The 57671-nt window shown below is 31.8% G+C and carries 53 protein-coding genes (2 of these 53 cut by a window edge); 21 read left to right on the forward strand and 32 right to left on the reverse strand.

What is annotated here, in order from left to right; all coding sequences use genetic code 11:
• From EV195_RS02395 to EV195_RS02455, 13 genes are all read right to left on the reverse strand, one after another.
• On the reverse strand, window positions 1–143 hold the 5' end (the start) of the coding sequence (locus EV195_RS02395) for a carbonic anhydrase family protein (protein WP_132792388.1). The gene continues 487 nt to the left of window position 1, outside the view; 143 of the gene's 630 nt are visible here — the first part of the coding sequence; it begins with the start codon at window positions 141–143; its stop codon lies beyond the left edge, outside the window.
• Window positions 144–147: 4 nt separating this feature from the next.
• Window positions 148–2013: a SulP family inorganic anion transporter gene (locus tag EV195_RS02400; RefSeq protein ID WP_132792390.1), complete on the reverse strand. Its 1866-nt coding sequence runs from the start codon at window positions 2011–2013 to the stop codon at window positions 148–150.
• Between the two features lie 44 nt (window positions 2014–2057).
• Window positions 2058–3650 (reverse strand): SulP family inorganic anion transporter, encoded by a 1593-nt coding sequence (locus tag EV195_RS02405; protein WP_132792393.1) that lies wholly within the window; start codon window positions 3648–3650, stop codon window positions 2058–2060.
• A gap of 74 nt (window positions 3651–3724) precedes the next feature.
• On the reverse strand, window positions 3725–4021 hold the full coding sequence (locus tag EV195_RS02410) for a hypothetical protein (protein ID WP_132792396.1): 297 nt from the start codon (window positions 4019–4021) through the stop codon (window positions 3725–3727).
• 52 nt (window positions 4022–4073) lie between these two features.
• Window positions 4074–4838, reverse strand: coding sequence for a hypothetical protein (locus tag EV195_RS02415; protein ID WP_132792399.1), 765 nt, complete (start codon window positions 4836–4838; stop codon window positions 4074–4076).
• Window positions 4835–6595: a BatD family protein gene (locus EV195_RS02420; protein WP_132792402.1), complete on the reverse strand. Its 1761-nt coding sequence runs from the start codon at window positions 6593–6595 to the stop codon at window positions 4835–4837. The genes EV195_RS02415 and EV195_RS02420 overlap by 4 nt, the downstream gene beginning before the upstream one ends.
• A gap of 90 nt (window positions 6596–6685) precedes the next feature.
• Window positions 6686–7507, reverse strand: a complete 822-nt coding sequence (locus EV195_RS02425; RefSeq protein ID WP_132792404.1) for a tetratricopeptide repeat protein — start codon at window positions 7505–7507, stop codon at window positions 6686–6688.
• A gap of 1 nt (window position 7508) precedes the next feature.
• A complete protein-coding gene (locus EV195_RS02430; protein ID WP_132792407.1) occupies window positions 7509–8552 on the reverse strand; it encodes a VWA domain-containing protein in 1044 nt (347 codons plus the stop codon).
• Window positions 8553–8595: 43 nt separating this feature from the next.
• The gene (locus EV195_RS02435; RefSeq protein ID WP_132792410.1) at window positions 8596–9600 is read right to left on the reverse strand and encodes a vWA domain-containing protein; all 1005 of its coding nucleotides are present in this window, start codon (window positions 9598–9600) and stop codon (window positions 8596–8598) included.
• Window positions 9590–10666 (reverse strand): hypothetical protein, encoded by a 1077-nt coding sequence (locus EV195_RS02440; RefSeq protein WP_207899761.1) that lies wholly within the window; start codon window positions 10664–10666, stop codon window positions 9590–9592. Before EV195_RS02440 ends, EV195_RS02435 begins: the two co-directional genes overlap by 11 nt.
• 1 nt (window position 10667) lies before the next feature.
• Complete coding sequence (locus EV195_RS02445; protein ID WP_132792413.1) at window positions 10668–11534, reverse strand: DUF58 domain-containing protein; 867 nt, start codon at window positions 11532–11534, stop codon at window positions 10668–10670.
• Window positions 11535–11537: 3 nt separating this feature from the next.
• Window positions 11538–11867, reverse strand: coding sequence for a hypothetical protein (locus tag EV195_RS02450; protein ID WP_132792416.1), 330 nt, complete (start codon window positions 11865–11867; stop codon window positions 11538–11540).
• Between the two features lie 78 nt (window positions 11868–11945).
• Window positions 11946–12935: an AAA family ATPase gene (locus EV195_RS02455; protein WP_132793282.1), complete on the reverse strand. Its 990-nt coding sequence runs from the start codon at window positions 12933–12935 to the stop codon at window positions 11946–11948.
• 249 nt (window positions 12936–13184) lie between these two features.
• On the opposite strand from EV195_RS02455, the gene EV195_RS02460 reads away from it, so the two are divergent.
• On the forward strand, window positions 13185–15797 hold the full coding sequence (locus tag EV195_RS02460; RefSeq protein ID WP_132792419.1) for a TonB-dependent receptor: 2613 nt from the start codon (window positions 13185–13187) through the stop codon (window positions 15795–15797).
• 56 nt (window positions 15798–15853) lie between these two features.
• Here the strand turns inward: EV195_RS02460 and EV195_RS02465 are convergent, their stop codons facing one another.
• Window positions 15854–16618 carry a UDP-2,3-diacylglucosamine diphosphatase gene (locus EV195_RS02465; RefSeq protein ID WP_165915671.1) on the reverse strand — a complete coding sequence of 255 codons (765 nt, stop codon included), beginning with the start codon at window positions 16616–16618 and terminating at the stop codon, window positions 15854–15856.
• A gap of 63 nt (window positions 16619–16681) precedes the next feature.
• On the opposite strand from EV195_RS02465, the gene EV195_RS02470 reads away from it, so the two are divergent.
• Together EV195_RS02470 and EV195_RS02475 are read left to right on the forward strand one after the other, a co-directional pair.
• Window positions 16682–17239, forward strand: a complete 558-nt coding sequence (locus EV195_RS02470) for an MOSC domain-containing protein (protein WP_132792422.1) — start codon at window positions 16682–16684, stop codon at window positions 17237–17239.
• On the forward strand, window positions 17239–17685 hold the full coding sequence (locus EV195_RS02475) for a nucleoside deaminase (RefSeq protein ID WP_132792425.1): 447 nt from the start codon (window positions 17239–17241) through the stop codon (window positions 17683–17685). The genes EV195_RS02470 and EV195_RS02475 overlap by 1 nt, the downstream gene beginning before the upstream one ends.
• Window positions 17686–17741: 56 nt before the next feature.
• Here the strand turns inward: EV195_RS02475 and EV195_RS02480 are convergent, their stop codons facing one another.
• Together EV195_RS02480 and EV195_RS02485 are read right to left on the reverse strand one after the other, a co-directional pair.
• Complete coding sequence (locus EV195_RS02480) at window positions 17742–18218, reverse strand: methylated-DNA--[protein]-cysteine S-methyltransferase (RefSeq protein ID WP_132793286.1); 477 nt, start codon at window positions 18216–18218, stop codon at window positions 17742–17744.
• Window position 18219: 1 nt separating this feature from the next.
• Entirely contained in the window at window positions 18220–18984 is a 765-nt protein-coding gene (locus tag EV195_RS02485) for a TatD family hydrolase (protein WP_132792428.1), read from the reverse strand.
• Between the two features lie 138 nt (window positions 18985–19122).
• Here EV195_RS02485 and EV195_RS02490 point away from each other — a divergent pair, with 138 nt between their 5' ends.
• The gene (locus tag EV195_RS02490; RefSeq protein WP_132792430.1) at window positions 19123–19602 is read left to right on the forward strand and encodes a retropepsin-like aspartic protease; all 480 of its coding nucleotides are present in this window, start codon (window positions 19123–19125) and stop codon (window positions 19600–19602) included.
• A gap of 21 nt (window positions 19603–19623) precedes the next feature.
• Here EV195_RS02490 and EV195_RS02495 read toward each other — a convergent pair whose 3' ends face one another.
• Together EV195_RS02495 and EV195_RS02500 are read right to left on the reverse strand one after the other, a co-directional pair.
• Window positions 19624–20811, reverse strand: coding sequence for a pyridoxal phosphate-dependent aminotransferase (locus tag EV195_RS02495; protein ID WP_207899762.1), 1188 nt, complete (start codon window positions 20809–20811; stop codon window positions 19624–19626).
• Between the two features lie 12 nt (window positions 20812–20823).
• Window positions 20824–21915, reverse strand: a complete 1092-nt coding sequence (locus EV195_RS02500; protein WP_132792433.1) for a fatty acid desaturase family protein — start codon at window positions 21913–21915, stop codon at window positions 20824–20826.
• Between the two features lie 142 nt (window positions 21916–22057).
• On the opposite strand from EV195_RS02500, the gene rsmG reads away from it, so the two are divergent.
• A complete protein-coding gene (gene rsmG, locus EV195_RS02505; protein WP_132792435.1) occupies window positions 22058–22687 on the forward strand; it encodes a 16S rRNA (guanine(527)-N(7))-methyltransferase RsmG in 630 nt (209 codons plus the stop codon).
• 166 nt (window positions 22688–22853) lie between these two features.
• On the opposite strand, the gene EV195_RS02510 is transcribed toward rsmG, so the two are convergent.
• From EV195_RS02510 to pruA, 4 genes are all read right to left on the reverse strand, one after another.
• Window positions 22854–23039: a hypothetical protein gene (locus tag EV195_RS02510; protein WP_132792438.1), complete on the reverse strand. Its 186-nt coding sequence runs from the start codon at window positions 23037–23039 to the stop codon at window positions 22854–22856.
• A gap of 306 nt (window positions 23040–23345) precedes the next feature.
• The gene (locus EV195_RS02515) at window positions 23346–24980 is read right to left on the reverse strand and encodes a DUF1501 domain-containing protein (protein ID WP_132792440.1); all 1635 of its coding nucleotides are present in this window, start codon (window positions 24978–24980) and stop codon (window positions 23346–23348) included.
• 25 nt (window positions 24981–25005) lie between these two features.
• Complete coding sequence (locus tag EV195_RS02520) at window positions 25006–26631, reverse strand: DUF1800 family protein (RefSeq protein ID WP_132792443.1); 1626 nt, start codon at window positions 26629–26631, stop codon at window positions 25006–25008.
• A gap of 140 nt (window positions 26632–26771) precedes the next feature.
• Entirely contained in the window at window positions 26772–28397 is a 1626-nt protein-coding gene (gene pruA / locus EV195_RS02525; RefSeq protein WP_132792445.1) for an L-glutamate gamma-semialdehyde dehydrogenase, read from the reverse strand.
• A gap of 132 nt (window positions 28398–28529) precedes the next feature.
• On the opposite strand from pruA, the gene EV195_RS02530 reads away from it, so the two are divergent.
• Entirely contained in the window at window positions 28530–29291 is a 762-nt protein-coding gene (locus EV195_RS02530) for an NRDE family protein (RefSeq protein WP_132792448.1), read from the forward strand.
• Here the strand turns inward: EV195_RS02530 and EV195_RS02535 are convergent.
• From EV195_RS02535 to EV195_RS02545, 3 genes are read right to left on the reverse strand one after another with little or no spacing between them, the layout of a single operon-like run.
• Window positions 29228–30316, reverse strand: coding sequence for a DUF3667 domain-containing protein (locus EV195_RS02535; protein ID WP_132792451.1), 1089 nt, complete (start codon window positions 30314–30316; stop codon window positions 29228–29230). The genes EV195_RS02530 and EV195_RS02535 overlap by 64 nt on opposite strands.
• On the reverse strand, window positions 30317–30703 hold the full coding sequence (gene apaG / locus EV195_RS02540; protein WP_132792453.1) for a Co2+/Mg2+ efflux protein ApaG: 387 nt from the start codon (window positions 30701–30703) through the stop codon (window positions 30317–30319).
• A gap of 46 nt (window positions 30704–30749) precedes the next feature.
• Window positions 30750–31967: a type IX secretion system plug protein gene (locus tag EV195_RS02545; protein ID WP_132792456.1), complete on the reverse strand. Its 1218-nt coding sequence runs from the start codon at window positions 31965–31967 to the stop codon at window positions 30750–30752.
• Window positions 31968–32128: 161 nt separating this feature from the next.
• Here EV195_RS02545 and EV195_RS02550 point away from each other — a divergent pair, with 161 nt between their 5' ends.
• From EV195_RS02550 to dnaG, 10 genes are all read left to right on the forward strand, one after another.
• Window positions 32129–33475 carry a Na(+)-translocating NADH-quinone reductase subunit A gene (locus EV195_RS02550; RefSeq protein ID WP_132792458.1) on the forward strand — a complete coding sequence of 449 codons (1347 nt, stop codon included), beginning with the start codon at window positions 32129–32131 and terminating at the stop codon, window positions 33473–33475.
• A 3-nt stretch (window positions 33476–33478) separates the two neighbouring features.
• The gene (locus EV195_RS02555) at window positions 33479–34684 is read left to right on the forward strand and encodes an NADH:ubiquinone reductase (Na(+)-transporting) subunit B (protein ID WP_132792461.1); all 1206 of its coding nucleotides are present in this window, start codon (window positions 33479–33481) and stop codon (window positions 34682–34684) included.
• 2 nt (window positions 34685–34686) lie between these two features.
• Window positions 34687–35427 (forward strand): Na(+)-translocating NADH-quinone reductase subunit C, encoded by a 741-nt coding sequence (locus tag EV195_RS02560; protein ID WP_132792464.1) that lies wholly within the window; start codon window positions 34687–34689, stop codon window positions 35425–35427.
• Between the two features lies 1 nt (window position 35428).
• Complete coding sequence (locus EV195_RS02565) at window positions 35429–36073, forward strand: NADH:ubiquinone reductase (Na(+)-transporting) subunit D (protein WP_132792466.1); 645 nt, start codon at window positions 35429–35431, stop codon at window positions 36071–36073.
• A 28-nt stretch (window positions 36074–36101) separates the two neighbouring features.
• A complete protein-coding gene (nqrE, locus tag EV195_RS02570; protein WP_132792469.1) occupies window positions 36102–36836 on the forward strand; it encodes an NADH:ubiquinone reductase (Na(+)-transporting) subunit E in 735 nt (244 codons plus the stop codon).
• A 2-nt stretch (window positions 36837–36838) separates the two neighbouring features.
• Window positions 36839–38152: an NADH:ubiquinone reductase (Na(+)-transporting) subunit F gene (nqrF, locus tag EV195_RS02575; protein WP_132793290.1), complete on the forward strand. Its 1314-nt coding sequence runs from the start codon at window positions 36839–36841 to the stop codon at window positions 38150–38152.
• A gap of 61 nt (window positions 38153–38213) precedes the next feature.
• Window positions 38214–39845, forward strand: a complete 1632-nt coding sequence (locus EV195_RS02580; RefSeq protein WP_132792471.1) for a tetratricopeptide repeat protein — start codon at window positions 38214–38216, stop codon at window positions 39843–39845.
• 415 nt (window positions 39846–40260) lie between these two features.
• Window positions 40261–40920, forward strand: a complete 660-nt coding sequence (gene clpP, locus EV195_RS02585) for an ATP-dependent Clp endopeptidase proteolytic subunit ClpP (protein WP_132792474.1) — start codon at window positions 40261–40263, stop codon at window positions 40918–40920.
• Between the two features lie 41 nt (window positions 40921–40961).
• Entirely contained in the window at window positions 40962–42200 is a 1239-nt protein-coding gene (gene clpX, locus EV195_RS02590; protein WP_132792476.1) for an ATP-dependent Clp protease ATP-binding subunit ClpX, read from the forward strand.
• Window positions 42201–42265: 65 nt separating this feature from the next.
• Window positions 42266–44242, forward strand: coding sequence for a DNA primase (dnaG, locus tag EV195_RS02595; protein ID WP_132792479.1), 1977 nt, complete (start codon window positions 42266–42268; stop codon window positions 44240–44242).
• A gap of 362 nt (window positions 44243–44604) precedes the next feature.
• Here the strand turns inward: dnaG and nadE are convergent, their stop codons facing one another.
• On the reverse strand, window positions 44605–45393 hold the full coding sequence (gene nadE / locus EV195_RS02600; protein ID WP_132792482.1) for an NAD(+) synthase: 789 nt from the start codon (window positions 45391–45393) through the stop codon (window positions 44605–44607).
• A gap of 57 nt (window positions 45394–45450) precedes the next feature.
• Between nadE and gldB the strand changes: the two genes are divergently transcribed.
• From gldB to EV195_RS02615, 3 genes are all read left to right on the forward strand, one after another.
• A complete protein-coding gene (gene gldB, locus EV195_RS02605; protein WP_132792484.1) occupies window positions 45451–46407 on the forward strand; it encodes a gliding motility lipoprotein GldB in 957 nt (318 codons plus the stop codon).
• On the forward strand, window positions 46407–46745 hold the full coding sequence (gene gldC, locus EV195_RS02610; protein ID WP_132792486.1) for a gliding motility protein GldC: 339 nt from the start codon (window positions 46407–46409) through the stop codon (window positions 46743–46745). Before gldB ends, gldC begins: the two co-directional genes overlap by 1 nt.
• Window positions 46746–46914: 169 nt before the next feature.
• Window positions 46915–47226: a hypothetical protein gene (locus EV195_RS02615; RefSeq protein ID WP_132792489.1), complete on the forward strand. Its 312-nt coding sequence runs from the start codon at window positions 46915–46917 to the stop codon at window positions 47224–47226.
• A 19-nt stretch (window positions 47227–47245) separates the two neighbouring features.
• Here the strand turns inward: EV195_RS02615 and folK are convergent, their stop codons facing one another.
• Window positions 47246–48385, reverse strand: a complete 1140-nt coding sequence (folK, locus tag EV195_RS02620) for a 2-amino-4-hydroxy-6-hydroxymethyldihydropteridine diphosphokinase (protein ID WP_132792491.1) — start codon at window positions 48383–48385, stop codon at window positions 47246–47248.
• A gap of 128 nt (window positions 48386–48513) precedes the next feature.
• Here folK and EV195_RS02625 point away from each other — a divergent pair, with 128 nt between their 5' ends.
• Window positions 48514–50649, forward strand: coding sequence for a T9SS type A sorting domain-containing protein (locus EV195_RS02625; protein WP_165915672.1), 2136 nt, complete (start codon window positions 48514–48516; stop codon window positions 50647–50649).
• Window positions 50650–50715: 66 nt separating this feature from the next.
• Here the strand turns inward: EV195_RS02625 and EV195_RS02630 are convergent, their stop codons facing one another.
• Together EV195_RS02630 and rpsO are read right to left on the reverse strand one after the other, a co-directional pair.
• On the reverse strand, window positions 50716–52935 hold the full coding sequence (locus tag EV195_RS02630) for a polyribonucleotide nucleotidyltransferase (RefSeq protein WP_132792497.1): 2220 nt from the start codon (window positions 52933–52935) through the stop codon (window positions 50716–50718).
• Between the two features lie 146 nt (window positions 52936–53081).
• Window positions 53082–53351 carry a 30S ribosomal protein S15 gene (rpsO, locus tag EV195_RS02635; protein ID WP_132792500.1) on the reverse strand — a complete coding sequence of 90 codons (270 nt, stop codon included), beginning with the start codon at window positions 53349–53351 and terminating at the stop codon, window positions 53082–53084.
• A gap of 186 nt (window positions 53352–53537) precedes the next feature.
• Between rpsO and EV195_RS02640 the strand changes: the two genes are divergently transcribed.
• Window positions 53538–54380, forward strand: a complete 843-nt coding sequence (locus tag EV195_RS02640; RefSeq protein ID WP_132792503.1) for a hypothetical protein — start codon at window positions 53538–53540, stop codon at window positions 54378–54380.
• Between the two features lie 56 nt (window positions 54381–54436).
• Here the strand turns inward: EV195_RS02640 and accD are convergent, their stop codons facing one another.
• The 3 genes from accD to EV195_RS02655 form a co-directional block, all read right to left on the reverse strand.
• Window positions 54437–55294 (reverse strand): acetyl-CoA carboxylase, carboxyltransferase subunit beta, encoded by an 858-nt coding sequence (gene accD / locus EV195_RS02645; protein WP_132792506.1) that lies wholly within the window; start codon window positions 55292–55294, stop codon window positions 54437–54439.
• A gap of 103 nt (window positions 55295–55397) precedes the next feature.
• On the reverse strand, window positions 55398–56456 hold the full coding sequence (gene fbaA, locus EV195_RS02650; protein WP_132792509.1) for a class II fructose-bisphosphate aldolase: 1059 nt from the start codon (window positions 56454–56456) through the stop codon (window positions 55398–55400).
• Window positions 56457–56618: 162 nt separating this feature from the next.
• On the reverse strand, window positions 56619–57671 hold the 3' portion of the coding sequence (locus EV195_RS02655) for a hypothetical protein (protein ID WP_132792512.1). Its footprint extends 900 nt past the window's final position; 1053 of the gene's 1953 nt are visible here — the last part of the coding sequence; its start codon lies beyond the right edge, outside the window; it ends in the stop codon at window positions 56619–56621.

The raw sequence follows: 57671 nt of genomic DNA on the forward strand, positions 1-57671 counted from the left end.
GCAGTCTGTTGAACTAATGAACTTATATCAGAATTCGTTACATTATTACTAACATAACGTTTATTTCCATCTAGTAAATCTTCTAATACCGATTGTGGTGTATAATTAGATTGTATTTCTTTTGTTAAAGCATTATTTCTCATTCGTTTATAATTTATGTTGTTTTGATATGTTGTTTTTTACCCACTCTAAACATTCAGAAAAGGTTTCAAATATATGATTGTTTGGAATTAAATCGGGAATAATCCCAATACGTTCCATCATGTATTGAGGTTGTTCTAATACACCTACAAACAATATCTGTTTTCCATTTTTTTTCAGATCAATTAAAATATCTTCTAAAGCAAATAAACCAGATTGGTCTATGTAACGCATTTTATCCATACGAATAATTACCATTTCTGCAGTTTCAGGTATTTGCTTTGATAGCGCTTGAAAATTACTTGTAAAACCAAAAAATAAAGGTCCGTTAATATGTTTGATAAACACATCATTGATAAGACTTTCTGGAAATTCAGTCTCATCATCCCATGCTTCTTCTAGCGGTATAATATCTGATTCTTTTGAGGTGACATCGCCAATTTTTTTCATGAAGATTAAAGAAGCAATAATTAATCCTAAACCAACTGCATATACTAAATCCCAAAAAATAGAAAGAATCATAACCGTAAACATTATAATTACTTCAGAACTTAGTCTAATTGGTCCTATTTTTACATCTTTCGGTAAGTTTGGTATTGCTTTTAGTCCTTTATAATCCATCACACCAATACCAACTGTTATTAGAACACCAGCAAGAACTGCAGCAGGAATTTTGGAAGCAATTGGTCCTAAACCTAATAATATAATTAAAAGCATTAGGGCAGCAACCATTCCTGAAAGTTTCGTTTTTCCACCAGAATTAATATTTACTACTGTTCTAATTGTAGCACCTGCTCCAGGAATTCCTCCAAATATAGCAGCAACGGTATTCCCAATACCTTGACCTACTAACTCTTTATTAGGTAAATGTTTAGTTTTGGTCATATTATCTGCAATAACTGAAGTTAATAAAGAATCAATAGCACCAAGTAAGGCTAAGGTAAAAGCAGTAAATATATATGGGGTAACTGTCGAGAAGTTGAACGTTGTAAAAATTTCTAAATTTGGAGTAGGAAATCCACCAGGAATTTCTTGTATTGGAATATATTTCAAATCGAATATCAAAGCAATTGATGTCATCACTACTAAAGCAACTAGCGTACTAGGTATAGATTTGGTAATTCTTTTAAAGCCAAAAATTATAAGAATGGTACCTAAAGCCAGTAAAAACTCTAAAAAATTAATCTTTTTTATGGCTTGTGGTAATACTTTTAATGTGCCTAATACTCCAGAAGATTCTTTACCTGCTAAGGTTTTAGATTCTTTTAAAATATTTTTTTCATTAATTTCATCGGCACGTTGAATTGTATTTTGAAAGTCTTCTATTGCCAAAACATCTTTACCAGCTTCATCTTTTAAAATGTTTTGTAAAATAATTTCGTTGGCCTGAGGCTTAAATTGATTAACAAAACTAACATCATCTTTAGCATAATACCCAATAGAAGGTAGTATTTGTGTAATCAATATTATAACTCCAATAGCCGTCATAAATCCTGAAACTACTGGATAAGGAATGTACTTAATATATTTTCCAAAGCCAAGAGCACCTAAGCCTATTTGCATTAAACCAGCCAATAAAAAAACTGATAGAATAATTGGTAATGCTTGCTGAAGGTTTCCATCGTTTGTGGCAATTATTGCTGCAATTACCACTATACTAACAGCCGTCATTGGAGCAGTTGGCCCTGAAATTTGCGTATCCGTACCTCCGAAGAGTGAAGCAAAAAAGGCAATAAATATTGCTCCATATAAACCAGCACTAGGCCCTAATCCTGAGGAAACTCCAAAAGCAAGGGCAAGTGGTAGGGCAACAATTCCAGCTGTAATACCGCCAAATAAATCACCTTTAATATTAGAAAATAGATTTTTCATTTCGGTCGATTGATTTTTTGCACAAGTTAAAATAATTAATTTACCTAGCTGGCTTTAGATCTTAACTTAAAGAAATCAATATAACTAGGTGGATTTTCTACAATACCTCTTTCAGAAATAAGCTTAATATTAATGTTCCTTTCCTTAGCTTTTAAGGCAAAATCTTCCAAAATTTCAATAATATCGTTATCTAAGAATTTTGTTTTTGTAACGTCTAATTCTAAAAAGCTATTTTCAGGTAAATTATCTAATTCTTTAAGAATAGCACCTTTATTGAAGAAGGTTACCTCTTCTGCAAGTGTCATTTTAATTTTACCATCATCTATATCTTCACCCTCTTTGTGCAAGAAATGAGAGTTTTTAAAGCTTCTATATAGCACTATAAAAATTCCTACTGCTAAACCAAAACTAATTCCTTTGAGTAAATCTGTAAATACAATTCCTACTACTGTAACGATAAACGGCACAAATTGCATCCATCCGCCTTTGTACATTGCTTTAAATGTAGATGGTTTAGCAAGTTTATAACCTACAATAAATAGGATGGCAGCTAAAACAGATAATGGAATGTAATTTAATATATGCGGAATAGTTACTACTGATATTAATAAAAAGAAACCATGAATAATAGCACTCGCTTTCGTTTGTCCACCTGATTGAATATTAGCAGAACTACGAACAATAACTTGCGTAATTGGCAATCCACCAATAAGACCAGAAACCACATTACCAGTTCCTTGTGCTAATAATTCTCTATTTGTAGGAGTTACTCTTTTGTGAGGATCGATTTTATCGGTTGCTTCTACACACAATAATGTTTCTAGAGATGCTACAAGAGCAATTGTAAATGCTGTAACAAGTACGTCAGGTCTTGTAATAACTGCAAAGTTAGGAAAGGCAAACTGAGATTTAAAATCTGAAAGACTTTCAGGAACTGGAACAGAAACTAAATGTTCGCTAGATAAGGCTAAGAATGAACCATTTGTAAAAAAGAAATATAATATTCCAACTACAACAGCAACTAATGGACCTTGAATCAATTGGAAAATCTTTCCTTTTTTACTCAATACGTTGCTCCACAAAATTAGAATTCCCATAGCTATAAGCGCTATAAGCGTAGCACCTTTATCAAAATTACCACTCAACAACGCATTTAAAGTTTTCAATAATTCGGTTAACGTGTTTTCTCCATCAACCTGTAGAAAAGCAAAATCACCTTCAGGGTTTTTATCGATTCCAAAGAAATAAGGAATTTGTTTTAAAATGATAATAATCCCAATACCAGTTAACATCCCTTTAATAACCGAAGAAGGAAAATAATAACCAATAATGCCAAGGCGCAAAACACCAAATATAATTTGTATAACACCACCAAGTACCACTGCTACTAGAAAATTTTCCCACCCGCCTAAAGCGGTAATTGCTGTTAATACTATTGCAGCTAATCCAGCTGCAGGTCCACTCACTCCAATTTGTGAACCACTCAAGAATCCAACTACGATACCACCTACGATACCAGAAATTAAACCTGAAAATAATGGAGCTCCACTAGCTAATGCAATACCTAAACATAAAGGTAATGCAACGAAAAACACCACTACACTAGCGGGTAAATCGCTTTTTATTTTTTTAAACATAATATAATGTATTATCTAACTTGTTTTTTAAGTTGTCGGTTTTATTTTTTTATCAGAAATGTTGTCGAGAAGTATTAGACTAATTCTGGAGGAGGAGAATCAACTTTAAGTGACAAAGGAATGTATTTGCTTGATAAATAACCTATACTGTGTTGAGTATTTATCGATTTATAAGGTAGAACTTCTTGGAAAGAAAAGATGATTTTAACATCAGTATCAAGGTTTTTTTCTGTTTGCTCAGAATCATCTTCTAAATCAGATAGGAGTAACTCATATTCGCATGCTTTTTCACTCAAACTTATATAAGTAGGTAACGCTATAGAAGAGATAAAAGTTATAGCAAAAAAGTATGTTAATAATAATGTTTTCATATCGTGCTAATGCTAAAAGTATGAAAACTAGATGAAGATGTTGTTAAAAAAACTAAAAAAGATTTAAAATATTGATCTGTTGGCTTTTAAGCCAGCCTATTTTTCCGTCAATTAATTTAATTTTCTTCCAATCATCAACTTCATCCAATACAAACACTTTAGTTCCTTCATGCAAAATAAATGCTTCTTCTGCATTTTTAGTTGGTTCGTTTTTTACGGATACTTCTGTAGCAAATACAATTGCTTCAATAGTGTTAGAAGCTTTTTTATATTGATTTACAGTTATTAATAAAGTTGAGATGAGTAAGATTACGCTAATAATACTGGTTGTAAAAAATAATCTCTTTAACGAAGGAGTTTGTGAAAAATAATACATTAAAAACAAACAAGAGGCTAAAAACGAAAATACTACAGTTAGTGTAGCCCATTGGTCATAGCTTAATTTACTAATATACTTTTTATTAAATTTTTGAAGAGTTGACTTAGGTAATTCTTCAATTCTGTCTAAAGAAAGTCTTTTAGCAAAAATTAAGTTGTTATGTGCATCTTCATTTAAAGGGTCTAAAAGCAACGCTTTTTCATAATTGTAAATAGAAGGGCCAACTTTATTTATTTTATAGTAACTATTTCCTAAGTTATAATACAATTCAGAAGATACCTCACCTGAAGCTTCAATTTGTTCATACAGTTTAATTGCCTCATTATAATCAGCATTTTTATATAGCGTATTTGATTTATCAAAAAGCTGATTAGCATCTTGAGCTGCACTATTGCTCAACGTAAAAAACACAAGTAGTAAAACGATTTTTTTTATCATAATTGCTTATCTATTTGGGTTATTACTTGTTTTGCCTTTTCGTATTCTTGATTCATTTGCACATTTGTAATAGGTGTATAACGTGCAAAATCACAATCTTTTAGAACGCTTATAAATTCATCAATTGTAGAAATCTCTACGCCTTTTTCTTGTAATAATTGACTGATTTTTTCTCTACTGATATCAGAAGTTTCTACTCGAAGTTTTGCTTTTAAGTAATTATGTAGAGCTCTTTCTAGCGCTTCATAAAAAGCTTCTTTATTACCAAGTCTAGATTTAGACTCCGACAGGTATTTTCTTGCTAAACGATCTGCTTTTCTTTGTTTGCTTCCAATAATATCCGCATCTCTTTCTTCTTTCTTCTTATTGATTATAATAGCAATAGGTATAAAAGCTATTGGTAATAATAGTAATACATAAAATAAAGGAGATCTATAAAAATCTGACTTTACTAAAGGAGCTAAACTTGTAGAGGTTTGAATGTATCTAAAGTTTTTACCAGTGGTAACTACATTTTGTTTTACTACTTGATTTTCTGATGTATTTGTAACAAGTTCTTTTCCTTCTGTAACATCAACAAAAATATCATCAGTAGCTATGGTGTGATATTTCTCATCTCTTGGATTAAAGTAAGAAAACTCGGTTTTAGGAATTTTATATTTTCCTTTATATGCAGGAACTACAGTATAGTTGTCAGTAACAGATCCACTTAATCCTCCTGTTGTAATGTTTACCTTTTCTTTTCGTTCAGGTTGGTATACTTCTAATTCTTTAGGAGTTTCAATTTTTGGTAATTTAAACAATTTTAAATTACCTACACCTTTCACTTCTACTTTTATTTGAGAAGATTCGTTAGCTTTCAAAACATTCTTAGAAGAAGTTAATTCGTAAGTAAACTCACCAACAGCTCCTGAGAAACTTTCTGGTTTGCCTTCTAAAGGAAGTTGTTTAACATTGACTACTTTTCTTGCAGAAGCATACTCTTTTCTAATTTGTTTGGTAATTGGATTTCCAAAAAAATCACCTCTACCTGTTGGAACTGCAACTACAATATCCATTTTCATTGGATCAATAGTAAGTTTTCCTGATTTTGTAGGAATTAATAAAGCTTTGTTTAAAACGGCATAACGATATTCTTCACCATTATACAAAGCAGTTTTTACCTGAGATCCATCTCTTTTAATTTCTTGATTCCAGAACCCATTATATTGTGGAGCCTCAGTAACTGCATTGTCATAAATACCAACATTATTACTAAAGTATAAACGATATTCTACATAAATACCTTCTCCTACGTAAGGTCTAGATTTAGAAATCTCTGCAACTAAGTGAATATTTTGTTCTGCAATATAATCAGGGTCGTTAGGGTTTTTTGGAACCTCTACCTCGTCAGTTACAATAATTTTAACGGGTTGGGTTTGTAAAGTTTTACCTTCAAATTCTATACTAGCAGAAGGTAGGTTGAATTCACCTTTGTTAAGAGGTTTAATAATGTAAGAGTACTTTTGAGAGAAAGTAGCTTTCCCATTAATCCAAGATTGACTCACGGAGTGGCTTGGTCCGCCTACAATTTTAAAGTTTTTGAAATTAGGTGGTGCAAAATTATCAGCTCCTTGTTTGTTGATAGAAAACTCAACACGAAGTCGTTGGTTAAGCCCAAGTTTATTTTTACTTACTTTGGCTACAAATTCAGTTTCTTGCGAAAAAACAGAAACTGTAATGAGAGACACGAAAAATGTAATAAACTTTAATTTCATTTGTAAATTCAAATCGGACAAAAATACTATTTTTTTGGAATGATAAATTAATTGATTTTTAAGATTTTGGTCTTAAAATTATGCTAATTCTTACCAATCTTTTTCTTGTTTTACTTTTCTACCTTTTGATTTTTTTACGTTCATCTTTTTCTGAGTTTTCTTTTCTTCATTATTTAAACTTTCCAACAACTGTTTCATTTGCTCAGGAGTCATTTTACCTGGTTGAGGTTTCTGCTGCTTATTATCTTTCTTGTTTTGGTCGTTTTTAGGATCTTGTTTATCGTCCTTATTCTGATCTTTGTTTTGTTGATCTTGGTCTTTTTTATCGTCTTTGTCGTCTCCTTCTTTCTTGTCTTTGTTTTGATCTTTGTTTTGTTGATCTTGATCTTTCTTCTGATCTTTATCTTGTTGATTCTTTTTATCCTTATCCTTGTTATCTTTATTCTGCTGTTCTTGTTTCTTAGCTTCTTTTTGAGCTACAGCTAGATTATAACGAGTTTCATCATCACCAGGATTGTTTCTTAAGGCATTTTTATAAGCATCAACGGCTTGCTGATATTGTTTTTGCTCCATCATTGCGTTACCAATATTATGGTAAGCTTCAGCTTTTTCAACTTTAGTTTTGGCGGTTTTAGTTGCTAATTCATATTGAGAAACTGCTTCTTTATATTTTTTTCCTTGGTATAAAGCATTTCCGTAATTATAACTTGCTTTGTCGTATTTGGTGTTTTTACCTAGAGCTTTTCTATAAGCAATAGAAGCTTCATCAAACTTTTGCTTGTTGTATAATTTATTTCCTTCTCTAAGTAAAGAACGTGCTTCTCTTTTTAATTTTATTGTATCTATTTGAGCATACGAATTTGTTGCAAAGCTCGTAAGTATTAAAATTGCTATTTGAATGATTCTTTTCATACTACTTTTCCTCCTTTTCATTAAATAAATCTACTTTCTTTAACCACTTTGTTTTTCTTTCAAAGAAGAAAACATCAATAAATAAGAACAAAAATCCAATGCCTAAGAACCATTGAAATTGGTCTTTATAATCTGAAAACTGTTTGGTTTCAAATTCACTTTTTTGAGCATTAGCTATAATTTTTTCAATAGCTTTAACTGGTTCTTCTGTTTTGTTCCCATCAATGTAAATTCCGTCAGCAGCATCGGCAATGCCTTGAAGAATTTCAGGTTTTCTTTGAGTAATTACAGTTTCTCCTTTTCGGTCTTTTTTGTAACCAATAAGTCCTCCGTTTAATTCAATAGGAATAGGACCTCCTTTTTCAGTTCCAACACCAATTGTGTAAACTTTTACGCCTTCATTGGCAATATCTTTCGCTTTTTGTTTTGTTTCTTCTTGATGATCTTCACCGTCTGAAATAATCAATAAAAACTTGTTAGTTTGCTCTTCGTTATTGTAGTACGTTTTTGCTAAATCTAAAGCCTCATTAATTGCTGTTCCTTGACTTGAAACCATATCAGGATTTGCATTTTGCAAAAACATTTTTGCAGCAGCATGGTCGGTTGTAATAGGTAATAAAGGATAAGCGTTACCTGCATAAATAATTATTCCTATGCGATCGCTACCAAGTTTATCTATAATTTTTGAAATAATTTGTTTAGCTTTTTCTAACCTGTCAGGAGCGATGTCTTGAGCTAACATACTTTTAGAAACGTCTAAAGCAAAGATAATATCCACACCTTCTCGTTTAACGGTTTGGAGTTTGGTACCCATTTTTGGATTTACCAATGAAATAATTAAAAAAGATAATCCAAGAAGTAAAAAAGTAAGTTTTAAAACAGACTTAAATGTTGAAAGATTAGGTGCTAATTTTTCTAATAACGCTAATTCAGCAAACTTTTTTTGTGTTCTTTTTTTCCACCATAAAACCAATAAAAAGATTACAACAATTACTGGAATTATTGCAAAAAAGTAAAAATATATTGGTTCTTCTAATTTATACATCTTCTTATTATTTAATGCTTAAATCTTTTAATTCTTTAATTGGCTATATAAAACTCTTAAATAAAGTATTACGTAAAACAAATTCTAGTATTAAAAAGATTCCGGCTAACAGTACCCAGAAACGATATTTTTCTGAATAATTATAGTACTTGAACTCTTCTATTTTTGTTTTTTCTAACTTATCAATTTCATCATAAATCTCTTTTAGTTTAGCATTTCCTGTAGCACGGAAATATTGACCATCAGTTTGATTTGCAATAAATCGTAATAGCTCTTCATCTATTTCAACTTGTTGATTTCTAAAAGATAATTTACCAGTTCTAGGATCTTTAGCCCAAGGAAATGGAGCCATTCCGTTGGTTCCTATTCCTATCGTGTATACTTTAATATTTAGTTCTTTAGCTAACTCTGTAGCCGTTTTTGGATCTACGAATCCGGCATTGTTAACTCCATCTGTAAGTAAAATAATAACCTTACTTTTTGCTTTACTTTCTTTAAGTCTGTTAACAGCAGAGCCAAGTCCCATTCCAATGGCAGTTCCGCCCTCTAATTGTCCCCATTTAATTTCCGAAATGGTACGTTTTACAATAGATTTATCGCTAGTAATTGGAGTTTGTGTAAAACTTTCTCCAGCGTACACTACAATACCAATTCTGTCATTAGGTCTTCTATTAACAAAATCTACAGCTACTCTTTTTAAAGCCTCTAATCTATTTGGTTGTAGATCTTTAGCAAGCATACTAGCAGAGACATCAATTGCCATAACTATGTCTATTCCACGATTTGTTTTTGTCTTTTTACTTACAGAAACATTCCTTGGTCTTGCTAAAGCAATTATCAACGCCGAAAGGGCTAATAATCTTAAAACATGCAGTAAAGGTTTCATTTTTGAAAGTATTGAACTACTTCCTTCAAAACTTTTAATGCTTGGAACAGATAATAGTGTGCTTTCTTTTTTTCTACTAGAAAAAAACCAAAGGGCTATTATTGGAATTAAGGCAAAAAGCCATAAAAACTCTGGACTATGAAACTCAAAATTATTGAACATTGGTTACAGGAGTTTTTAATGAGTTCGACTTAGGAATTACTTTAGATAGAGAGAAAGCTATAAGCGCTGTTATAACAAGGATCAAAATAATCGAAATAATTCGTATTAAAATTGAAGGCTTTTTTACATTAGGTTTTTCAACAATAACAACAGGATGTATTTCGGCGCTTTCTTCGACTTCAATATTTGGTTTGATATTATCAACAATGTGTTTAGCTATGTTTCTATCAGCTTCAATTTCGTGTGCTAAAGGCTTAGACTTGGCAAATTTCACCAAATCTGCTTGTTGTAATAGCTTGTGTAAGCTTTGTATAGTGTCTTTATCTGTTAGGATGAAATTAGTTTCACTAAAATCAGATAGCGTTTCTATTAAACCGCTTGTGGTAGTTTCAAGAGCTGGCACGTTTAATTCACGTTCAATGAAATTACGAACAATGTCTGTTAATTCACTATAGTACTGCTTAACTTTATTATTTTGCCATAATAACTTTTCATCAAGTAACTTTAAATTTCGAACAGCTTCTTGATATGGATTTAAGAGTTGTTCTCTAGTTTTAATTTCATCAGTGTCACTTCGTTTTAAAGCAAAATAGAGTACAGTAGTAACAACTAGTATAATGGCAAGTATCCAAAAAAGAGTGTTTTTATAATCGTCAAATTGATAAGGCTCTCCTTTTATTCCTTTAATTGGAAACTTTTTAATTTGGGTAGTATCAATTTTTACCGTAGCAATATTGATTAAAAGACTATCTGTTAAATGCGCTTGATTACGAATAAAAACTTGTTGTTGAGGAATGTAATAAGCACCGCTATCAAATCCAGTTAGAATGTAACGTTGTATTAATTTACTTTTTAAGGTGTCTAAACCAAGACTGTCAACTACTTCAATTCCTTTTAATTCAAGCTTTGGTAGTATAACATTATCAGTGGCGTCAACAGAAATTTTATATTCAAATTGTTCTCCTATTCGAATGTTAGTAGTGTCAACTTCAGCTTTTACAGCAGAAGTCTGAGCGATACTCCAAGTTGAATAAAATAATGCTATGTAGAGTAAAATCTTTTTCAATTTATCCTTTGTTTTTAAAGTAACCTAATAGTTTTTTTACATAACTTTCGTCTACTCGAACATTAATGGTTCCTAGTCCACTTTTCTTAAATGAAGTTTGAAATTCATCTTTTAAGCGTAAAGCATTTGCTTTGTATTTAGTTCTAACGGATTTAGAACTGGTATTAATTAGTCTTACTTCTTGCGTCTCATTATCAAGCATTGGAACCATTCCTAAGTTTGGAATTTCTTCATCAAACTTATCATAAATTCTAATTCCAGTTAGATCATGTTTATTTCCAACAATTTTTAAATTTCTCTCGTAATTTTCATCTACAAAATCAGATAGCATAAACACAATTGCTTTCTTTTTCATTACACTTGATAAAAATTTCAAAGCTTCGTTGATGTTGGTGCGTTTACTTTTAGGAGAAAATTCTATTAACTCTCTGATGATACGTAATACATGACTTTTTCCTTTTTTTGGAGGAATGTACAATTCGATTTGATCAGAGAATAAAATAAGACCTACTTTATCGTTATTTTGAATTGCAGAAAACGCTAGTGTAGCAGCAATCTCCGTAACGGTATCTTTTTTAAATTGAGTTGAAGTACCAAAAAGTTCTGAACCAGAAACATCTATCATTAACATCATGGTTAGTTCTCGTTCTTCTTCAAAAACCTTAACATAAGGCTCATTATATCTAGCAGTAACGTTCCAGTCGATAGCTCTAATATCATCTCCATATTGATATTGACGAACTTCGGAAAAAGTCATACCACGTCCTTTAAATGTAGAATGATATTCACCGCCGAATATATGATTAGACAATCGTTTTGTCTTAATCTCTATTTTTCGAACTTTTTTAAGTAACTCTTTGGTATCCATATATTAATTTACCCATTCTATTGGTAGAGGTGGTAATTCTATATCTTTATCTTCTGATGATTTTTTAATAGAAAATAGGGGAGCTTCTTTAACGGTTAAATTCACATTGTTTTTTTCTCCTATTTCCTCAATCACATTTTTCATGCTTCGTTGTTGGCAAAGAACTAAATAGTTCATTTGCACGTTTGATTCGGTTTGTAAATCAAAACAGTCAACTAAGTAAGCTGGTTGATTATTTTCATAAACTACTGCTTCAGTACTTTTTCTTGTTTTTGTTTCTAAAATTTGTTTTTCACCTGTTAACGTTTTATACGTCGTTAATTTAAAAGTCATTCCTAGCTAAATTTTAAGGGATTAATTAGTCTTGTTGAATGGCTAGTTATTATAATCTAAGTTGGTTTGGTGTTATAGTTATGGAACCTGAACTTCGTTGATGATAGCGTTGATAATATCAATTGAACTCATGTTTTCGGCTTCAGCTTCATAGGTAATACCTATTCTGTGACGTAATACATCATGAGCCATAGCTCTAACATCCTCAGGAATAACATATCCTCTTCTTTTGATAAACGCATAACATTTTGCAGCTTTTGCTAGCGCTATACTACCACGAGGAGATGACCCGAAGCTAATTAAAGGTTTTAACTTACTTAGATTGTAATTTTCTGGATAACGAGTAGCAAAGATGATATCAAGAATATATTTCTCAATTTTCTCATCCATGTAAACTTCGTTAACAGATTCTCTAGCTTTTACAATTTGTTCTAAAGAAATTACAGGGTTTACTTTACCAAAACTATTATGTAAACTTTGTCTCATAATAAGTTGTTCATCATGCAGTTTTGGATAATCAATAACAGTTTTTAACATAAAACGATCTACTTGAGCTTCTGGTAAAGGATATGTTCCTTCTTGCTCAACTGGGTTTTGAGTCGCCATTACTAAAAAAGGTTCGTCTAGCTTAAAAGTTTCATCACCAATGGTAATTTGTCTTTCTTGCATAGCTTCTAGTAAAGCAGATTGTACTTTTGCTGGAGCACGGTTAATCTCATCAGCTAAAACGAAGTTGGCAAAAATAGGTCCTTTTTTAATTGAAAAGTCGTTGTCTTTTACATTGTAAATCATAGTACCTACTACATCAGCAGGAAGAAGATCTGGTGTAAACTGAACTCTACTAAAACTACCTTGAACAGCTTTCGATAATGTGTTAATCGCTAAAGTCTTTGCTAATCCAGGAACTCCTTCTAATAGAATATGACCGTTACCTAAAAGTCCAATCAAAAGTCGTTCTATCATGTCTTTTTGACCAACAATAACTTTATTCATTTCGTTTGTCAATAAATCTACAAACGCACTTTCAACTTCGATTTTTTCATTAATAGCTCTTACATCTACATCCATATGTAAAAAAATGTTATTCGTTATAATTTCTGTGAACAAAGCTACAATATTAACAATTTTTTTCTTGTTAAAAGTAGGTTAAAGGTTCGTGTAAATTTGATTAAAAAACATTCAAAATAAAACTTAAAAAAATATCGATTCTTACATTTTAAACACCTATTCATTACTAAATATGTATAAAAAGATTGTTTTTATTATATATAATCTTAAATTTGGTTACATAATCATTAACTCAAACTTTAAAATAAAATGGTAAAAATTAGTTATTTAACTAAAGTATTGGCTTTAGGCTTGTACTTAATTTCGATTTGTGCATTTGCTCAATCGGTTAAAGGAAAGGTTCAAGATTCTTCTGGAGAACCGATACCTTATGCAAACGTTATTGAGAAAGGCACTACTAATGGAACAACAACTGATGAGTTGGGACAATTCACTTTGAATCTTAAAAATAGTCCAGCAGTTATAGTGATATCTTCAGTAGGATTTTCTACCGTTGAGAAAAATGTTTCTTCTGGAAGCACTGTAAATGTAGTATTAAAGGAAGAAAGTGATTTGTTAGAAGAAGTAGTTTTAACAGGTAACAGAGCAAAGCCAAGAACTATATTAGATTCAGCAGTTCCAATAGATAACATAGATTTAGGTGAATTACAAGCAACGGGTCAACCAAGTATTGATCAAGCATTAACGTATACTGTGCCTTCGTATAATTCAAGTAACCAAACAGTTTCTGATGCTACAGCTCATTTTGATCCAGCAGATTTACGTGGTTTAGGACCAAGTAGAACGTTGGTGTTAGTTAACGGTAAGCGTAAAAATCAGAGTGCTTTAGTATATGTAAACGACACACCAGGAAAAGGTGAGGTTGGAACAGATATGAAAAGTATTCCTACAGCGGCTATCGAAAGAGTAGAAGTTTTACGTGATGGAGCTTCTGCGCAATATGGTTCTGATGCAGTTGCTGGGGTGGTTAATATCATTTTAAAGAAAGATATTGATTACACACTGGTAAATGCATATTCTGGAGTAACTAAGGAAGGTGATGGGTTAAATTATGGAGCTGATGTAAATCATACATTTTCTATTGGAGAAAAAGGATTTGTAAATGCTACTTTAAGTGGGTATCATCAAGACTACACTGATAGAGCAGGTGAGCCTGGTAGAGATGATTTATTTGGAGTAGATAATCAGTGGACAAGAGATAATCCAGACTTAGGAATGATTATCGGTCAACCAGAAATGACTAAAGGAGATATTTTCGTTAACGGTGAGTATGACTTAAATGATGATACAAAATTATATGCTTTTGGTGGTTTCAATTACAGAATGGGTAAGAGTTTTGCACTATACAGAACACCTTATTGGATTACTGACGATTTTGGATTATTAACTCCTCCAGGTGAAACGTATGATGGTTTCCAACCAACATTTGAAACAGATATTAAAGATATTTTATTTACAGCAGGAGGAAAGTTTACATTAGGTGACTTCAATGCTGATTTAAGTGCTACTTATGGAGGTAATACAGTTGATTATACAATTGGGAATACTATTAACGTAGATTTAGGAGCAAACAGTCCTACAACTTTTGATGCTGGAGCTTATGGTTTTAGTAATATTATCGGAAACTTAGACGTTAATAGACAGTTTGGTGAAGATGTAAACGTAGGTTTTGGAGTAGAGGCAAGACAAGAACGTTTTGAGGTTACAGCTGGTGAAGAAGCTTCTTATTTTGGAGGCGGAGCACAATCTTTTCCGGGATTACAACCAAGTAATGCTTTAAATGAGACTAGAACTAATGTTGGTGCCTATGGTACTTTAGATTGGGATGTAAATGAAGACTTTTTAATAGGAGGTGCAGTTCGTTATGAAAATTATTCTGATTTTGGAGGCAATACTACATGGAAAGTAAACTCAAGATATAAAATTGGAGAAGCAGGTGTTTTAAGAGGTTCGTATAGCACAGGGTTTAGAGCACCATCTTTACACCAAGTATATTTAAGTAATGTTCAAACATTAGTTTCAGGAGGAACTATTTCTAATCAAGGTACTTTTAATAATGTTAGTCCAGTTATTAGAGATTTAGGAGTAGAGCCTTTATTTGCTGAAACTTCTGAAAATATATCAGCAGGATTGACTATTAAAGCTTCTAGAAACTTTACAATTTCGTTAGACTATTACAATGTAAGAGTTAACGACAGAGTTTTATTTACAGGAGAAATTGGAGGAACAGATGATAATGGTAATCCAAATGCTGCAGTACAACAAATCTTAGATGCAAACCAAGTTACAAGTATTAAATTCTTTATAAACGCTGTGAATACAATTACACAAGGTTTTGATTATACGATGCGTTATAAAAACATTGAGTTATGGTCTGGTAAATTCGGATTCAACTTAGCGTTAAATATCAACAAAACTGAAATAGATGGAGAAGTAAAAACACCATCTAGCTTAGCTAATTACAAGAATAATATTTTCAATAGAAAAGAACAGTCTAGAATTATTAGTGCGCGTCCAAATACGAAGTTCTTATTTGGAGGAACTTATGAAATAGGTAAATTCAATGCGGCTGTTAATAACACATTTTTTGGAGAGGTTACTTGGCAACATGCATCAGATCCTTTAAAAGATCAAACATTTACAGGTAAGGTAGTTACTGATTTATCGTTCGGGTATGAATTTTCAGACTTAGTTTCGTTAAATGTTACAGTAAATAATTTATTCGATGTTTACCCCGATGAAATTGATACACGTGGAGATGTAGTTACTGATTTAGGAGGTCGTTTTAGATATCCTTGGGAAGTTAACCAATTTGGATTTAATGGTATGACCTTTAGAGGAGGACTTACTTTTAAATTCTAATTGAATTAATCAATTTTTGTTTAATTAAAAGGTGCTGAGTTAGTTCAGTGCCTTTTTTATTTATATTCTGATAATGAAAAATCGCTACCATCAAAAATTCCGTATGTGTAGAAATTTATCCAATCCCCTAAATTGAAGTAGTTACTTTTTTTATTGAGTTGTATATCTAAAGGAAGGTGTCTGTGTCCAAAAACGAAGAAATCATAATGCTTTGTTTCTAATTTTCGTTTACAATACTGAACCAACCATTCTTTATCTTCTCCTAAAAACTTAAAATCTTCATCACCAGAAATCATTTTATTTTTTACTGACATATACTGACCAAGTTTTACGCCCAAATCAGGATGTAACCAACGAAACATCCATTTAAATAATGGGAATGTAAATACTTTCTTCATTCTCTTGTATCCTTTGTCATTTGGGCCTAAACCATCTCCATGACCAATTAGAAAAAGTTTGTTGTTTATTGTAAATTCTTGTGGCGAATGAAATACAGGAATAGTAAGTTCCTTTTCAAAATAATCTCGCATCCATAAATCATGGTTTCCAACAAAAAAATAAATAGGAGTTCCATTATCTCTAATTTCTGCAAGCTTTCCTAAAACTCTTACAAAACCTTTTGGAACGACGGTTTTATATTCAAACCAAAAATCAAACAAATCACCTAGCAAAAAAATAGCTTCTGCATCTTCTTTAATTTCATCTAACCAACGAACAAATTTTTGCTCTCTAGGAAAACTTTTTTCTTGTGTAGGAGCCCCTAGATGTTGGTCTGAAGCAAAATAAACTTTCTTATTATTTGATATTGTAATGGATGTCAAATCAAAATATTTTGGGTAAAAATAACTATTTTATTTAGCTAACTTTGTATAAAATGCATTTGTATGAAAATAGTTGCTACAAATATAGGTAAGCGAAGAGAAATAGATTGGAAAGGTAAAAAGGTTACTACTGGAATTTTTAAGTTTCCTGTAGAAGATCCTATTTTCCTTGATGTTGAAGATGTTAAAGAAGATGTTATTTGCGATAGAAATCATCATGGAGGTATAGACCAAGCTGTATATGCCTTTTCTGAAAAACACTACGATTATTTTAAAGAATTATATCCCGATTTAGATTGGCAACTAGGAATGTTTGGTGAGAATTTAACACTATCTGATTGTGAAGAATCGGAACTTCATGTAGGAGATACTTTTAAAGTAGGAGAAACTATTATTGAAGTTACAAAACCAAGGCAACCATGCATGAAGTTGGGTGTGCGTTTTAATGACATGAAAATTGTAAAACAATTTTGGAATACTGATAAAAGTGGTGTGTATTTTAAAGTCTTACAAACAGGTTTTGTTAAAAAGGGAGATGTTTTTGAGTTGTTAAAAACAGATAAAACGAAACCAACAATTGCAGAAGTATATAATGAAAAAAGACTAAGAAAGAATCCCTAATGAATCCTTTTGATGATACTTATTTTATGAAGAAAGCACTTCTGGAAGCAGAAGAAGCTTATAAAAAAGGAGAGGTTCCTGTAGGAGCTGTGATTGTTTTTAAAAATCAAATTATTGCTAGAGCTCATAATCTAACAGAACTTTTAAACGACGTAACTGCACATGCAGAAATGCAAGCGTTTACCTCTGCGGCAGATTATTTAGGAGGAAAGTATTTGAGAGATTGTATATTGTATGTTACAGTAGAACCTTGTCAAATGTGTGCAGGTGCATGTTATTGGACTCAAATTGGAAAGATAGTTTATGGAGCTGCCGAACCTAGATCAGGTTATTCAGTTTTGGGAACTAAGTTACATCCAAAGACAAAAGTAGTGTCTGGAGTTTTAGAAGAAGAGTGTAGTCAGTTAATGAAACGTTTTTTTATAGAAAAAAGAAATTTGAATTAGTTTTAAAGTTTAAAGTCTAAAGTCCTACTTTGGTCTTTTGTATTCTTTCTTTGGTCTTAGAATAAGCTCTGTTGTTTGTTCCCGTTTTCGTGTTCTAATAACCATTTTTTTCGCCAAACTCCACCTGCATAACCCGTTAAAGAACCATCAGAACCGACGATTCTATGACATGGAATTATAATTGAGATAGGATTTTTACCGTTTGCTGAAGCTACTGCTCTAATGGCTTTAACATCACCTAGTTTTTTAGATTGTTCTAAATAGCTTCTAGTTTTCCCAAAAGGCACTTTTAGCAATTCAGTCCAAACTTTTCCTTGGAATTCTGTTCCGTTCGGGCTCAAATTTAGTTCAAACTCTTTTCGGTTTCCTAAAAAGTATTCATCTAATTGTTGAATACATTTTTTAATCTCTCCTGATGTCACTTCGAGCGTAGTCGAGATGTCTTCTTCAATAAAATAAATAGAATGAATTTCTTTTGAGTTTCCCTTTACTTCAATAGTTCCGATTGGTGATTTGTAATAAGCGGTATGAATTTCAGACACCAAAAACAGTTTTTGAATTTTCAGTTGTAATTTCTGAAATTTCTTGGAAAGTTTTATTGTAAATGTTTACTAATTTACCTACTACTTGGTCTATATAGCTACTTTCATTTCGTTTTCCTCTATAAGGAGTTGGCGCTAAATAAGGCGAATCTGTTTCTAATACAATATGCTCTAAATCTATTTCGTTCAAAAATTTATCTATTTTTCCATTTTTAAACGTAACTACTCCGCCAATTCCTAATTTCATGTTATACGAAATGGCTTTTTTCGCTTGCTCAAGAGTTCCTGTAAAACAATGGAAAATGCCTCTTAAATCATCTCCTTTTTCCAGTTCTAGGACTTCAAAGATTTCATCAAAAGCATCTCTACAATGAATTACTATTGGTAGTTGCTTTTCTTTAGCCCATTGTATTTGGATTCTAAAAGCTTCTTGTTGTTGCTTTAGAAAAGTTTTGTCCCAATATAAATCAATCCCTATTTCGCCAATAGCATAAAAATTACGCTGATCAATCCATTTTTTTACATGTGCTAACTCTTCTTTATAATTCTCTTTTACAGAAGTTGGATGTAAGCCCATCATTAAATACACATCATTTGGATATTCTTTCTCTAATTCAAACATTCTTTGAGTGTACGAACTGTCAATAGCTGGAATAAAAAAGCGAGAAACTCCAATCTCTTTGGCTCTAGCTATCATTTCATTTCTATCATCGTCAAATTGTTCAGAATATAAGTGTGTATGTGTATCTGTAATCATTAATAAATATTAGAATATTATAAAGTTTTTGTCATTGCGAAACGTTAAAAATTAAAGTAAGCTTTTAATTAAGATTACTTCGTTGTTTGACAACTCGTAATGACGTATTTTTGCTTTTCGGATGCAAAAGTACAAGAAATGGCAAGTTTGAAAAAAGTATTACGTAAAAAGAAATACGTTCGAATTAAATTAAGAAAAATGATTACAAATCATTTAGAAGTATCTGCTAAAATTAATGGAGTGGAAGGAACGTTTATTTTAGATACTGGAGCATCTAATTCTTGTGTTGGTTTAGATTTATTAGAACGATTTAAGTTGATTTCTGAAGAAAGTGAGGTGAAAGCAGCTGGTGCAGGTGCAACTGATATGGAAACGTACAAATCAATTAATAATAATCTAAAAATTGGAGATTGGAAGCTTAAAAGCTGCGATTTGGTATTGTTTGATTTAATGCATGTTAATACAGCTTTAACTCAGCACAATGCCGAAAAGGTTGATGGAATTATAGGGGCAGACGTTTTAGAAAAAGGAAAAGCATTTATCGATTACGATAAAAAAGTATTGTACTTAAAGAAATCAAAAAAGAAAAAGCAACGAACATTGTCGTTGCCTTTTTAAAATTTTTAGAAGCTTGAGATTTTAACTCAAAACCTCTTTTATTCTTTTGATTGCTTCTCTTAGTTGTAATTCAGAAGCAGCGTACGACATTCTAATGCATTCAGGAGCACCAAAAGCATCTCCTGTTACCGTAGCAACATTAGCTTCTTCTAATAATAACATAGAAAAGTCGTTTGCATCTTTAATCTCTTTACCTTTAATAGTTTTTCCAAAGAAAGCTGAAACATCAGGGAAGATATAAAAAGCTCCTTCAGGAATATTTAATTTAAAGCCTTCAATTTTTCCAAGTAAATCTAATACAATATCTCTTCGAGATCTGAATTCATCTACCATGTACTGAACTTTATCAGGAGAAGCTAATACGGCAGTAATAGCTGCACGCTGCGCGATACAGTTAGTCCCTGAGGTAATTTGTCCTTGCATTTTAGTACACGCTTTAGCAATCCAATCTGGAGCACCAATGTATCCAATTCTCCATCCTGTCATAGCAAAAGCTTTCGCTAAACCATTTACAGTAATAGTTCTATCATACATACTTTCAATAGCAGCAAAACTAAATGGCTTTACTCCGTAATTAATGTGTTCGTAAATTTCATCAGAAAGAATATAAATATGAGGATATTTTTCTAATACCGCAGCTAATGCTCTGTATTCTTCTTCACTGTATATACTTCCACTAGGATTGTTAGGAGAGTTAAAGAATACCATTTTTGTTTTTGGCGTAATAGCTTCTTCTAATTGTTGTGGAGTAATCTTAAAATCGTTATCAATTGAAGACGGAATTTCTATAAATTTCGCTTCACATAACATAGCTATTGCAGAATAACTAACCCAATAAGGAGCTGGTAATAATACTTCATCTCCAGGGTTTAATAAAACCTGTGCTACGTTAGCTATAGATTGTTTTGCACCCGTAGAAACAACAATCTGGTTTGGTTGGTAATCTAAATTATTATCACGCTTAAATTTGGTGCAAATAGCTTCTTTTAACTCGCCATAACCATCTACTGGTGTATATGAGTTGTAATTTTGATTGATAGCTTCAATTGCAGCATCTTTAATAAAATCTGGAGTGTTAAAATCAGGTTCTCCTAAGCTCAAGCTAATAATATCTTTTCCTTGCTCTTTTAACTCTCTTGCTTTAGCAGCCATTGCTAAAGTTTGTGAAACAGGTAAACTGTTAATTCTGTTTGATAATGCTTTAGACATTTTTGTGTTTAATTATGCTAGTTGTGGTTTTTTTCCTAGTTCAGCAATATGTCTTAAATGTTCCAATATTGCTCTACGTGTTGTTTTATATTCGTGATAAGGTAAATTAAATTCTTTAGCAGTTTGCTTTACTATTTTAGCTATTTTGCTGTAATGAATATGAGAAATATGTGGAAAAATATGATGTTCAACTTGGTGGTTTAATCCTCCTGTATAAAAGTTGATGAACCAGTTTTTTGGTGCAAAATTCGCTGTAGTGTATAGCTGATGAATTGCCCAAGTATTTTTCATATTTCCACCTTCATCTGGTAAAGGAGTTTCTGTTTTAGGAACAATATGTGCTAACTGGAATACAAAGCTTAAAATAATTCCAGCTGTATAATGCATAACAAAGAAGCCAATTAATACTTTCCACCAAGCGATGTCTAAAACCAATAAAGGTAAAACTAACCACATTGCGTAATAAGCAATTTTAGTAACAATTAATTTAGTCCACTCAACTTTTGGGTTTGGATACTTACCATAAGAAAGTTTTCTCTTTAAATAACGGTGCATTTGCTTAAAGTCTGTAGTAATAGCCCAGTTAATGGTTAATAATCCATATAAAATTGGCGAATAATATTTTTGATATTTATGAAAAGGTCTCCACTGAGTGTGTTTTGAGAATCGGATAATTCTACCAGCATCCATATCTTCATCATGGTCTTGAATATTCGTATAGGTATGGTGTAATACATTGTGTTGCACTTTCCAGTTATACACATTTCCTGCTAAGATATACATACTACTTCCCATAAGATTGTTTACCCATTTTTTACTAGAAAATGACTCGTGGTTACTATCATGCATAACATTCATTCCAACACCAGCCATTCCAACACCTATTATTACAGTAAGAATTAATTGAAGCCAACCTGGCATATTTACAGTAAGTATTACAGCAAATGGAGCTAAAAATAATGTAAACATTACGATTGCTTTTAAGTACAGCTTCCAATTTCCTGTTCTTTTAATTTCGTTTTCTTTGAAGTAGTCGTTTACTCTTTTGTTCAAAGTTCTAAAGAACTTTGTTTTATCTATTCTGGAGAATTTAATTGTATTCATGTTCTAATTTAAAGGGGTAAAAATAAGTGTTTTTGTTACATTATTATCTGTTAACGTAAGTTTTTAACTATAATTATTAAATTGTTTTAATCTTTAACTATCAGTTAATAGTTTTTATTTTTGTGGACGCAAATAAAATGACATGGATATTATTTTAAAGTACTTCCCTAATTTAACAGAAGACCAAATTAATCATTTTGGAAAACTACAATCGTTGTATGAAGATTGGAATCTAAAAATCAACGTTGTTTCTAGAAAAGATATCGATGAACTGTATTTACGTCACGTACTGCACTCTTTGGGAATAGCAAAAGTTATGGACTTCAAGCCAGGTACTATGGTTATGGATGTAGGAACTGGAGGCGGGTTTCCTGGGATTCCTTTGGCAATTTTGTATCCAGAGACTCAATTTCATTTAGTGGATTCAATCGGGAAGAAGATTAAAGTGGTAGATGAGGTTGTTGAAGGTTTGGGTTTAGAAAATGTTAAAACTACACATGGTAGAGTTGAGGAGGAAAAAGAAACCTATGATTTTATTGTTAGTAGAGCTGTTGCTCAAATGGAAACATTCCATAGATGGGTAAAAGATAAAGTTCAGAAAAAACAAAACCACGAGCTTAAAAATGGGATTTTATATTTAAAAGGTGGAGATTTAACAGAAGAATTGGCTAAATTTCCTAATGCAACAATTTATGATTTGCCAGACTTTTTTGAGGAAGATTTTTTTGAGACTAAAAAAGTAGTACACCTGCCTATAAAATTCAAAGGATAAAAAAACAGGGAATCGATACATTACATATTGATTCCCTTTTTTGGTGTCATCTGAAGGGGATAACAGCCAATAAAACATATTTACTATGACTAAAAAATGGCTGGAAAATTTTCCAGCCATTTTAGACTAGTTAGTAGTCTTAATTTAAAAATTATAGAACTTGATTTTAGTAATATATACAAGTTCCCCATCTAGTACAAGCTCCTGGCTCGCAAAATGTTCCCATTACAGTTCCTGTTTCTCTACAGCACATTACACCTTTTTGGTAACAAGGTCCCCAAGCACCTCCGTTAATTTCCTTTTGTTCGTTAGTAGTTAAAGCCTTTCCTAGGTTTAAAATTGATTTTTTCATAATTAGTTATGATTTTAATTAAGTGGTTAATAAATCCTTAAATTATTTAAAGACATTTAAGGTCTATGTCTATTCTTTTGTAAAGAATTTTATTCAAAATCTACTCAAAAACATTAGTCCTTAGTGAGTGAAAACATCATAAAAAGGAGGATGAATAGATTTGAGTCATTTTATTTTAATTCAGGTGGTTACCCAAATATAATATAAATTCATTAAGTTCCAAAACCTACTAAAACAGTGTTCCGTCTTTTTGTTTACGATACCAAAAAGGAATTCAAAAAGTATATAGAAACATCAAAAAGATTACTACAATTTGAAAATTTTATGATTCTCAGTATTTCCAGCGCTTTCAACCTGTAAAAAGTAAAGTCCAGTTGCTAACCTAGGTAAATCTAGTACAGCGCTATTGTTCGTGGTTTCTTTTTGACCTTGAGTTACCAAACTACCGCCATTAGTAAATAACTTATAATTTAATCCTGACCGGTCTTTTAAAGCGTTTAAACTTATTTGATCTACAAACGGATTCGGATAGATAAACCAGTCCTTACGTTTATTAATTCCTGGTTGTTCTAGGAAATCTCTTATGCATCCTTTAGCTACAGAAAATTCACTTTTGATAATTTTTGGAATTTTATCTCCAGTGAAACTTTTATTGGTTGTATGGTTAAAAAATGTATTATCAATAATAGTGTCCGATGCTCCTAAAAAATCTTGTAATAATGTAGAAATGGTTTGTCTGTAATCGTATTGAATGGTTTTAAGTTGATAGTTATTGTCATCCGTAGCTTCCGATAAATCAACGTTTGTACCAGAAACTCCACCTAACACAGGTTTACCAAATATAAACATAGGAGCGATCTCGCCGTGATCTGTTCCTAAGTTTCCATTTTCTTTTGCTTTTCTACCAAATTCAGAGTATGTTAATCCTACTACATCTTCTCCTAAAGATTGCTCGTTTAGGTCTTTCATAAATGTTTCAACAGCCGAAGAAACTTCATTCAAAAGTTCGTAATGCTTTCCTTTAACATCTCTGCTTTCTTGAATCTGATTATCATGTGTGTCAAACCCACCAATACTAACCATATATACTTTAGAAGGTAAACCACCACTAATTAATCGAGCAACAGTTTTTAGTTGATTAGACAAGTTAGTATCTTCATAAATAACAGCATTGTTTCCAGCATTAAAAGCATCCGATATTGATTTAGAGTATTTATTAGATATATTGTTTACATCTATTATATACTTTAATTCTTCTCCAAAATGGGAATTAGGAATATTAGTTGGAGATTGTCCTCCTAAGCCGCTAATTTCTGTGAAAAATCCAGCAGGATCTTGTCCCGTAATATTTATTGATAATCCATGCTCTTCTGCACCATGAAATCCTAATTCTGTTTTTCCATTTCCTATTTGGACACCTAAAGGATATGCTTCTTCAACTTCTTCTGGATAGAAATTTTCCATAAATCGACCAATCCAGCCTGAGTCTTTTCCATTGTTCCAGCTGTTTCCATCATTCCCAGTAGAATAAATATCTTTTGAGGCAAAATGACTTTTATTTTGAGATGGATATCCGACAGATTGTAAAATTCGTAACTCTCCTTGATCGTATAGTGATTTAAAACCTGTAAGTGCTGGGTGTAAGCCTAATTGTTGGTTGTCAGGTAGTGAGCCGTCTAACCTAATGAACCCATTGGTGCCCGAATTTGGAATTCTAATCGTTGGTCTTAAATTTGCATATGTATCATATACATTGATAGGTATTAAAGTATTTAATCCGTCATTTCCACCAACAAGGTTTACAAGTACTAGTTTTCTGTTAGAGATATCACCACAATCTATATCTAGGTCGATTGTTTTTAGCATTGCTTTTAATTCAAAAGGCATTAAACCTATGGCAGAAGTTGTGGTTGCTAATTTTATGAAATTTCTTCTTTTCATGATAGTAAATTTAGGGGATGATTTTTTACATTATTTGGAATTCAGGAGCATTGATCATTTGAATCATCAAGGCATTTAATCTAGATTTTACAACAGTATCATCTCCTGATCCTTGATAACCTAACCAAGCATTTGTCCAATAATAATCTGGAAAGCCTTCTAATAAATTTTGCGCAAAATAAGCTTTACGTTCATCATCTATTTGTTCAGGGTATAATAAATCAGATAACTCGGTAATTAATTCAATAGCATCACTAGGTTGGTCAATATTATTTTGAATAAACTCAACAATATTTAGTTCAACATTTATTTTACCGTTATATCGAATTTTATTTCTACCCGTTAATAAGCTTTCTATGAGTTTGTATCTAGCTAACACAGTATTAGATGAAAACCAATGTCTATCAAAATCGGGACTTTGATAATGGGCTGGATAACCCGCAACAGAATCTGGAGCCCACATTACCAATCCAGCTGAACTTAGATAAAAACGATATAAAAAATCAAAAAACCTAAAAAAGTCTTCCGATTGACTAACAGGATCAGGGATTGTTAGTTTGAAAAACGAAATAACTTCATTGCACAGTTGCAACGGACTTTTAATAATACTTCCAATAATTTCATCAGTATTATTTGTGTCGTCTAAATCATAAAAATGTTTTGATGTTAGTAATGTCTTGAGTGTCGGTAAAATTTCGTAATTATCATTTTTTAATTGAAGTGCAAGAGGTTGTATTACATTTTCTTCAATTTCATTTTCCCACTCACTTTTAACAAAATAACGGTATAACTTTCTAACAAAAGAAATGGCAGTAGCATCTTTGTTAAAAACCATTTCAACAAAATTGTCCAATTCTTGTTTAATGCCTTCTTCAGTATTACTTCCGCTAATTACTGTTTCATCAAATGCATGACTAAAAGTTTTGTCTTCCTGATCGTGTCTTGGAATGTCTATTCTCCCAATTGGAAGGTTAGTGTCTGGGTCAATATTAGATCTGTCGTTTTGTGTTTTTATTCCAGAAAAGACTTTAGCGGCTTGTTGAACATCTAACTCAGTATAATTTGTATAATCACCGCTTCCTACTTGTTCAGCTTTTAAAATAGTGAAAAGTTCTAGGAATTCTCGAGCGTAATTTTCATTTGGATTGTTAGCATTATTCTTAGTGTTATCTAAATAATCTAACATTGAATTGTCAAAGGTGATTTTTTTAGATAAGGTTTTAAGATTTCCAAAGGCAAAATGCTCTAAAAGTCTCATGTGATCGTAAAAATGTACCGAGCTACCTGCATCAAATTTTGAAACTGTAAAAGAAGTATGAAGAAAAAACGTCAATTTTTGCTTCAAAGAATTTTGATGTAACCCGTTGTATAACCACCAATACGCAACATAAATTTTCTTGCGGAATTGTCCGTCTAAAGAAGATGGATCGGGTGAAGATATCCAAAATCCATGAGGATTGTCTTCGGGTTTATTATCGTAAGGTTCTGCTAACTTATTACTTTGTGCTAACAGTAGTTTGTCAAATGCTTGCTCAGGAGTAAGATTTGAAAACTCTAATAAGGTTTCTTTGTTAAAAGTAAAAGAGGTTCTTCGGAGCAAATGCTTGGCATTTCGGAGCCCTAAAGTTTGAGTGTGTTGCTCTAAATTCATTTACAGGGGATTTGTGAATGTATGTTTTTGATTTAAAATGGATTATAAAAAATATACTTGTAATAAGTAGGTTTTTTGTTAAAACGAAAAAAGGCTGGAAATATTTCCAGCCTTAAAAATTATTTTAAAAATTTAGTTTCTTATCCTAAAAAAGGGTAACGATAATCTGATGGAGAAACAAACGTTTCTTTGATTAATCTTGGTGAAACCCATCTTAATAAGTTTTGAGCAGAACCTGCTTTGTCATTAGTTCCAGAAGCTCTAGCTCCTCCAAATGGTTGTTGTCCAACAACAGCACCAGTTGGTTTGTCGTTAATGTAGAAGTTTCCTGCACAGTTTTCTAATGCTTTTGTCGCTTCTGCGATGGCATATCTATCTGTAGAAAAAACAGCTCCTGTTAATGCATATTCAGAAGTTCCATCAACTAACTTTAATGTTTCAGCCCAGTTTTCATCTTCGTAAACATATACAGTAACCACAGGCCCGAATAATTCAGTACACATTGTGGTATACTTAGGGTCTTTAGCTAAGATAACGGTAGGTTCAATAAAATAACCTTTAGATTTATCATAACTACCTCCAGCAACAATTTCAGCATCAGTATCTTGTTTAGCTTGGTCGATGTATTTAGCTAATTTATCAAAAGATCCTTCATGAATAACTGCTGTGATAAAATTGCTCATATCTTCTGGTGAACCCATTTTGAACGAAGCAATATCTTCTTTTACATACTCTAATACTTCGCTTGCCATAGATTTTGGTAAGTATACCCTTGAAGCAGCAGAACATTTTTGTCCTTGGAATTCAAAAGCACCTCTAGAAATTCCAGTAGCAACTTGTTTTGGATTTGCTGATGGATGCGCAACGATAAAGTCTTTTCCTCCAGTTTCTCCAACAATTCTTGGGTATGTTTTATAAGTATGAATGTTTTCTCCAATTTTCTTCCAAAGCTCTTTAAAAACAAATGTTGAACCAGTGAAGTGTAATCCAGCAAAATCAGGAGAAGATAAAACTACCTCAGTAATTTCAACAGGATCTCCATAAATTACATTGATAACTCCATCAGGTAATCCAGCTTCTTTAAATACTTCTACAATTACGTTTGCAGAGAAAATTTGACTGTCAGATGGTTTCCAAACTACCGTATTACCCATCATAGCAGCAGATGCAGGTAAGTTAGCAGCAATTGCTGTAAAGTTAAAAGGAGTGATAGCGTAGATAAAACCTTCTAAAGGTCTGTATTCAACTCTGTTCCAAATTCCGTCATCAGAATTTGGTTGCTCAGCGTAAATTTCAGACATGTATTCTACATTGAAACGTAAGAAGTCAATTAATTCGCAAGCAGCATCAATCTCAGCTTGATGTATTGTTTTTGACTGCGCAATCATAGTAGATGCATTCATTTTTGCTCTGTAAGGTCCAGCAATTAATTCAGCAGCACGTAAAAATATTGCAGCTCTTTGCTCCCAAGGCATTTGAGACCATTGTACTCTGGCTTCTAAAGCACTATCAATTGCTTTTTGAGCATGATTTTTATCTCCTACATGATATTGGCCAACAACGTGTTGATGATCATGAGGAGGTGTCATGTTTTTTGTGTTTCCAGTTCTTACTTCTTCATTTCCAATATACATTGGAACATCTACAGAACCGTTAAAATATGCTTTATATTGTTTTGAAACGCTTTCTCTTTCAGGAGAACCAGGTGCATATGCTTTAACAGGTTCATTAACTGCAACTGGAACATTGAAAAATCCTTTTCCCATGGTTGTTTGTTTATTGAATTTAATATGATAATTTTGGTTTAGCAAATGTACAATTTTTAAGGTGGTTTTTGTAATGTTTCTGGTTAAGTTACCACAAAAGGAGTTGAGATTTAAAAATTAAAATAAAGCTGTATGTGCACCGTAACTTATTTACCTCTAGGCAAAGAAGGTTTTATATTTACTTCTAATAGAGACGAAACTCCTAAAAGAAACACTATTGAACCCAAAGAATACATCGAAGATAATGTTGCCTTAGTGTATCCAAAAGATGAATTAGCAGGAGGTACTTGGATTGGTTTAAGTGATCATAATAGGTTAGTTTGTTTGTTGAATGGAGGATATGAAATTCATGAGAGAGAAGTATCTTATAGAATGAGTAGAGGAGTTATTGTAAAACAATTACTAAAAACTGAAAATGCTGTCGATTTTGTTGAAAAAGTAGATTTACAAGGGATAGAGCCTTTTACGGTTGTCATGTTAGATTGGGCTGAAAATTTTAAAGCTTATGAATTAGTATGGACTGGTTATCAAAAAGATTTTAGACAGTTAAAAGATGAGCCTCATATTTGGTCAAGTTCTACGCTGTATACTTCTGAAATGAAATATATAAGAAAAGAATGGTTTTCGGATTGGTTAAATAAAAATGAAGATTTTACGCAATCAGATATTTTAAAGTTTCATTTGGATGAATCTAACGGAGAGGAAGTGTCTTTAAAAATGAAACGACCGTATGTAGAAACCGTAAGTGTAACTTCGGTTAAAAAACACAAAGACTCTTTAGAGTTACAGTACTATGATTTATTGAACGATCAAACAACTATGCTGGCGTTTCAGAATAAAGCAAATGAAATTAAGCCTACTAGTGTTATTCCAATTATAGCCAAGAACATATAAACCATATTAACCATAATAAACTTAAAAATTGTTTTAAAGTAGCCTTGTTTGTAAAACTTTTTCATGGCTATAAAAAGATAAATTAAAAACAGGCCAATAAAAATTTCACTTCCTACATTGTTTGTGAAAAAGTTTATTATCATTAAGAGCGTTAATAACAAAAAAAAGACAGTTTGCGTGTGGAAAACAAAAATTAAATGTTCTACATAAGTGTATTTTCTTCTAACATAAAAAAGCTTGAGTGCCAAGGTGAAAATTGGGAGTAATATAAAAAGGGATATCGATCCGTAAGAAAGCATTTTACTTACAAATTCTTTTCTTTTTTGTTTTTCGCTAAAAAATGAATTTGCTAATTCTGCTCTATTATAAAAAAAACGATTCCAAAACGTGTTTTCTTGTTTCAAACTATCAAGCGCGGTAGCTGCATCAATATCAGGGTGTTTTTTATTGAATTTAATGTAACTATCAAATCTTGGATCTCCCCATAAATTAATTTTTGGAGATTTATTAGTTTTAATAGAGTCGTTAATTTTAACGTTAAAATTTTGCGCTATTTTTTGTTGAGTTGAATCAATTGGAATTTTATTTTTAGCTAATTCTTCGTTAATGATATTGTTTATGGAGTCTAAATCAACTTGTTTTTCGCTTTTGCTTTTAGAGGTAAATGCTTTATCTAATTTTTTAAAATTATCAATGGTTTCATTGATTCCATAAAAAAGAAAGAACAAGATAGAAGCGGTTATATAAAAACGAAATGGATTAGCATAGCGTTCTCTTTTACCTTCAATATAATCAGCAGATATTTTTCCAGGTCTGGTTATTAATGTAAAAGAAGTCCTCCAGAATTTAGTGTCCCATGAAAAGAAACCAGCAAATACTTCTTTAATAAAGTTTCCGAAAGTTATTTTGTTTCCCTTGTTTTTTTGTCCACAGCTAGGGCAAAATAATTCATGTCCAACAAAAGGAAATCCACAATTTAAACAGTTAGAATCTTTTATTACAGCTAGTTTGTTTTTATTAGCCATTTAATTAAGTGTAGGTGTAGTGATTAGTTGAAAAGTTGGTACTTCAGCAAGAAATTCTTTGTTGTTTTTGAGATTGATCATTTTATAACTTCCTTTCATAGAGCCCACTGAAGATATTAAAAAACAGTTGGATCTGTAATTATACTCTTCATTAGGTTTTATTATAGGGGTTTGTCCAACAACACCTTCTCCGTGTACACTTTCAATTTCATTTAAGGAATCGTAGATAGTCCAAAACCGCTCTAATAATTGTACTGTTTCTTTAGAGTTATTTTTGATGGATATAAAATAACTAAATGCATAATGTTGCACATATCCTCTGTAGATAATGCCATTATACACAGTCTTCACTGAGACCTTTATTCCTTTAGTTATTTGCTGAAACATAAATTAAAAGTAACCTTTTTTCTTTAAAGTTCCAATACTTGTTGTTTTATCGGTTTTGGTCAAAAAAGCCATTTCCTACTCCAATTACTCTGTAAAACAGTCCGCCAAAGGGTTTGTAGTATGTAATTATAGTGTACTCGTTTTCAGTTTGAAAAAAAGAACCGTTAAGTTCGTTTAGGTCTATTTTGTTGTTTTTGTCAAGAGTTACATACGTGTAGTTATAAAACCCTTGTTTCAATAAAAATGAAGTTTCATAGGTGTTTTTGAGTGTGCTGTAAGTCATTCTATTTTCATCAGTCAACTCATAATTATTAAATGCACCATATACAAATACGTCTTTATTTTCGTAAGGTTGGTCTACTTCCAATGAAAAGTGCATCATCGCATAATCAGCTTCGGTTTCCTCATTTTCTGCATCTAAAGTTCTGATGAGAAAATTCCCATTAATATCAGGGTAATAAGTGTAAGGTTTTTGGCTTCTGTCAATATCAGTGTACAAGTAATTATGAAAGATATCTTCTCTAGTTGTTTTTGCTATGTTAACATTAGTATTTCTGATGTACTTGTTGTCAAAAAATAAAAACTCGTTACCGCCTGAAAAGTTAGTTTCGTTTGTATAGTTATATATCAATTGATTGGGTCTTATGAAAAGTGGATCGATATCGGTAACAGAAGTGTTCCAGTTATTATTTTGAAATAATTGAACTTTAATTTCTTGAACAGGATTGTTTATTTGAAATCCTTTATGGTTTATAATAAATTGAACTGTTTGTTCCGAATTGTTCGTTAACGCATTCCTACCTCTAAGAACATTTACACCTACGGTTACTTTGTTTTCAAAAAACACGCATCTTCTTGAAAATATAACTTCATCATCATCATTTAATACAGAAATTAAATAATTACCACTTTCGGTAATAATCGTATTCTGATTTGGAATCTGAATTCTGTAATGAGTATAACTTTGTAAAGTGTTAAAAGAGTTTGCAACATCAATAATATAATTTTGTTGGAAGCCATTTATATATTGATTTGATTGTAAATTACTTGGCTTCCAATCATAGGTCATATGTTCAACTCTATACTGATAATCTTTATTGTCAGCATCTAAATCATCGAACGAAAGCTGTAATGTGCTTCCTAATGGAACAATTGGAATAGGAGATTGTTTATTTAGCGGAACTAATTCAACGGATTTAATATTTTGACTATTAACAGTTAAGCTAAGTGTTATTAGCAACAGGAAATTCAAGTGTTTTACCATAGTTAACAAAAATATCAAAATGTAAGCCAAATCACAATTTTTTATTTAGAATAAATATAAATAAGAAATTATAAACAAGATATAACGCTAATTGATTACAAGTCATTTTTTAAATTTTTAAATTTGCATGTTTTTTAAGAAAATCAAATACATTAGTTACTATGTCAAAAGACATCCGTATAAAAAAAGGGCTTGACATTAAGCTCGTTGGCGAAGCAAATAAAGTAACTGCCGAACTTTCTTTAGGTAGTGTTTTTGCAGTAAAGCCAGATGATTTTCACGGCGTAATTCCTAAAATTTTAGCAAAAGAAGGTACTGAAGTAAAGGCAGGAGAAGCTCTTTTTTACAACAAGAGTGACGAACGTATTTTATTTCCTAGTCCTGTAAGTGGTAAAGTGTCAGAAATTGTCCGTGGAGCTCGTAGAAAAGTTTTAGAAATTAAAATAACAACTAACGGAACACAAGAGTACAAAGATTTCGGGAAGGTAGATGTGAACTCAATGTCTGGTGAAGAAGTGAAAAATCACTTATTCAATACAGGATGTTGGCCATTTATCAAACAACGTCCTTATGATGTTGTTGCAAATCCAAATCAGACTCCAAAAGCAATTTTTGTTTCTGGTTACAACAGTGCTCCATTAGCTGCTGACTATGATTATGTTTTAAGTGGAAAAGAAGCTGAGTTACAAGCTGCATTAACAGCGTTAACTAAACTTACAGATGGTAAAGTTCACGTTTCAGTTGGTTCTTCGAATTCTCCATTAAAATCTATGTCTGGAGTAGAAGTGCATTCAGTGTCTGGGCCTCACCCAGTTGGTAATGTAAGTACTCAAATAGCTCAGGTTAATCCAATTAATAAAGGAGAAGTTGTTTGGGTTGTAGCACCACAAGACTTAGTTGTTATAGGAGAGTTGTTATTAACTGGTAAATTTAACATCACAAGAACTGTTGCTTTAACTGGTTCAAAAATTAATGAGCCAAAATATGTAACAGTAGTTGCAGGAGCTCAAATTTCTGATGTTGTAAAAGATAATATTACAAATGATAATACTAGAATTATCAGTGGTAATGTATTGTCTGGTTTACAGGTTGATGAAAATGGTTTCATAGGATATTATGATAATCAAATAACCGCGATTCCTGAAGGTGATGATTATGAGTTGTTTGGATGGAATAAGCCAGTTTTCAACAAAATCTCAACTTCAAGAGCATTAACGTTCTCATGGTTGAATCCTAAAAAGAAATACGATTTAAATACTAATACAAACGGAGAGCACAGAGCATTTGTTGTTACTGGTTCTTACGAAGAAGTATTTCCATTAGATATTTATCCATTACAGTTGTTAAAAGCATGTATGTATAAAGATTTAGATGAAATGGAAGGTTTAGGAGCTTACGAAATTGCTCCTGAAGATTTCGCATTAACAGAATTTATTTGTGTGTCTAAACAACCGCACCAGAAAATTATTCGCGAAGGTTTAGATTTAATGATGAAAGAATTAGGATAAGATATGGGCTTAAAACAAAACTTACATAATTTAAAAGAAAAGTATAAAGGAAAGAAAATAGCTCCGCTATTTAATGGTTTCCATACTTTTTTATACCTGCCTAACGAAACTACTCACGGTGGTACACACGTTAAGGCAGCTGATGATTTAAAACGTACAATGAATACAGTAATTATGGCATTAATTCCATGTTTACTATTCGGTATGTTTAACGCAGGATACCAGCATCACTTGGCTACTGGTGAAGTTGAAAAAGTAACAAGCTTTTTCAGTGGAAACTTTTGGAACTTATCTAACCTTTGGATTGGAGCTTTAAAAGTATTACCATTAGTAATTGTATCGTATGTTGTTGGATTAGCAATCGAATTCGTTTTTTGTATTATCAAAGGACACGAAATCGAGGAAGGTTACTTAGTAACAGGAATGTTAGTTCCGTTAATAGTACCAGTTGATTTACCATTATGGATGTTAGCTGTTGCTGTTGCTTTCGGAGTAGTAATTGGTAAAGAAGTTTTTGGTGGTACAGGTATGAACATCCTAAACCCTGCATTAACTATTCGTGCCTTTTTATTCTTCGCATATCCAACTTGGATGTCTGGAGATAAAGTTTGGGTTCACGATGCAGTAAATAGAGCAGGAACTGCTGATGCAATTTCTGGAGAAACAATGTTAGGAAGTTTAGCACAAAACTTAACACCTAGTTATTCAGTTTCAGATATGTTCTTCGGATTTATTCCAGGTTCTGTAGGAGAGACTTCAACTTTATTAATTTTATTAGGAGCGTTATTCTTAATCTTTACTAAGATTGGTAACTGGAGAATTATGGTTTCAGCTGTATTTGGAGCTTTGATGATGGGATATATCTTTAACACGGTTGTAGATGCAGGAGTAATCACAGAATCAAGTAAGTTCTATGGATTAATGAGCTTAGAATCTTGGAAACACTTAATTATTGGTGGATTTGCATTTGGTGTTGTATACATGGCAACAGATCCTGTTACCGCTTCACAAACAAATAAAGGAAAATGGATTTATGGTTTCTTAATTGGATTTGTTTCAATTATGATTCGTGTGTTTAACCCAGCCTATCCAGAAGGAGTAATGTTAGCAATTTTATTGATGAATGTATTTGCTCCAACTATTGATCACTATGTGGTTCAAGGTAATGTGAAGAAAAGACTAAAACGTTTAAAAGCTAAAACTGCCTAATTATGAGTAAGAAGACAGATAGTAATGTGTATACAGTACTTTTCGCTGTAGGAATGGTACTAGTAGTAGGTGCGTTGTTAGCTTTTACAGCGTCATCTCTTCGCCCAACAATCGATGCAAATAAGCGTATCGAAAAGCAACAAAACATTTTGTATGCTATGGGTGTTAATGAAAATGATGAAACAAGTGTTGAGTTTGTTTCTAAGGATAAAGTAGCTGATGTATTTTCAAAATATATCAAGAAACAATTAGTAATCAAAGGAGATGAGGTTTCTGAAGATGAAAAAGCTTACTTAATTGATATCAAGAAAGAACAAGCTTCAGCAAAAGCAGGAAACAAAAGGAGATTACCATTATTCGTTGGTGAAAAAGAAGGTGAAACTTTCTACATTGCACCAATTAGAGGTAAAGGTCTATGGGATGCTATTTGGGGTTATGTTGCAATGAATAAAGATATGGTTGTTCAGGGTGTATTCTTCGATCACAAAGGAGAAACTCCAGGTTTAGGAGCTAATATCAAGCAACGTTTCTTTATGGACGATTTTAAAGGTGAAGATTTGATGAGTAATGGACAATTCAAAGGAATCGTTGTTTCTAAGTCAAATGCAGACCCTAAGAATGAAGATAAAAATGATAATGAGGTGGATGCAATTGCAGGAGCTACTATTACTGGTGATGGTGTTTCAGCAATGATTAAATCTGAATTGAAATTGTACGTGCCTTACTTTAAAAAAATAAAATAATATGGGACTTTTATCAAAAAAAGACGCAAAATTAATCACAGATCCTTTAGCGGATAACAACCCAATTACCATTCAGGTATTAGGTATTTGTTCTGCTTTAGCAATTACTGCAGAATTAAAAGCTTCTATTGTGATGTCTATTTCTGTATTATTTGTATTAGGAATAGGTAACGTGGTAATCTCTTTAATGAGAAATATTATTCCATCTAAAATTAGAATTATTGTACAGTTAATTGTAGTTGCAACTTTAGTAATTATAGTTGATCAGGTATTAAAGGCTTTTGCATATGAACTGAGTAAAACATTATCAGTTTTCGTAGGGCTTATTATTACCAACTGTATTATCATGGGACGTTTTGAAGCTTTTGCTTTAGGAAACGGTCCTTGGAAATCTTTCTTAGACGGAATTGGAAATGCTTTAGGATATGCAGCAATTTTAATTATTGTTGGATTCTTTAGAGAATTATTAGGTTCTGGTACTTTATTAGGTATTAAAGTATTAGGAGATCCTATTGAAAAAACAGGTTTATATGCTTTAGGATACGAGAATAACGGATTCATGTTGTTATCACCAATGGCGTTAATCGTGGTTGGAATCATTATCTGGGTTCAACGTAGTAGAAACAAAGCATTAATTGAAGACTAAACGCATAGCGTTTCAATAAAATAAGATTATGGAACATATAGAATTATTTTTCAAGTCAATATTTATAGATAACATGGTATTTGCTACGTTCTTAGGAATGTGTTCTTACCTTGCAGTATCTAAAAAAGTATCAACAGCGGTTGGTTTAGGAGCAGCGGTAATTTTCGTATTAGCGGTAACAGTTCCTGTAAACTGGTTGTTAGATCAATACTTATTACAGCCTGGAGCTTTATCTTGGTTAGGAGAAGAGTATGCAGATTACGATTTAAGTTTCTTATCATTTATCATGTTCATTGCAACTATTGCAACCATGGTACAATTAGTAGAAATCATTGTAGAGAAATTTGCACCAGCGTTATATAACTCTTTAGGTATTTTCTTACCATTAATTGCCGTAAACTGTGCCATCTTAGGAGGTTCATTATTTATGCAATCAAGAGAAATTCCAACGTTAGGATTATCATTAGTTTATGGTATCGGTTCAGGTATCGGATGGTTTTTAGCAATTTTAGCAATTGCTGCTATTCGTGAAAAAATTAGATATTCTCAAGTACCAGGTCCGTTAAGAGGTTTAGGTATTACTTTTATCATTACCGGTTTAATGGCTATCGGATTTATGAGTTTCGGTGGAATGTTAACTGGAGGTGATGATGCAAGTGAGAAAAAGGAGACTCCTAAAGCTGAAGTGAAGGTAGACAAGAAAGAAGAGGCTAAAGAGGAAGTAGAAAAATTAGCAACTAACACTAAAGAAATTACAGAATAATGATGTTTTTAGAAGTAAGTACAGGAGGAACAGTTGCAATAACGGTAATCGCTTTTTTAACTATTACATTGTTATTAGTAGCGTTATTACTAGTTGTAAAGCAAAAATTGGCTCCGTCTGGACCAGTTAAAATTACGATTAACGGAGAAAAAACTATTGAAGTACCATCAGGAGGAACTTTATTATCAACGTTAGGTAATGAAAAGATATTTTTACCATCAGCCTGTGGAGGTGGTGGATCTTGTGTGCAGTGTGAGTGTCACGTAAATTCTGGTGGAGGGGAAGCTTTGCCAACAGAAACACCTCACTTTACACGTAAAGAATTACAACATGGTATTCGTTTAGCTTGTCAGGTAAAAGTTAAACAAGATATGGATATCTCAATTCCAGAAGAAGTTTTTGGAATTAAAAAATGGGAAGCTGTGGTTGTAAGAAATTACAACGTAGCAACTTTTATTAAAGAATTTGTAGTTGAAATTCCAGAAGAAATGGACTACAAAGCGGGTGGATATATTCAGATAGAAATACCACAATGTGAAATAAAGTACGAAAATATGGATATCACTGCTCACCCAGATGATCATCCAGGAGAGCCAGATAAATTTAAAGCAGACTGGGATAAATTTGGATTATGGCCATTAGTAATGAAGAACGATGAAGTTGTTGAAAGAGCATACTCTATGGCTTCTTACCCAGCAGAAGGAAGAGAGATCATGCTAAATGTACGTATTGCTACTCCGCCATGGGATAGAGCTAAAAACGGATGGATGGATGTAAACCCAGGTGTTGCATCATCCTATATTTTTAACCAAAAGCCAGGTGACAAAGTAACGATTTCAGGACCTTATGGAGAATTTTTCATCAATGAATCTGATGCTGAAATGTTATACGTTGGTGGTGGAGCAGGTATGGCACCAATGCGTTCACACATTTATCACTTATTTAAAACGTTAAAAACTGGTAGAAAAGTAACATATTGGTATGGAGGTCGTTCTAAAGCAGAACTATTCTATATTCACTATTTTAGATCATTAGAAAAAGATTTTCCAAACTTCAAATTCTTTTTAGCCTTATCAGAGCCATTAGAACAAGATAACTGGAAAGTTAAAAAAGATATTAACGATGAATCAGGAGATGGTTTTGTAGGTTTTATTCACCAAGTTGTAATAGACCAATATTTATCTAAACATGAAAGTCCTGAAGATTTAGAACTGTATTTCTGTGGACCTCCTTTAATGAACAAGGCAGTACAAAAAATGGGTGAAGATTTTGGTCTTGATGACGAAAATATTCGTTTTGACGATTTCGGAGGATAATAAAATTCAACCTAAAAAAATAAAAACCAGCAATTTTGCTGGTTTTTTTTATATTTAAGCTATGAGGGGTAATTTGTTATACGTTTTTTTTGTACTGTCTATATTATTTGTAAATGCTCAAGAGATTGATAGTGTATTTGTTACGCTCAAAAGAGAAGTAGATGTACTAAAAGATACCAAAAGCAAGATAACTGCGCTTATTGATGCGGGTGATCAATTTATTGATAAAGATGATGTCAAAGCGGAATACTTTTATGATAAAGCGTATAATTTTCTTTTAGAAGAAAGTAATCTTGAAAAAGCTCATGTTCTTCTGCAAATGGGTAGAATTTATCGAACAAAGGGAGATTATGGTAAATCATTAAATCTTCTACTAGAGTCTAAGATGATTTATGAGAACCAAAATGAAGAACGCAAATACGCAGAGGTTTTGGTAGATATTGGAATTTTATATAGATATTTAAGAAAGCCTGAAAAAGCAATCACCATATTTAATGAATCTATAAATCTCGCTACATCCTTTAATGATAGCAATACTATAGGGCGTTCATATAACATGTTAGGAGGTGTATATCGTGTCTTGCAAAAGTATGATTCATCAAAATATTCATATAATAAAGCTCAGTCTATTTTTAAAGACTTAAAAGATTCCATTAAGCTTAATGAAATTCAGAGTAACATGGCTATGCTCTATGGAAGACAAAAGCGATATGATAAAGCACTAGAAATCCATCTTAAATGTTTAGAGTTTTTAAAAAAACTAAAAGATCAAAATAACATTGCTACTGGTTATAGTAATATATCTTTCGAATACCGAATGCTAAAAGATTACGATAAAGCGTTAAAGTATGCTGATTCTTGTTTACAATTATCCAAAGAATTTGGTTTTAAACAACATATAACAAGTGCTTATCGTTCCAAAAGTCGTATTTATAAAGACTTAGGAATGTATAAAGATGCTTTTGTTAATCATACTTTTTATAAACGGTATTCTGATTCAACATTTACTGTTAATAAAGAAAAAATCATTAAAGGCATTGAGCTTAGGAATGAATTGGAAAAAGAAAAATTAGAACTACAGAGGATTAATGATAGAAAAGAATTAATGGCAAACTTATATGCTGCTTTGTCTATTGTAATATTTAGTTTTAGTGTAATTACAGCGTTATTAATCAGTAGAAATTATAAAGAAAGGGCGAAAAGAGCTAAAGACAAATTAGAAAAAGAGAAATTAAAAAAAGAAATTCTGGCACAGAAAGTTAAATCTTCTGAAACAGAATTAAAAAATTTAATAGCAGATAATTCCATGCGTCTTGAGTTTATAAAACGATTAACACAACAAATTAAAGACGATAAAGACAGCGCTGAAGATAAAAATGTTAAAAGATATGCTAACGGATTATTATTAAAGTTGCAGCAACAAATTATTACAGAAAATAAACTCTCATCACTTCAAGATAAAATATCTGAAGTAAATAAAAACTTCGATCAAAATATCAGTAATAAATATCCAAGTTTAACTAAAACTGAACGAGAAATTTGTTCTTTATTAAGGTTAAATCTATCTATTAAAGAAATAGCTTCTATTAGAAATTCAACTACAGATTCTGTTAAAGCAATTCGATATAGAATTCGAAAAAAAATGGAAATTCCTAAGAGTCAAGAGTTAGAAAACTATATACAAACCCTATAAAATAGTTTTACTTGTTACTTGCTTGTGGTTTTTTTAAACACTGTAAATCAGAAACTTAAAACATTTCTTTAAGTTAAATTTTTAATTGTCACTTTTTGTTACCTGTATTATTATAGATGAATATTCATTTTATAGTAATATTGTACTGTAAATAACGTAGTAATACTACAGGGTTATAATTCCCCTATAAAATAATCCTAAAGAATTAATCCCTAATTTCTGTAAGAATTATTATCCCCAATTAAGTAGTATTAAATAACCAGTATCCCCCGATACTGGTTTTTATTTGAAAAGTAATAGTAGTATTTTTCTTCTTTTAAAATGAACATAGGTGTAATGTGATAAAGTTGGTATTTATCTAAGAAAAAATCTTTGTATCTTTAACCTTTGTAACTTTTAAAACAAAACCTCAATAATGGATTACGGAAAAGAATTCGAAAAATATGCTACTAAGCATCACGGAATTAGTAGTACTTATTATAATAAAATCACTAGTAGTTTAACTCCATACATCATGGAAGAGCGTCAATTGAATATTACTCAAATGGACGTTTTTTCTCGTTTGATGATGGATAGAATTATCTTTTTAGGAACAGGAATTAATGACCAAGTTGCGAATGTTATTCAAGCACAATTATTATTCTTAGAAAGTGTAGACGCTACAAAAGATATTTCAATTTATATTAATTCTCCAGGAGGAGGAGTGTATGCTGGATTAGGTATTTATGATACGATGCAGTTTATCAAACCAGATGTAGCAACTATTTGTACAGGTATTGCGGCTTCAATGGGAGCAGTATTAATGTGCGCAGGAGAAAAAGGAAAACGTTCTGCGTTGCCTCATTCAAGAATTATGATTCACCAACCATTAGGTGGTGCACAAGGTCAAGCTTCAGATATTGAAATTACAGCTCGTGAAATTTTAAAGTTGAAAGATGAGTTGTATACTATTATAGCAAATCACTCAGGTCAACCATTTGATAAAGTTCATCAAGATTCTGACAGAGATTATTGGATGAAAGCTAATGAAGCAAAAGAATATGGTATGATTGATGAAATTCTTAGCAGAAAATAACATCTACCAATAGTATAGTAAAGTAGTTATAGAGTAATAAAATGTCACAAGATCAAAATTTAGAGTGTTCGTTTTGTGGGCGTAAAAAAGCGGAAACGGATTTATTAATTGCAGGAATGGATGCACATATCTGCGATAAATGTATTGAGCAAGCTCACGGTATTGTAGAGGAGGAAATAGCAGAGGCAAAAACAACAAGTCTTTCAAATGATTTAATTCTTAAGAAACCTCTTGAAATTAAAACTTTTTTGGATGAGTATATTGTTGGACAGGAGCAAACTAAAAAAGCGATGTCTGTGGCAGTATATAATCACTACAAAAGATTATTACAATCGAAAAGTCCAGCAGATGGTGTAGAGATTGAAAAGTCTAACATTGTTTTAGTTGGAGAAACAGGAACTGGTAAAACATTGGTAGCTAGAACTATCGCAAGAATGTTAAATGTTCCATTTTCTATTGTTGATGCTACTGTATTAACACAAGCAGGATATGTAGGAGAAGATGTAGAAAGTATTCTAAGCAGATTATTACAAGCTGCTGATTACGATGTGGAAAAAGCTGAACGAGGTATTGTATTTATAGACGAAATTGATAAAATAGCTCGTAAAGGAGATAACCCTTCAATTACTAGAGATGTTTCTGGAGAAGGAGTGCAACAAGCTTTGTTAAAGTTACTAGAAGGAGCCGTGGTTAATGTTGCTCCAAAAGGAGGAAGAAAACATCCTGAGCAGAAGTTTATTCAAGTGAATACAAAAGATATTTTGTTTGTAGCTGGTGGAGCTTTTTCTGGTATCGATAGAATCATTAGTAAGCGATTAAATATGCAAGCTGTTGGGTATAGTGCTTCCATAGATGAAGATAAAATTGATGAGGATAATTTATTACAATACATTATTCCTTCAGATTTAAAATCGTTCGGATTAATACCTGAAATTATTGGAAGGCTACCAGTTTTAAGCTATATGAATCCGTTAGATGCTAAAACATTAAGAGCTATTTTAACGGAGCCAAGAAATTCTATTATTAAGCAATATACAAAGTTGTTTAAAATGGATGATGTTGAATTCTCAATGACTGAAGAAGCATTACTATATATTGTTGATATGGCTGTAGAATATCGATTAGGAGCTCGTGGTCTGCGTTCTTTGTGTGAAGCAATTTTAACTGATGCTATGTTTGAACTTCCAGGTTCTGATATAAAAGAATTTGAAGTAACAAAAGATTACGCTGAAGAGAAGCTTACCAAAAAAGCATTACAAAAGCTAAAAGCTGCATCTTAAAAAATAAAAAAATATAGAATAAACCTCGCAAAAATTATATTTGCGAGGTTTTTTATCTTTATCATATGATTACCAAACAAACCATAGAACAAGTTTTTGAAACTGCTCGTTTAGAGGAAGTAATAGGGGAGTTTGTCCAATTGAAAAAAGCAGGAAGTAATTTTAAGGGTTTAAGTCCGTTTACAGACGAAAAAACACCGTCTTTCATGGTGTCTCCTGTAAAGCAAATTTGGAAAGATTTTAGTACTGGAAAAGGAGGAAATGTTATTTCATTTTTAATGGAACATGAACATTTCACATATCCTGAAGCTATTAAATGGCTTGCTAAAAAATACAATATTGAAATAGAGGAAACCGAACAAAGCGACGAACAAAAACAGCAGATAAATGAAAGAGAAAGTATGTTTTTGGTTTCTAAGTTTGCGAAAGATTATTTTCATGATGTATTAATGAATACTCAGAAAGGGAGAGCTATAGGGTTGTCTTATTTTAAAGAAAGAGGATTCAGAGAAGATACTATTGAGAAGTTCGATTTAGGATATTGTAAAGACGAATGGGATAACTTTACGAAAGCAGCTTTAGACAAAGGCTATGATATTAAGTATTTAAAGTCAACCGGACTTACGATAGTCAAAGAAGGAGGAGAACAAGATAGAATGTTTGACCGATTTAAAGGAAGAGTTATGTTTCCTATACATAGTATGTCGGGAAGAATTCTAGGTTTTGGAGGTCGAATTTTAACAAATGATAAAAAAGCTGCGAAATATTTAAACTCTCCTGAAAGCGATATATACCATAAGAGTAAGATTTTATACGGTATTTATCAAGCAAAAAAAGAGATTGCTAAACAGGATAATTGTTTTTTAGTTGAAGGATATACAGATGTAATTTCGTTCCATCAGTCAGGAATAGAAAATGTGGTTGCTTCATCTGGAACAGCATTAACTCCTGAACAAATTCGACTAATACACCGCTTAACAAATAATATAACAGTACTTTTTGATGGAGATGCCGCAGGTATTAGAGCTTCTTTAAGAGGAATCGATTTGATCCTTGAACAAGGAATGAATGTTAAGGTAGTTACGTTTCCTGAAGGTGAAGATCCGGATAGTTTTGCAAAAGCAAATTCTGATGCGCAATTAAAAACATATTTAGAAGAGAATGCGCAAGATTTTATTAATTTTAAAGTATCATTATTAACTAAAGATGCAGAAAACGATCCTGTAAAAAAAGCAGGTTTAATTAGAGATATTGTTACGAGTATTTCTAAAATTCCTGACGGAATTCAGCGTGAAGTTTATGTGCAAGAGTGTGCTCGAATTATGGATATTTCCGAGCGTGTTTTGTTTAGTGAACTTGCACAATTAATTAATAAAGATCAAAAAGACAAAGGTAAAAGCGAGCAATATCAAAGTGCTGCACCATCTTTACAACCTGTAAAAGAAGAGCCTTCACAACCTAAAATTAACAGTCTATTATTACTAGAAAAAGAGATTATTAGAATATTATTACTGTATGGTAATGAGGAAATTGAATTGGTAAATTGGGTGCATTCTGAAGATAAGCATGGTAGACCCATCATAGAAAAAGAGGAATATACCAATACGGTTTCAAATGAGTTGTATTTAAATTTGCAAGAAGACGAAATTGAGTTTACACACGAAGCTTTTCGAGATATTTATTATGAAATTATACATCAACTAAATCAAGATGAACAAATCTCTATTGATAAATTAATTGCCAGTGAGAATGGTGCTGTTTCTAGTTTGGTCACCAATATTTTAATGGATGAAGAAAAGTATGAATTGAGTGATTGGGAACGAAAAGAAGTGTTTGTAACAGAGACAACTAAAATCCTTCCTAAACTTGTAACAGATGCAATTTTAAACCTTAGAAGGGTACTTATAGAAACAAAAATCAATACTATTATCAGAGAAGCTCAAGAAGGAGAAGAGGAAGATCAATCTCTTGATTTTGAAGAAGTAACCAATTATATAGAATTAAAAAAATTACTATACGAAAAGCTAAATAGAGTAGTTTAGGGTTTTTTCCTATTCTATAAAGGGGAATTTCTCCTTTGAAACTGTTATATATTTGAGTAGTTTTGATATCCTGTTTATAGAATATTTAAAACAACTTCAATTTTAATTAATAAGTTGTAAAATTTTAATTAAAATTTTGATTGTTACTAAAAAATGAACAATAATTTTAGTCTACCGATAATTTTTTAGTAAATTTAGTTCCCCAAAGAAAAGAAACAGAAATAAAACTTGACAAAACTATGAGAAAATTGCTTCAAATAGGTAAGCTAATTCTTTTATTTATAGAATTACCATTTCAAATTTCAAACGGGCATAAAAAAAGAGCGTACAAAAGAATTAAGCAATTAATGGTGTCCGCAAACTTACTTTAAGTTTTTAGGTATATCACATACAGGTATTGGAACCATTTTGTGTTGATTTATTGTGTTTAGTCGTGTATAAATTTTATACACTTCTTTTTGACGGCCTTCAAAGTCATCGGCTTTTTTCCCATTGGCTTGCATTTTCATAGCCCATTCTAATTCATCATAAGATGCTCCAATTTGGTCTTCATCTGTACGACTATCACCAAACAAGCCATCAGTTGGTTGTGCTTTTTGGATAGATTCAGGTACTTGAAGGTATTCTCCCAATGCATAAACTTCTGATTTTACCAAATCAGCAATCGGACTTAAATCAACGCCACCATCTCCATATTTTGTAAAAAAACCTACACCAAAATCTTCCACTTTATTACCTGTGCCAGCTACTAATAAACCATGTAAACCAGCAAAATAATACAAAGTGGTCATTCGTAAACGAGCTCTAGTATTAGCCAAAGACAAATCTAATTTAGGTGATGCTTCAGTTTCTGGTACAACAGTTTTAAAATCTTCAAAAGTTGAAGTTAAATTTACTCGAGTATCACTAACATTCGAAAAGCGCTCTTTTAATTGTGCAATGTGTTCTTGTGCTCTTGTTACTTGACTTTGTGCTTGATGAATTGGCATTTCAACACATAGTGTTGGTAATCCGGTTTTTGCACATAACGTAGAAGTTACTGCAGAGTCTATTCCTCCAGAAACACCTACAACAAATCCGTTGACTTTTGCATTTGTAGCATAATCTTTTAACCAATTTATAATGTGTTCAGCAACTTTTGGAGTATTCATGTTATACGATTTTAGTAAATTCGAAGTTTATTAATTAAACGTAAATATAGCCATTTAATGCGAAAAATAGTGTCCTTTTTACTGTTGCTGTTGATCTTGATTTCCTGTAAAAAAGAAAATAAATTAGAAGTGGACGTTTCTACTATTAGTGTAGATGTTAAGTTAGCTCGATTTGATGTTGATTTCTATAACTCAACACCTGAAACACTTTCAAAAACAAAAGAAATTTACCCAATGTTTTTTCCGCATGATATAGATTCTGTGTGGATCAATAAAATACAGAATAAAGATGAGAGAGAATTGTTTGCAGAAACGATTAAGAAATATCCTGATCTCTCTTTTTTAGAAAAAGAACTAGAACAATTGTTTCAACATGTAAAATACTACAACGAAAACTTTAAAGAGCCTGTAGTTGTAACAATGTTAACGAATGTAGATTATGAAAATCGTGTGTTATTCGACGCAGGATTATTGCTAATTTCTCTAGACTGCTATCTTGGAATAAGTCACGAATTTTATGTCGACTTCCCAGAGTATATTAAGCAAAATAATAGAAAAGATCATATAATAGTTGATGTAGCCAATGCGATAATTAATAAGCAAATGCCGCCAAATAACGAGCGTAGTTTTATTAATAAAATGATTTACGAAGGAAAAAAAATGTATGTGTTAGATGCGTATTTACCGACTATTTCAGACAGAGAAAAAATTGGTTATGAAGAAACAAAATTTAAATGGGCTTTAGAAAGTGAAGAAGAAATATGGAAGTATTTTATAGAGAAAGAATTGTTATATGATACAGATTCTAAATTGAATAAACGCTTTTTAGACGTAGCACCTTTTTCCAAGTTTTATTTAGGTGAAGATAATTTGTCTCCTGGTCAAATAGGAGTTTGGATTGGGTGGCAAATTGTACGTTCTTATATGCAGAATAATGATGTATCTTTGCCGGAACTTTTACAGACAGAAGAAGATATTATTTTTAAAAAATCAAAATACAAACCGAAACGATAATGGCTATAGTACATACATCAGAAATAAAATTTAAAGTTGGTTTAGATGAAAATAGAGTACCTGAAGAAATTTCATGGAATGCTCAAGATGGAGGAATAACAGAGGAAGCTTCTAAAGCAATTATGTTGTCTGTTTGGGATCATAAACAAAAAGATACGTTGCGTATGGATTTATGGACTAAAGATATGCCTGTTGATGAAATGAAACAATTTTTTCACCAGACGTTAGTTTCAATGGCAGACACTTTCGAACGTGCAACAAATGATGATAAAATGAGCGCAACTATGCGTGATTTTTGTGATTATTTTGCTGAAAAATTAGAGCTGATTAAGAAGTAATTAGCCTTTTTAAAATAAGAAAAAGTACGGTTTTTCCTTACCAAAAGTATGGAGAAACCGTACTTTGTTTTTATAGTAATTAATTATTTTTATAAATATGTACTTATAAGAGTAACAAATGTTTATTTGTGGAGTCTAAATAAGGAAAGATTAGATATAATTATTTACTATGGCATTTTTGAATTTTTTATTTGGGGACGAAAAATCAAACAATACATCTAAAATTATAGATAAAGATATATTGCTTAAAAGAGAACGTTTAATCGAACTTAAGGAGATTTTATGTAATTACGCTGATAAAGTATATCATAAATGGTCTTCTTCTAAATTAGTTGAAGAAAGAGAGCAGCTAATTGAAGCGTCTTTTGGTTTGAATCGTTTTTTATACGAGTTAGATTATGATATTCAGAGTAAAACTTACAGTGAAGGAATTATTGAAGAGTGTGAGGATTTTGAAAAACAATTAAGAGCAATAATTTAGATCATAACTAATAAGCTATCTATGAAGACTTATTAGTATGATTTTTAATTTTATTTAAAATCGTTTTATAATCGTTTTTATTATTTACAAAATCTAATTCAGATACATCAATTACCAAGATGTTCAAATCTCGTTGTGTTTTAATAAAGTTTATGTATCCTTCGTGGATTTTTTCTAAGTAGGTAGCTTCTATATTCTGTTCGTACGCTCTGCCGCGTTTATGAATGTTTTGAAGTAATCTTTCTGTGTTTTGATATAAATACACATACAAGTCAGGTTTAACGATTTCCTTGTACATTAAATCGAACATTTTACGATATAATTTATATTCATCGTTATGTAAGGTAACCTGTGCAAAAATCAACGATTTAAAAATATAATAATCGGAAACAATAAAGTTTTTAAACAAATCAAACTGCGCTAAATCATCAGAAAGTTGTTGGTAACGGTCTGCTAAAAAACTCATTTCTAAAGGGAAAGCATAGCGCTCTTCGTCTTTGTAAAATTTTGGTAAAAAAGGATTATCAGCAAATCGTTCTAAAACAATTTTAGCATTAAATTCATCTGACATCATTTTTGCCAACGTAGTTTTACCAGCTCCAATATTACCTTCAATGGCAATATAATTGTATTTTTCTGCAATTGAAATTGGTCGAACTAGTTGTTTCTCAATTTTGAAAATTTCAGAATTATCTACACAATTTTGTAAGCAACTGCCTATTTGCTTTTTCTCAATTGGATGAATAACGGTATTTGCGATATCAGCTAAAGGAGCCAAAGCAAACTTTCGTTCTAACATTCTTGGATGAGGAACAATTAAATTTTTAGAGAAAATAATTTCATCATCAAAAAGAAGAATGTCGAGATCAATTAATCGATCCGCATATTGGTTGTTTTCTTTACGAACTCTACCTAATTCTTTTTCAATAACTAAAAGTTTTTCAATTAACTCTTCAGGAGGTAAGTAGGTAGAAACTTTAACACAAGTATTATAGAAATTATCACCATCAAATCCCCATGAAGAAGTTTCATAAATGGAAGCAATACTCAAAACACTACCAATTTCATCTGCAATTAAATCTATTGCATCTTGTAGGTTTTTGAGCTTGTCTCCTTGATTTGTTCCTAATGATAAGTATGTAATACGTTGTATTTTCAATGCAGATAAATATGAACACAAAGAAACAAAACCTTATATGATTAATGTTAATTTTTAATCTGTTTTTTTATACTGGATGCACTAAAAATAATATGACTACGTTTGCTAATAAATCAATCCCTAAAGTCATGAAAACCGACAAAATCAAACTATTTTTTTTATTATTAATCATTAAAAACTTATCGTTATTTGCTCAAAACACATATTATGTAGCAATAGAAGGAGATGATAGTAACACAGGAACAGAAATTAGTCCGTTTAAAACATTTAATAAAGCTGTGTCTACAATGACTCCTGGTAGTACTTGTATTATTAGAGAAGGTGTTTATGAAGAGCAATTATTTGTAAATAAAAATGGATCTGAAGGACATTATTTGACATTTAAAGCTGCTGATGGAGAAAATGTAACTATAAAAGCTACTACTTTTATTAATGGTTGGCAATTACATTCAGGAAATATTTACAAGACATCAGTAGATATGTCTATTGAAGAGAGATTTAGAAATGTATATCATAATGAAGCTTATATGGATTTGGCAAGATGGCCAAATAATGAAGATAATAACAGGTTTACATTAGATTGTAAGTTTATAGAAAACGGGGGAAATAACTTTTTTACGCTTACTGAAGTTCCAGACTTCGATTGGGCTGGTGGCTTGGTATACTATATTGGTGGACATTCTGGTACGAGTTGGACTAGGAGAATTACAAGTAGTACGACAACGAGAATTGAACATGATGGTGTAGATATTACAAAATGGCCTTTCGATCCACACAACCCAACTATTTTAAGAAACGGGCATAGAGGTCAATTGTATTTATTTAATATACTAGAAGCTTTAGATTATGCTAGAGAGTGGTACTATGATGAAGGAACTAAAACATTATATTTTCAAACAGAAGATGGTTTAAAACCTGAAGATGATACTGTAGAGTATGCTACTCATAAATTTACAGCAGAATTAAGAGGAGATTATATTAAAATACAAGGAATAAAGTTTTTTGGAGGTAGTATAAAAATTACAGGAGATTTTAATGTTTTTGAAAATAATGAAGTAGTCCATGGCAGTGAAGGTTTCGATAATTTAGCAAGTACTTCAGCTGGAGTTGGTGAATCAGCCATTGAAGTTTTAGGACCGAGTACAGTTATAAGAAATTGTAGAATAAATCATAGCTCATCTAACGGAATTTCAATTCAAAATTGGGCGGGAGCTCATAATTCAATTATTGAAAACAATACTATCTCTAACATTGATTATTTAGGAATTCATGCTACTCCTATTAGATCTACTGCTAATAATGTAAAGGTATTAAAAAACACAGTTTTTAACTCAGGGAGAGATGGTATTTATGTGAGCGGAAATACTTGTGAGGTGGCATATAACGATGTTTCTAAAGCGCAATTAATTAATGCAGATTCAGGTGTGTTTTATACTGTAGGAAATGATGATTTAAAAGGAACTGAAGTTCATCATAATTGGTTTCACGATTCTAAACCACCTACTTATGCAGGAATAAAAGCTGCTGGGATTTATTTAGATAATAATAGTAAAGGATATGTAGTACATCATAATGTGGTGTGGAATGTATCTTGGTCTGGTTATCAGGTAAACTGGGAAAATTGGAATTTAGATTTTTTTCATAATACTTTGTGGGATTGTGGTCAAGCAATGGCTTCTTGGGTAAACGGTTACGAACAAAAAAATAATAGAGTCTATAATAATTATTCTAACGTAGGTGACTGGTTTAATGAAACAGGTTTTGATGTAAAAGATAATTTGATAACAGCAGTTTCGCCTTTTGTAGATGCCAATGCTCAGAATTTTTCTCCTGTAGAAACAGGATTAGTGGTTGATAAAGGTGTAGTTGTTTCTGGTTTTACAAAGCTATTTAATGGAACTGCTCCAGACCTTGGAGCTTATGAGTATGATGGTACTGCTTGGACAGCAGGCGTGAATGCCATAGAGGATGTAGGAAGTACTTTAAGCTCTGAAGATATAGTTAAAGATGATTCTGTTGAAACTATGTATCCGAATCCTGCTAATGATATATTAAATATGAATCTTAATAATTCTCTAGATTTTAGTAATTCATCAATAGAAATTTTTTCTATATTGGGAAATAAAGTAAAGTCGTTTGATATTGAAAAGAAGGTTATTGATGGAAAAGTAACGATACCAATTTCCGATTTAACAACAGGGAATTATTTAGTAAAAGTGATTTTACGAGACAGAATTAGTAACAAAATATTAGTAAAAAAATAAGAAACAAATAAAAATCGTCAAGTAAAATTTTACTTGACGATTTTTTAATATACTAGTTAGAAGTTTTTAAGATTCTTTTCTGTTTTCTCTAGGTTTTCTGTCGTCACGACGATTATCTCTAGATCCTCTATCTTTATTATCTCTTGGTGGCTTTGATACATGACCTTCTGGTTTAGGTAATAAAGCTTTACGAGATACCTTTTCTTTACGAGTTTTTGGGTCTACACCGAAGTATTTTACATCAATAATATCACCAACATTAACAACATCAGTAACGTTATTAGTGCGTTCCCAAGCTAATTCAGAAATGTGTAATAAAACTTCATTTCCAGGAGCTTCTGTATATTCAACAACAGCACCAAATTCAAGAATTTTTACAACCTTAGTTTCGTAAATGCTTCCTTTTTCTGGTTTAAAAGTAATTGCTTGAATTCTAGCTAATACTTTATCAATTCCTTCTTGATTAGTACCTAAAATTTCAACAATTCCTTCTTCTGTAGCTGGATCTTCATTTATTACAATAGTAGTTTCAGTTTCTTTTTGTAACTCTTGAATATGTTTACCACCTGGTCCAATAACTGCACCAATATATTCTCCAGCAATACGTACTGTTACCATTTTTGGCGCGTGAGCTTTAACATCCTCATTTGGAGTGGCGATAGTGTCAGTTAACTTTTCTAAAATATGTAAACGTCCATCACGTGCCTGTTTTAAAGCTTTCACTAAAATTTCATAAGAAAGACCTTTGATTTTAATATCCATCTGACAAGCAGTAATTCCATCTGCAGTACCAGTAACTTTAAAGTCCATATCTCCTAAATGATCTTCATCTCCTAAGATATCAGATAATACCGCATAACGATCACCATCAGAGATTAATCCCATTGCAATTCCAGAAACAGGCTTTTTTAATTGTACACCAGCGTCCATTAATGCCATAGTACCAGAACAAACCGTTGCCATAGAAGACGAACCGTTACTTTCTAATACCTCAGATACAATACGAACAGTGTAAGGACAATCTTCAGGAATCATTCCTTTTAAAGCACGTTGTGCTAAATTTCCGTGACCAATTTCACGACGAGAAGTACCTCTTAAAGGTCTTGCTTCACCCGTAGAAAAAGGAGGGAAGTTATAATGTAAATAGAAACGCTCTTCGTCTTGAACAGTTGGAGAGTCAATCATATTTGCATCTCTAGAAGTACCTAAAGTTACAGTTGCTAATGCTTGAGTTTCTCCTCTTGTAAAGATTGAAGAACCATGAGTTCTTGGTAAATAATCTACCTCACACCAAATTGGTCTAATATCTGTAGTTGTACGTCCGTCTAAACGTAAACCTTCATTTAATGTTAAATCTCTTACCGCTGCTTTATGAGCTTTACTGAAATATTTAGAAACTAAATCTCCTTTTTCTTCTAATTCTTCCTCAGTAAACATTGCTAAAACTTCATCTTTCACCTCAGAAAAAGCCAATCCTCTTTCTTGTTTAGACGTTCCTTTTTTAGCGATATCATAACATTTTTGATAAGCAGCTTCGTGAATTTTTGCAGCTAATTCTTCGTCTTCTGCTTCACCTTCATATTCACGAGTTTCTTTCTTTCCGAAAGCCTCAGCTAATTTTGTTTGAGCTTCACATTGAACTTTAATAGCTTCATGAGCAAAACGAATTGCGTCTGCCATTTCTTCTTCTGAAACTTCGTCCATTTCTCCTTCAACCATTGCAACGAAATCATTAGATGCACCAACCATTAAGTCGATATCTGCTTCTTTTAATTGTGCCGGGCTAGGGTTGATGATAAATTCTCCGTTAACACGTACTACACGTACTTCTGAAATTGGAGCTTCAAAAGGAATATCAGATAATTGAATTGCAGCTGAAGCAGCTAAACCTGCTAATGCATCTGGCAACACTTCAGGGTCATGAGACATTAACTGAATCATTACCTGAGTTTCAGCATGATAATCTTTAGGGAATAATGGACGTAAAACACGATCCACTAAACGCATTGTTAAAATCTCTTCGTTACTTGGCCTTGCCTCACGCTTCATAAATCCACCTGGGTATCTACCTGAGGCTGCAAATTTCTCTCTATAATCTACAGTTAATGGTAAAAAGTCAATACCTGGGTTTGCAGTTCTTGCAGATACTACAGTTGCCAATAACATTGTGTCTCCCATTCTTACAACAACAGAACCGTCCGCTTGTTTTGCTAATTTTCCTGTTTCTAATGTGATAGTTCTTCCGTCTCCAAGTTCAATAACTTGGTTAAATACTTTTGGAATCATAAAATGTTTTTTTCTAATAAAAAATTACTTTAAGTTGTGTGTTGTGTTGTGTGTGTTGTTGTTTCAATGGAAGTTGAAGTAGAATACAACTTTTGCTAAAGATAATAAAAAAGAGGCTGAAAATTCCAGCCTCTTTTATTTAGGTATTACTTTCTAATTCCTAATTCTTTAATGATTGCACGATATCTGTTGATATCCTTTTTCTTTAGGTAGTCTAACAAGCTTCTACGCTTACCTACCATTTTCACTAACGAGCGCTCTGTGTTAAAATCCTTACGGTTTTTCTTTAAGTGCTCAGTTAAGTGGTTAATTCTGTGAGTAAATAACGCGATTTGTCCTTCTGCAGAACCAGTATCTTCAGCGCCTTTACCGTGCTTAGCAAAAATTTCTTGCTTTACTTCTTTAGTTAAATACATACCAATATTGTTTTAAATAATTTTAATGTACCAATGATTTTCATTGAAGTGGCAAATGTACAACTATTTTTTGAAAGATTATGATAGGGGTTTGTCTAAATTGAATAATCTTTTTGATAGGTTAAATTAAACCTTTTTTAAAACTCAAGGTCAAAGATGCAGATTAACTTTTAATACTTATTAATTATGATACTTAAGGTTTTTAATTTACGATTACTAACAATTATGGGAATGTTAATTTTTGCATCATGTTCAAATAACGATGGTTCAGATGATGTAGAAACTGATTTAAGCACAGATGATGTAGAAGCAGTTGTGTTAGCGGATGATATTACTTCTGATATTGATAATATCTTAGAAGATGACGATAATGATTTCAACTTACTAGGGAAAGGTGTAGATCAAAGTAAAAGTAGTATAGCAGATTGCGTTGTTCGAACTGTAGAAGAAAATCCTAATGAAAATACAATTACTATTACGTTAGATTTTGGAGATGGATGTGTTGGTAAACGTGGAAGAGAATTTAAAGGAAAAATAATTATTGTTTATGAAAGAACAGATACTGGATATTCTAAATCTGTAACTTTTGAAAGTTTTTCAATAGATGGAAATGTACTTGAAGGGTCTAAATCAGTAGTTAAAGTAAAGGAAAATGAAAATGGAAATAAAGAAGCTACTCATACAGTAAATTTAACATTAACATTATCTACAGGAGAAGTAGTATCTCTTGAAGGAACTAGAACAAGAGAAAAAATTGAAGGTGATGACACGGTTTTAAGAGGAGACGATGTGTATTTAATTTCAGGAAACTGGAAGTTTATAAATAAAAATGGAGTAGAATTTTCAGGAACTATTCTTGAGAAGTTAAGAAGAGAGTATGCCTGTAAATATATTGTAAGCGGAGTAACAGAAATCTCAAAAAATGGAAATGTGTATACATTAGATTTTGGAGATGGATCTTGTGATAATAAAGCTACCTTAACAAATGCAAATGGAGAAAGCATAGAGATTTCATTACGAAATAAATAGGTAGTGTAGTAGTTTTTCAGTTAAAAAAAACCAGCCCAAAAGGCTGGTTTTTATTTTTATGCTCTAATATGTTGGTTTTGTATCAAATCTAAATACAAATTAACCTGTTTTTTTAAGTTTTTTCTTTCATAAATTGCATCTAAGAAACCGTGTTCTAAAACGAATTCAGATCTTTGGAATCCTTCTGGTAATTCTTTACCTGTTGTATCTTTAACAACTCTAGGTCCAGCAAAAGCAATTAATGCATTTGGTTCAGCGATATTAATATCTCCTAACATTGCAAAAGAAGCTGTTGTACCTCCTGTAGTAGGGTCTGTACATAAAGAAACATAAGGAATCTTAGCATCCGCAAGTTGAGCTAACTTAGCAGAAGTTTTTACTAATTGCATTAACGATAAAGAAGCTTCCATCATACGTGCTCCTCCTGATTTAGAAATCATTAAAAATGGAATGTTATGCTCAATTGAGTAATCGATAGCTCTAGCTATTTTTTCTCCAACAACACTTCCCATTGATCCCCCAATGAAAGCAAAGTCCATTGAAGCAATCACTAAATCCTTACCTAATGATTTTCCAACTGCTGTTCTAACAGCATCTTTTAATCCTGTTTTGTCTTGTGCGGCTTTTAATCGCTCAGGGTATTTTTTAGTGTCCTCAAATTTTAAAGGATCTTTAGCAGATAGTTTTTCGTTAAGTTCAGTAAACTCATTATTATCGAAGAATAGTTCAAAGTATTCTTTACTTCCTACTCTAACGTGATAACCATCTTCTGGACTAACATAAAGGTTTTTTCGTAACTCTTCAGTATCAATAATTTTTCCACTAGGAGTCTTGTACCATAAACCTTTAGGAGTGTCTTTCTTCTCTTCTGTAGGGGTTTGTATCCCTTTATCTTTTCGTTTAAACCAAGCCATATTACGGTGTATTATAGTATTTAGTCAGTTTGTTAATAAGCCCGCAAAATAAGTAAAAAACTAAAGTTAATTACCAAATAAAACTAAAAAGTGATTTTTACACCTATAATGTATTGATGTTGTTTAAGTCTTCAAAAGCCTTTTTTAAACGATTTTTAAAGGTTATTTCACCTTCACGAAGCCATTTACGTGGATCGTAATATTTTTTGTTAGGTACATCATCTCCTTCAGGGTTACCAATTTGAGTTTTTAAATATGGTAAGTTTTCAGTCATATAATCTCTAATCCCTTCATTGAAAGCGAATTGAAGATCTGTGTCAATATTCATTTTTATAACTCCGTAACCAATTGATTCACGAATTTCTTCAACTGTAGATCCTGATCCACCATGGAAAACAAAATCAATAGTATTGTGAGGAACATTGTATTTTTCAGAGATGTATTCTTGAGAATTCTTTAAAATTTTTGGAGTTAATTTTACGTTTCCTGGTTTGTATACACCATGAACGTTTCCAAAAGCAGCAGCAACGGTAAATTGATCGCTAACTTTCATTAACTCTTCATAAGCATAAGCAACTTCTTCTGGTTGTGTATATAATTTAGAGCTATCTACATCTGTATTATCAACACCATCTTCTTCACCACCAGTAATACCTAATTCAATTTCTAAAGTCATACCCATTTTGCTCATTCTAGCTAAGTATTCTTTACAAATTTCTATATTTTCTTCGATTGGTTCTTCAGATAAATCAATCATGTGTGAGCTGAACAAAGATTTTCCAGTTTCAGCGAAATGTTTTTCACTAGCATCTAGTAATCCATCAATCCAAGGTAATAAGTTTTTAGCAGCATGATCTGTATGTAAAATTACAGGAATACCATAAGCTTCAGCTAATAAATGAATGTGTTTTGCTCCGGCAACAGCACCAGCAATGGCAGCTTTTTGATTTTCGTTAGATAATCCCTTTCCTGCGTTAAATAATGCTCCTCCATTGGAGAATTGTATAATTACTGGGGCGTTAACTTCTTTAGCTGTTTCTAAAACAGCATTAATTGAATTAGAACCTACAACGTTTACAGCAGGTAATGCAAATGCTTTTTCTTTGGCTAATTTGAAAATCTCTTGAACTTCACGTCCAGTTGCAACTCCAGGTTTTATCATTTTTTATAATTTAAGTTTGTGTCATGAATAGTAACAAAACTACATAATTTTTCGATTATAATGAGAAAAACAAGAAGAGATTACGATTACGTTATAGTTAAGTCTTATCAAAATAAGCTGTCTATATTGAGACAGCTTATTTAGAATTGAAAATCTTAAATTTTATCTGTTGAATGGATACTCACTTATCCAATGGAAACCTCTATTTATTAAAAGAAAATCATCTTTTCCTAATTTTCTTGTTTCAACAGAAATAGTGTCTTTATTGTTGATAAACTTGAAATCGAATTTATCTTCTGACTTAGTATAGTTCATGGTAAAATTATCGCCTTTTCCTCTGTAGGGAGAAAATTTGATTTTTTTGTTTGTTGTATCAATTTCAGTTTTATAAGAAATTCTTTGTTTATTCATTTTTCTTACCTGAGCAGATCCTTGTCTTTCAAAAACAAGATATTTCCATAATTGTTTACTCTTGTAATGGGTTAAAGTATCTCCATTAATTACATGATTTGTAATTTCATATGCACCATATAATTTTGATTTAGGTGCATCACTCCCATATGTTTTTTTAGCTTCTAAAGTATTGTAAAAACCATAGCCTAAAGAATAAATTAGTACAAAGGCTTTTATTAATTTAAAACTTATGTCAAGAGGTTTTTTAAATATAGGACGTTTAATAACTGTTAATCCTTCTATTGTTTTACTTGAAAATAAGAATGTAAATAGCTTTTGAATATCTCTAGACAACAAGAATAAAGTCATTAATACTAAATGAGTTGAAAGTAATTTAACTGGTACATCATAAAAATAATTTACAGCCATTACATTCATAGCAGTCATTAATGTAATGATAGCACCAAAAGTTAATGTTCTTCTAAATAGTAGTAATCCAGCGAGCACTTCTGCGATTCCCATAAACATGTTATAACCCTGTGAAAATCCTAAGAAAGTCCACGCTAATCCCATTGGAGATGATTCACTGTAAGGTTGAAATAATCGATAAAAGCTTGGTTGAGAGAATTGTAATTGGATTACCTTAATTAAACCATAGCTAATTAACATTAAACCAACATAATATCTAACTGCCGCTGTTAACCAATAGTACAGCTTTTTGTAATTAGCACTTTTCTTGTCAACTAAGGACCATATTACAGTACTTACAGTAGCTATGAAAAATACAACGAACATAATTACGTAATCATAAGTTGTATCTCC

It is taken from the genome of Tenacibaculum skagerrakense (genome assembly GCF_004345825.1).
Lineage (GTDB): Bacteria > Bacteroidota > Bacteroidia > Flavobacteriales > Flavobacteriaceae > Polaribacter > Polaribacter skagerrakensis.

Excerpts from the sequence above, each read along its gene's own strand:
- EV195_RS02425 (WP_132792404.1), bottom strand. The coding sequence starts at position 7,507 with ATGAAAAGAATCATTCAAATAGCAATTTTAATACTTACGAGCTTTGCA.
- EV195_RS02535 (WP_132792451.1), bottom strand. The coding sequence starts at position 30,316 with ATGGCTAATAAAAACAAACTAGCTGTAATAAAAGATTCTAACTGTTTA.
- dnaG (WP_132792479.1), top strand. The coding sequence starts at position 42,266 with ATGATTACCAAACAAACCATAGAACAAGTTTTTGAAACTGCTCGTTTA.
- EV195_RS02510 (WP_132792438.1), bottom strand. The coding sequence starts at position 23,039 with ATGAAAAAATCAATTTTAAACCTAGGAAAGGCTTTAACTACTAACGAA.
- EV195_RS02470 (WP_132792422.1), top strand. The coding sequence starts at position 16,682 with ATGAAAATAGTTGCTACAAATATAGGTAAGCGAAGAGAAATAGATTGG.
- pruA (WP_132792445.1), bottom strand. The coding sequence starts at position 28,397 with ATGGGAAAAGGATTTTTCAATGTTCCAGTTGCAGTTAATGAACCTGTT.
- EV195_RS02615 (WP_132792489.1), top strand. The coding sequence starts at position 46,915 with ATGGCATTTTTGAATTTTTTATTTGGGGACGAAAAATCAAACAATACA.
- EV195_RS02455 (WP_132793282.1), bottom strand. The coding sequence starts at position 12,935 with ATGGATGTAGATGTAAGAGCTATTAATGAAAAAATCGAAGTTGAAAGT.
- EV195_RS02640 (WP_132792503.1), top strand. The coding sequence starts at position 53,538 with ATGATACTTAAGGTTTTTAATTTACGATTACTAACAATTATGGGAATG.
- rpsO (WP_132792500.1), bottom strand. The coding sequence starts at position 53,351 with ATGTATTTAACTAAAGAAGTAAAGCAAGAAATTTTTGCTAAGCACGGT.
- EV195_RS02580 (WP_132792471.1), top strand. The coding sequence starts at position 38,214 with ATGAGGGGTAATTTGTTATACGTTTTTTTTGTACTGTCTATATTATTT.
- EV195_RS02555 (WP_132792461.1), top strand. The coding sequence starts at position 33,479 with ATGGGCTTAAAACAAAACTTACATAATTTAAAAGAAAAGTATAAAGGA.
- EV195_RS02490 (WP_132792430.1), top strand. The coding sequence starts at position 19,123 with ATGGCAAGTTTGAAAAAAGTATTACGTAAAAAGAAATACGTTCGAATT.
- EV195_RS02485 (WP_132792428.1), bottom strand. The coding sequence starts at position 18,984 with ATGATTACAGATACACATACACACTTATATTCTGAACAATTTGACGAT.
- nadE (WP_132792482.1), bottom strand. The coding sequence starts at position 45,393 with ATGAATACTCCAAAAGTTGCTGAACACATTATAAATTGGTTAAAAGAT.
- EV195_RS02495 (WP_207899762.1), bottom strand. The coding sequence starts at position 20,811 with ATGTCTAAAGCATTATCAAACAGAATTAACAGTTTACCTGTTTCACAA.
- EV195_RS02560 (WP_132792464.1), top strand. The coding sequence starts at position 34,687 with ATGAGTAAGAAGACAGATAGTAATGTGTATACAGTACTTTTCGCTGTA.
- fbaA (WP_132792509.1), bottom strand. The coding sequence starts at position 56,456 with ATGATAAAACCTGGAGTTGCAACTGGACGTGAAGTTCAAGAGATTTTC.
- EV195_RS02460 (WP_132792419.1), top strand. The coding sequence starts at position 13,185 with ATGGTAAAAATTAGTTATTTAACTAAAGTATTGGCTTTAGGCTTGTAC.
- EV195_RS02445 (WP_132792413.1), bottom strand. The coding sequence starts at position 11,534 with ATGGATACCAAAGAGTTACTTAAAAAAGTTCGAAAAATAGAGATTAAG.
- EV195_RS02415 (WP_132792399.1), bottom strand. The coding sequence starts at position 4,838 with ATGATAAAAAAAATCGTTTTACTACTTGTGTTTTTTACGTTGAGCAAT.
- EV195_RS02515 (WP_132792440.1), bottom strand. The coding sequence starts at position 24,980 with ATGAAAAGAAGAAATTTCATAAAATTAGCAACCACAACTTCTGCCATA.
- EV195_RS02630 (WP_132792497.1), bottom strand. The coding sequence starts at position 52,935 with ATGATTCCAAAAGTATTTAACCAAGTTATTGAACTTGGAGACGGAAGA.
- gldC (WP_132792486.1), top strand. The coding sequence starts at position 46,407 with ATGGCTATAGTACATACATCAGAAATAAAATTTAAAGTTGGTTTAGAT.
- EV195_RS02405 (WP_132792393.1), bottom strand. The coding sequence starts at position 3,650 with ATGTTTAAAAAAATAAAAAGCGATTTACCCGCTAGTGTAGTGGTGTTT.
- apaG (WP_132792453.1), bottom strand. The coding sequence starts at position 30,703 with ATGTTTCAGCAAATAACTAAAGGAATAAAGGTCTCAGTGAAGACTGTG.
- EV195_RS02565 (WP_132792466.1), top strand. The coding sequence starts at position 35,429 with ATGGGACTTTTATCAAAAAAAGACGCAAAATTAATCACAGATCCTTTA.
- rsmG (WP_132792435.1), top strand. The coding sequence starts at position 22,058 with ATGGATATTATTTTAAAGTACTTCCCTAATTTAACAGAAGACCAAATT.
- accD (WP_132792506.1), bottom strand. The coding sequence starts at position 55,294 with ATGGCTTGGTTTAAACGAAAAGATAAAGGGATACAAACCCCTACAGAA.
- EV195_RS02450 (WP_132792416.1), bottom strand. The coding sequence starts at position 11,867 with ATGACTTTTAAATTAACGACGTATAAAACGTTAACAGGTGAAAAACAA.
- EV195_RS02530 (WP_132792448.1), top strand. The coding sequence starts at position 28,530 with ATGTGCACCGTAACTTATTTACCTCTAGGCAAAGAAGGTTTTATATTT.
- EV195_RS02435 (WP_132792410.1), bottom strand. The coding sequence starts at position 9,600 with ATGTTCAATAATTTTGAGTTTCATAGTCCAGAGTTTTTATGGCTTTTT.
- EV195_RS02475 (WP_132792425.1), top strand. The coding sequence starts at position 17,239 with ATGAATCCTTTTGATGATACTTATTTTATGAAGAAAGCACTTCTGGAA.
- nqrE (WP_132792469.1), top strand. The coding sequence starts at position 36,102 with ATGGAACATATAGAATTATTTTTCAAGTCAATATTTATAGATAACATG.
- EV195_RS02400 (WP_132792390.1), bottom strand. The coding sequence starts at position 2,013 with ATGAAAAATCTATTTTCTAATATTAAAGGTGATTTATTTGGCGGTATT.
- EV195_RS02550 (WP_132792458.1), top strand. The coding sequence starts at position 32,129 with ATGTCAAAAGACATCCGTATAAAAAAAGGGCTTGACATTAAGCTCGTT.
- gldB (WP_132792484.1), top strand. The coding sequence starts at position 45,451 with ATGCGAAAAATAGTGTCCTTTTTACTGTTGCTGTTGATCTTGATTTCC.
- nqrF (WP_132793290.1), top strand. The coding sequence starts at position 36,839 with ATGTTTTTAGAAGTAAGTACAGGAGGAACAGTTGCAATAACGGTAATC.
- EV195_RS02520 (WP_132792443.1), bottom strand. The coding sequence starts at position 26,631 with ATGAATTTAGAGCAACACACTCAAACTTTAGGGCTCCGAAATGCCAAG.
- EV195_RS02500 (WP_132792433.1), bottom strand. The coding sequence starts at position 21,915 with ATGAATACAATTAAATTCTCCAGAATAGATAAAACAAAGTTCTTTAGA.
- EV195_RS02410 (WP_132792396.1), bottom strand. The coding sequence starts at position 4,021 with ATGAAAACATTATTATTAACATACTTTTTTGCTATAACTTTTATCTCT.
- EV195_RS02430 (WP_132792407.1), bottom strand. The coding sequence starts at position 8,552 with ATGTATAAATTAGAAGAACCAATATATTTTTACTTTTTTGCAATAATT.
- clpX (WP_132792476.1), top strand. The coding sequence starts at position 40,962 with ATGTCACAAGATCAAAATTTAGAGTGTTCGTTTTGTGGGCGTAAAAAA.
- EV195_RS02420 (WP_132792402.1), bottom strand. The coding sequence starts at position 6,595 with ATGAAATTAAAGTTTATTACATTTTTCGTGTCTCTCATTACAGTTTCT.
- clpP (WP_132792474.1), top strand. The coding sequence starts at position 40,261 with ATGGATTACGGAAAAGAATTCGAAAAATATGCTACTAAGCATCACGGA.
- EV195_RS02625 (WP_165915672.1), top strand. The coding sequence starts at position 48,514 with ATGAAAACCGACAAAATCAAACTATTTTTTTTATTATTAATCATTAAA.
- EV195_RS02545 (WP_132792456.1), bottom strand. The coding sequence starts at position 31,967 with ATGGTAAAACACTTGAATTTCCTGTTGCTAATAACACTTAGCTTAACT.